This is a genomic window from Chryseosolibacter indicum, from assembly GCF_018598585.1.
GTDB classification, from domain to species: Bacteria; Bacteroidota; Bacteroidia; order Cytophagales; family Cyclobacteriaceae; genus Chryseosolibacter; species Chryseosolibacter indicus.
Genome location: NZ_JAHESD010000026.1, coordinates 1 through 57,671 on the forward strand (window position 1 = coordinate 1; position 57,671 = coordinate 57,671).

49 protein-coding genes and 1 pseudogene (1 of these 50 running past the window's edge) are annotated in these 57,671 nt (G+C 39.1%); 16 read left to right on the forward strand and 34 right to left on the reverse strand.

Annotated elements, in window-relative coordinates:
- Window positions 1-2,986, forward strand: a 2,986-nt coding sequence (locus KK060_RS12560; protein ID WP_254154088.1) for a UvrD-helicase domain-containing protein, incomplete at its 5' end; no start/stop codon positions are given.
- 47 nt (window positions 2,987-3,033) lie between these two features.
- Entirely contained in the window at window positions 3,034-5,988 is a 2,955-nt protein-coding gene (locus tag KK060_RS12565; protein ID WP_254154089.1) for a PD-(D/E)XK nuclease family protein, read from the forward strand.
- 59 nt (window positions 5,989-6,047) lie between these two features.
- Here KK060_RS12565 and KK060_RS12570 read toward each other — a convergent pair whose 3' ends face one another.
- Window positions 6,048-7,145 (reverse strand): metallophosphoesterase, encoded by a 1,098-nt coding sequence (locus KK060_RS12570; protein WP_254154090.1) that lies wholly within the window; start codon window positions 7,143-7,145, stop codon window positions 6,048-6,050.
- 200 nt (window positions 7,146-7,345) lie between these two features.
- On the opposite strand from KK060_RS12570, the gene KK060_RS12575 reads away from it, so the two are divergent.
- On the forward strand, window positions 7,346-8,530 hold the full coding sequence (locus KK060_RS12575) for a BON domain-containing protein (RefSeq protein ID WP_254154091.1): 1,185 nt from the start codon (window positions 7,346-7,348) through the stop codon (window positions 8,528-8,530).
- Between the two features lie 270 nt (window positions 8,531-8,800).
- Here KK060_RS12575 and KK060_RS12580 read toward each other — a convergent pair whose 3' ends face one another.
- Together KK060_RS12580 and KK060_RS12585 are read right to left on the reverse strand one after the other, a co-directional pair.
- Entirely contained in the window at window positions 8,801-10,000 is a 1,200-nt protein-coding gene (locus KK060_RS12580) for a THUMP domain-containing class I SAM-dependent RNA methyltransferase (RefSeq protein ID WP_254154092.1), read from the reverse strand.
- Between the two features lie 14 nt (window positions 10,001-10,014).
- A complete protein-coding gene (locus KK060_RS12585; protein WP_254154093.1) occupies window positions 10,015-10,773 on the reverse strand; it encodes a biotin--[acetyl-CoA-carboxylase] ligase in 759 nt (252 codons plus the stop codon).
- A 60-nt stretch (window positions 10,774-10,833) separates the two neighbouring features.
- Here KK060_RS12585 and rsfS point away from each other — a divergent pair, with 60 nt between their 5' ends.
- From rsfS to KK060_RS12615, 6 genes are all read left to right on the forward strand, one after another.
- Entirely contained in the window at window positions 10,834-11,211 is a 378-nt protein-coding gene (rsfS, locus tag KK060_RS12590) for a ribosome silencing factor (protein ID WP_254154094.1), read from the forward strand.
- A 63-nt stretch (window positions 11,212-11,274) separates the two neighbouring features.
- The gene (gene ftsH, locus KK060_RS12595) at window positions 11,275-13,326 is read left to right on the forward strand and encodes an ATP-dependent zinc metalloprotease FtsH (protein WP_254154095.1); all 2,052 of its coding nucleotides are present in this window, start codon (window positions 11,275-11,277) and stop codon (window positions 13,324-13,326) included.
- Window positions 13,327-13,432: 106 nt separating this feature from the next.
- On the forward strand, window positions 13,433-14,197 hold the full coding sequence (locus tag KK060_RS12600) for a UDP-2,3-diacylglucosamine diphosphatase (protein WP_254154096.1): 765 nt from the start codon (window positions 13,433-13,435) through the stop codon (window positions 14,195-14,197).
- Between the two features lie 2 nt (window positions 14,198-14,199).
- Window positions 14,200-14,991 carry a hypothetical protein gene (locus KK060_RS12605; RefSeq protein ID WP_254154097.1) on the forward strand — a complete coding sequence of 264 codons (792 nt, stop codon included), beginning with the start codon at window positions 14,200-14,202 and terminating at the stop codon, window positions 14,989-14,991.
- Window positions 14,992-15,174: 183 nt separating this feature from the next.
- Window positions 15,175-16,548: a sigma-54-dependent transcriptional regulator gene (locus KK060_RS12610; protein WP_437124578.1), complete on the forward strand. Its 1,374-nt coding sequence runs from the start codon at window positions 15,175-15,177 to the stop codon at window positions 16,546-16,548.
- Window positions 16,549-16,675: 127 nt separating this feature from the next.
- Window positions 16,676-18,046 (forward strand): sensor histidine kinase, encoded by a 1,371-nt coding sequence (locus tag KK060_RS12615; RefSeq protein ID WP_254154098.1) that lies wholly within the window; start codon window positions 16,676-16,678, stop codon window positions 18,044-18,046.
- Between the two features lie 249 nt (window positions 18,047-18,295).
- Here KK060_RS12615 and ftsZ read toward each other — a convergent pair whose 3' ends face one another.
- The 14 genes from ftsZ to KK060_RS12685 form a co-directional block, all read right to left on the reverse strand.
- Window positions 18,296-19,861, reverse strand: coding sequence for a cell division protein FtsZ (gene ftsZ, locus KK060_RS12620; RefSeq protein WP_254154099.1), 1,566 nt, complete (start codon window positions 19,859-19,861; stop codon window positions 18,296-18,298).
- A gap of 23 nt (window positions 19,862-19,884) precedes the next feature.
- Window positions 19,885-21,192 carry a cell division protein FtsA gene (gene ftsA / locus KK060_RS12625; RefSeq protein WP_254154100.1) on the reverse strand — a complete coding sequence of 436 codons (1,308 nt, stop codon included), beginning with the start codon at window positions 21,190-21,192 and terminating at the stop codon, window positions 19,885-19,887.
- A gap of 134 nt (window positions 21,193-21,326) precedes the next feature.
- Complete coding sequence (locus KK060_RS12630) at window positions 21,327-22,091, reverse strand: cell division protein FtsQ/DivIB (RefSeq protein WP_254154101.1); 765 nt, start codon at window positions 22,089-22,091, stop codon at window positions 21,327-21,329.
- Window positions 22,081-23,475: a UDP-N-acetylmuramate--L-alanine ligase gene (gene murC, locus KK060_RS12635; protein ID WP_254154102.1), complete on the reverse strand. Its 1,395-nt coding sequence runs from the start codon at window positions 23,473-23,475 to the stop codon at window positions 22,081-22,083. Before murC ends, KK060_RS12630 begins: the two co-directional genes overlap by 11 nt.
- A gap of 11 nt (window positions 23,476-23,486) precedes the next feature.
- Window positions 23,487-24,635: an undecaprenyldiphospho-muramoylpentapeptide beta-N-acetylglucosaminyltransferase gene (gene murG / locus KK060_RS12640; protein WP_254154103.1), complete on the reverse strand. Its 1,149-nt coding sequence runs from the start codon at window positions 24,633-24,635 to the stop codon at window positions 23,487-23,489.
- A 13-nt stretch (window positions 24,636-24,648) separates the two neighbouring features.
- Complete coding sequence (locus KK060_RS12645; RefSeq protein ID WP_254154104.1) at window positions 24,649-25,845, reverse strand: FtsW/RodA/SpoVE family cell cycle protein; 1,197 nt, start codon at window positions 25,843-25,845, stop codon at window positions 24,649-24,651.
- A 3-nt stretch (window positions 25,846-25,848) separates the two neighbouring features.
- Window positions 25,849-27,204 (reverse strand): UDP-N-acetylmuramoyl-L-alanine--D-glutamate ligase, encoded by a 1,356-nt coding sequence (gene murD / locus KK060_RS12650; RefSeq protein ID WP_254154105.1) that lies wholly within the window; start codon window positions 27,202-27,204, stop codon window positions 25,849-25,851.
- Window positions 27,201-28,433, reverse strand: coding sequence for a phospho-N-acetylmuramoyl-pentapeptide-transferase (gene mraY, locus KK060_RS12655; protein ID WP_254154106.1), 1,233 nt, complete (start codon window positions 28,431-28,433; stop codon window positions 27,201-27,203). Before mraY ends, murD begins: the two co-directional genes overlap by 4 nt.
- A 6-nt stretch (window positions 28,434-28,439) precedes the next feature.
- On the reverse strand, window positions 28,440-29,909 hold the full coding sequence (locus KK060_RS12660; protein ID WP_254154107.1) for a UDP-N-acetylmuramoyl-L-alanyl-D-glutamate--2,6-diaminopimelate ligase: 1,470 nt from the start codon (window positions 29,907-29,909) through the stop codon (window positions 28,440-28,442).
- 5 nt (window positions 29,910-29,914) lie between these two features.
- Window positions 29,915-32,005 (reverse strand): penicillin-binding protein, encoded by a 2,091-nt coding sequence (locus tag KK060_RS12665; RefSeq protein WP_254154108.1) that lies wholly within the window; start codon window positions 32,003-32,005, stop codon window positions 29,915-29,917.
- Complete coding sequence (locus KK060_RS12670) at window positions 31,995-32,384, reverse strand: FtsL-like putative cell division protein (protein WP_254154109.1); 390 nt, start codon at window positions 32,382-32,384, stop codon at window positions 31,995-31,997. Before KK060_RS12670 ends, KK060_RS12665 begins: the two co-directional genes overlap by 11 nt.
- 37 nt (window positions 32,385-32,421) lie before the next feature.
- Window positions 32,422-33,330, reverse strand: a complete 909-nt coding sequence (gene rsmH, locus KK060_RS12675; RefSeq protein WP_254154110.1) for a 16S rRNA (cytosine(1402)-N(4))-methyltransferase RsmH — start codon at window positions 33,328-33,330, stop codon at window positions 32,422-32,424.
- A gap of 5 nt (window positions 33,331-33,335) precedes the next feature.
- The gene (mraZ, locus tag KK060_RS12680; protein WP_254154111.1) at window positions 33,336-33,779 is read right to left on the reverse strand and encodes a division/cell wall cluster transcriptional repressor MraZ; all 444 of its coding nucleotides are present in this window, start codon (window positions 33,777-33,779) and stop codon (window positions 33,336-33,338) included.
- A 151-nt stretch (window positions 33,780-33,930) separates the two neighbouring features.
- A complete protein-coding gene (locus KK060_RS12685) occupies window positions 33,931-35,106 on the reverse strand; it encodes a CaiB/BaiF CoA transferase family protein (RefSeq protein ID WP_254154112.1) in 1,176 nt (391 codons plus the stop codon).
- 88 nt (window positions 35,107-35,194) lie between these two features.
- On the opposite strand from KK060_RS12685, the gene KK060_RS12690 reads away from it, so the two are divergent.
- A complete protein-coding gene (locus KK060_RS12690; RefSeq protein WP_254154113.1) occupies window positions 35,195-36,436 on the forward strand; it encodes a peroxiredoxin family protein in 1,242 nt (413 codons plus the stop codon).
- Window positions 36,437-36,458: 22 nt separating this feature from the next.
- Window positions 36,459-37,631, forward strand: a complete 1,173-nt coding sequence (gene mnmA, locus KK060_RS12695) for a tRNA 2-thiouridine(34) synthase MnmA (protein ID WP_254154114.1) — start codon at window positions 36,459-36,461, stop codon at window positions 37,629-37,631.
- Window position 37,632: 1 nt separating this feature from the next.
- Here the strand turns inward: mnmA and KK060_RS12700 are convergent, their stop codons facing one another.
- From KK060_RS12700 to KK060_RS12710, 3 genes are all read right to left on the reverse strand, one after another.
- On the reverse strand, window positions 37,633-38,193 hold the full coding sequence (locus tag KK060_RS12700) for a DUF502 domain-containing protein (protein ID WP_254154115.1): 561 nt from the start codon (window positions 38,191-38,193) through the stop codon (window positions 37,633-37,635).
- 14 nt (window positions 38,194-38,207) lie between these two features.
- Window positions 38,208-38,891: a (d)CMP kinase gene (cmk, locus tag KK060_RS12705; RefSeq protein ID WP_254154116.1), complete on the reverse strand. Its 684-nt coding sequence runs from the start codon at window positions 38,889-38,891 to the stop codon at window positions 38,208-38,210.
- Between the two features lie 175 nt (window positions 38,892-39,066).
- Window positions 39,067-39,756 (reverse strand): hypothetical protein, encoded by a 690-nt coding sequence (locus KK060_RS12710; protein ID WP_254154117.1) that lies wholly within the window; start codon window positions 39,754-39,756, stop codon window positions 39,067-39,069.
- Between the two features lie 61 nt (window positions 39,757-39,817).
- On the opposite strand from KK060_RS12710, the gene KK060_RS12715 reads away from it, so the two are divergent.
- On the forward strand, window positions 39,818-40,084 hold the full coding sequence (locus tag KK060_RS12715; protein WP_254154118.1) for a hypothetical protein: 267 nt from the start codon (window positions 39,818-39,820) through the stop codon (window positions 40,082-40,084).
- 65 nt (window positions 40,085-40,149) lie between these two features.
- Here the strand turns inward: KK060_RS12715 and KK060_RS12720 are convergent, their stop codons facing one another.
- The 11 genes and pseudogenes from KK060_RS12720 to KK060_RS12770 all read right to left on the reverse strand — a co-directional run bounded on the left by KK060_RS12720 (window position 40,150) and on the right by KK060_RS12770 (window position 50,867).
- Window positions 40,150-41,553: an MATE family efflux transporter gene (locus tag KK060_RS12720; protein ID WP_254154119.1), complete on the reverse strand. Its 1,404-nt coding sequence runs from the start codon at window positions 41,551-41,553 to the stop codon at window positions 40,150-40,152.
- Between the two features lie 195 nt (window positions 41,554-41,748).
- Window positions 41,749-43,101: an NAD-dependent succinate-semialdehyde dehydrogenase gene (locus KK060_RS12725; protein WP_254154120.1), complete on the reverse strand. Its 1,353-nt coding sequence runs from the start codon at window positions 43,099-43,101 to the stop codon at window positions 41,749-41,751.
- A 123-nt stretch (window positions 43,102-43,224) separates the two neighbouring features.
- A pseudogene (locus tag KK060_RS12730) lies at window positions 43,225-43,934 on the reverse strand (head GIN domain-containing protein).
- 108 nt (window positions 43,935-44,042) lie between these two features.
- Complete coding sequence (gene tsf, locus KK060_RS12735) at window positions 44,043-44,876, reverse strand: translation elongation factor Ts (protein ID WP_254154122.1); 834 nt, start codon at window positions 44,874-44,876, stop codon at window positions 44,043-44,045.
- Between the two features lie 134 nt (window positions 44,877-45,010).
- Complete coding sequence (rpsB, locus tag KK060_RS12740; protein ID WP_254154123.1) at window positions 45,011-45,781, reverse strand: 30S ribosomal protein S2; 771 nt, start codon at window positions 45,779-45,781, stop codon at window positions 45,011-45,013.
- A gap of 13 nt (window positions 45,782-45,794) precedes the next feature.
- Window positions 45,795-46,181 (reverse strand): 30S ribosomal protein S9, encoded by a 387-nt coding sequence (rpsI, locus tag KK060_RS12745; RefSeq protein WP_254154124.1) that lies wholly within the window; start codon window positions 46,179-46,181, stop codon window positions 45,795-45,797.
- Window positions 46,182-46,184: 3 nt separating this feature from the next.
- Complete coding sequence (rplM, locus tag KK060_RS12750) at window positions 46,185-46,628, reverse strand: 50S ribosomal protein L13 (protein ID WP_254154125.1); 444 nt, start codon at window positions 46,626-46,628, stop codon at window positions 46,185-46,187.
- A 187-nt stretch (window positions 46,629-46,815) separates the two neighbouring features.
- Window positions 46,816-47,577, reverse strand: a complete 762-nt coding sequence (locus tag KK060_RS12755) for an RluA family pseudouridine synthase (protein ID WP_254154126.1) — start codon at window positions 47,575-47,577, stop codon at window positions 46,816-46,818.
- Window positions 47,540-48,616, reverse strand: a complete 1,077-nt coding sequence (locus KK060_RS12760) for a sensor histidine kinase (RefSeq protein WP_254154127.1) — start codon at window positions 48,614-48,616, stop codon at window positions 47,540-47,542. Before KK060_RS12760 ends, KK060_RS12755 begins: the two co-directional genes overlap by 38 nt.
- 326 nt (window positions 48,617-48,942) lie before the next feature.
- Window positions 48,943-49,632, reverse strand: coding sequence for a response regulator transcription factor (locus tag KK060_RS12765; protein ID WP_254154128.1), 690 nt, complete (start codon window positions 49,630-49,632; stop codon window positions 48,943-48,945).
- 182 nt (window positions 49,633-49,814) lie between these two features.
- Window positions 49,815-50,867 (reverse strand): aminopeptidase, encoded by a 1,053-nt coding sequence (locus tag KK060_RS12770; protein ID WP_254154129.1) that lies wholly within the window; start codon window positions 50,865-50,867, stop codon window positions 49,815-49,817.
- 297 nt (window positions 50,868-51,164) lie between these two features.
- Between KK060_RS12770 and recA the strand changes: the two genes are divergently transcribed.
- Window positions 51,165-52,190: a recombinase RecA gene (gene recA / locus KK060_RS12775; protein ID WP_254154130.1), complete on the forward strand. Its 1,026-nt coding sequence runs from the start codon at window positions 51,165-51,167 to the stop codon at window positions 52,188-52,190.
- Between the two features lie 78 nt (window positions 52,191-52,268).
- Here the strand turns inward: recA and KK060_RS12780 are convergent, their stop codons facing one another.
- Window positions 52,269-53,534, reverse strand: coding sequence for an ABC transporter permease (locus KK060_RS12780; RefSeq protein ID WP_254154143.1), 1,266 nt, complete (start codon window positions 53,532-53,534; stop codon window positions 52,269-52,271).
- Between the two features lie 198 nt (window positions 53,535-53,732).
- Between KK060_RS12780 and queA the strand changes: the two genes are divergently transcribed.
- The gene (gene queA, locus KK060_RS12785; RefSeq protein WP_254154131.1) at window positions 53,733-54,779 is read left to right on the forward strand and encodes a tRNA preQ1(34) S-adenosylmethionine ribosyltransferase-isomerase QueA; all 1,047 of its coding nucleotides are present in this window, start codon (window positions 53,733-53,735) and stop codon (window positions 54,777-54,779) included.
- A 106-nt stretch (window positions 54,780-54,885) separates the two neighbouring features.
- On the opposite strand, the gene KK060_RS12790 is transcribed toward queA, so the two are convergent.
- On the reverse strand, window positions 54,886-55,134 hold the full coding sequence (locus KK060_RS12790; protein WP_254154132.1) for a hypothetical protein: 249 nt from the start codon (window positions 55,132-55,134) through the stop codon (window positions 54,886-54,888).
- 78 nt (window positions 55,135-55,212) lie between these two features.
- Here KK060_RS12790 and KK060_RS12795 point away from each other — a divergent pair, with 78 nt between their 5' ends.
- Window positions 55,213-55,896 carry a 2-C-methyl-D-erythritol 4-phosphate cytidylyltransferase gene (locus KK060_RS12795; RefSeq protein WP_254154133.1) on the forward strand — a complete coding sequence of 228 codons (684 nt, stop codon included), beginning with the start codon at window positions 55,213-55,215 and terminating at the stop codon, window positions 55,894-55,896.
- 243 nt (window positions 55,897-56,139) lie between these two features.
- Here the strand turns inward: KK060_RS12795 and KK060_RS12800 are convergent, their stop codons facing one another.
- A complete protein-coding gene (locus KK060_RS12800; protein ID WP_039751840.1) occupies window positions 56,140-56,361 on the reverse strand; it encodes a DUF2795 domain-containing protein in 222 nt (73 codons plus the stop codon).
- Between the two features lie 285 nt (window positions 56,362-56,646).
- On the opposite strand from KK060_RS12800, the gene ettA reads away from it, so the two are divergent.
- Window positions 56,647-57,671, forward strand: partial view of an energy-dependent translational throttle protein EttA gene (gene ettA / locus KK060_RS12805; protein ID WP_254154134.1) — the 5' portion only. It continues 658 nt past the right edge of the window; the window shows 1,025 of its 1,683 coding nt (coding positions 1-1,025); the start codon lies at window positions 56,647-56,649; the stop codon falls past the right edge of the window.

Consider the following 57,671-nt stretch of genomic DNA (forward strand, 5'->3'; position numbering starts at 1 on the left):
ACCGAGATCTACAATGCCAACTTCGTCGGCAGCGTCTGTTGTGTATATCAGACAGCTTGTAGGGGATTACAGATTGGAGGTTGAACAAGATGAAGTTCTTCAGGAGGTGGTTGATAACCTTATTGACGAGCTGGGAAGCAATAAGGAACTTACAGATTGGGTTGTTGACTTTGCAAAAGAAAACCTTGAAAACGAACGCGCCTGGGATGTACGATACAGCTTAATAGAATTCTCAAAGGAAATCTTCAGAGAGGAGTTTAAGCATATTGAAGACGATGTTAATCGGGTAGCGGGCCAAAAGGGCTTCTTTAAAAATCTTAAGAATACGCTTTGGGCTATTAAGGGAAAGTTTTTCGCGGAAGTATCAACGCCAGCGCAAGAAGCTTTAAAAATTATTGAAAGCAATGGATGGAGTGTTGAGGATTTTAGCTATGGTAAAAATTCCGGATTACTTACATTCTTTAAAACCTTCGCATTTGAAAAGAATATCAGTAAAATTAAATCACCAGGAGAAAGGATAAGAAATCATTTTACGCAACCGCAAAAATGGCCCAGTAAGACCACGCGCCACAACGCGACCATTCAAAGAGTTGCCGGGGATAAGCTAGTGCCCCTTCTTGAAACCATACTTGATGTATACGATACTTCAATTAAGCAAGCATTAAGTGCTGAGGTAGCGCTTAAGAACCTCTACGTGTTTGGCCTAATTACAGACATCTCGAGGAAACTGAAAGAATATAAGGACGAGAATAACCTGATGCTACTAGCGGATGCTCCTAAATTTTTAAATGGTGTAATTCAGGACAGTGACACTCCTTTTATCTATGAAAAAGTTGGCTCGTTCTACCGGAATTATCTTATTGACGAATTTCAGGATACATCCGGAATGCAATGGAAGAACTTTCAACCATTGATTGTCAACAGTCTTGATCAGGGACATACAAGTTTAGTTGTAGGTGATGTGAAACAGGCTATATACAGATGGCGCGGAGGCGATTTGAATCTATTGCAACAAGAGATTGTACCGCTTATAGGCGATGCGAGGGTTAAGGTCGAAAACCTTGACACTAATTACAGAAGTGCATCGGAAGTAATAAATTTTAATAATGCAGTATTTAAAACTGCATCTACCCTGTTATCACAACAAACATTAACTGACATTACTCAAAAGGCATACCTCGACGTAGCACAGGCAGTAGCCCGAAAAAACGAAAAAGGATTTGTACAAGTTGAATTTATTCAGGAAGAAAAAGAAGAAAATGGGGATGCAATGAATTTTAGACCTGGAAACGAAGACGAATCAACTACAGCTGCACGATGGACGGAAATTGCTTTACAACGAATGACATTTGCCCTCGAGCAACTTCAGCTAAAAGGAGCCGCGCTAAGAGACATCGCCATACTTGTTCGTAAAAATGATGAGGGTCAACGAATAGCAGCGCACTTGTTGAACTTTAAAAACTCTGAAGATGCCAGGAAAGACTGTCGTTATGATGTAGTGTCTAATGAATCATTAAGGATAGACGGTGCATCATCTGTTAACCTTCTTCTGGGTGCAATGTATTACCTTCTTAATGGAGAAGACGCAATTGCACGTGCTCAACTTGCGTATGAGTATGCAAGACTTCATGAGCCTAGTCGCGTATTTTCTGATGTTTTTACTATTACTAACCAAACAATATTTGAAAACAACTTACCAGAGGAATTCACAAAACAAAAGAACCTCTTAAGGAAACTAGGAATACTGGAATTAACAGAAACGTTAATAAAAATATTTAAACTGCAGGACATTGAAGGAGAACTGGTTTATCTCCAAACATTTCAAAACCTGGTACTTGACTTTTATAACAGAGAAAGAAATGACCTTGGTTCATTTCTTGAATGGTGGGAAGACAATAAGCATAAGAAGTCCATTCAGATTTCAGGGGAAGTAGATGCAATTCAAATACTTACTGTCCATAAATCAAAAGGGCTTCAATTCAAATATGTTATAATTCCATTCTGCTCCTGGGGGCTGGATCATGACAATTGGCAGGCACCGAACCTGTGGGTAAGGTCAAAAGAATCGCCATTTAATGAAGCCGGATATATACCTGTGAAGTATTCAAAGAACCTGGAAGAAACATATTTCGCAGACTACTATACGGAGGAAAAAACAAGAACGTATCTTGATAATCTCAACTTATTGTATGTAGCGCTTACACGAGCAGAAGTAGGGATGTTTATTACAGCCCCAGCACCAGAAGTACGATCGTCAAAGGATTCAGTAGCAAGCGTGCTATACCACTGCTTAAATCACGGAGATACATTAAGACCCCAATGGAATGAAGAAACGCTGACGTGGACGTCAGGTGAATGGATGCTCCAGCCATCCGTTTCAAAGAGTGACTCGAATGCTATACAGCTTTCGAGATACTTTACTTTTGATTGGAGAAACAACCTGATTATTAAAAGATCAGGTTCTGAATTCTTTAATGGATCTATTGAGGATCAACGCGAAAAGATCAATTATGGAATTCATATTCATGAAGTATTATCCAGGGTGCAGTATGAAGAAGATGTAGCTGACGTGTTGGACGAAATTACAATTGAAGGTATAATCTCTTTACAAGAAAAAGCAATTGTTGAGGAAGAACTAAAGAGCTTGTTTAGTATTCCGCAAATAAAAGATTGGTTTAGTAAAGATTGGAGTGTAAAAACAGAGGTCCCTATACTACTTCCTGATGGAGATGAAAACAGAGTTGACAGGCTTTTAATTAAAGACAAGACCGCTGTAATTATTGACTTTAAAACAGGAACGCCAAAGAAAAGCGACAATGCACAAGTTCAGCAATACATTGACATTTTACGACAAATGAACTACACAAAAATAGAGGGGTATCTGTTGTATGTACGTGACAAGGAAATTGTTGAAGTGAAAAGTGAAGGCAAACAAAAGCTGATAAGAAAAAAGAACGACAGAGATCAACTCTCACTTGGATTTTAAAAGATCGGTGTTAACAAATTAAGAGAAGCAGAAAGGCAAAGTATTGAATGAAACCATTTCTTAAGGAAATAGCAGAAAAAATATATAAGTCACATCCCAAGTTGGAGGAAGTAACATTGGTGTTACCCAACCGAAGAGCTGCATTATTTATAAGAAAATATTTAAGTGAGTTTTTAACAAAACCGGCATTCGCGCCTCAGCTTTTAACTATAGAAGACTTCATTTCAAGCTTCTCTCCGTTAAAAGTTGCTGATAAACTCGAACTTATCTTCAGGTTGTACCAAAGTTATAATACCATTACAAGAAATGCGGAGTACGCAGAAGGCAACCAAGAACCTTTTGACCAGTTCTACTTCTGGGGGGATATGCTACTGCGTGACTTTGAAGAAGTAGACCGATACATGGTAAATGCTGAGCACCTATTTAAAGATCTTAGCCACCAAAAGGAACTTGATGCAAGCTTCGACTTTCTTACCGAGGAGCAGAAAACATTCTTAAAGAACTTCTGGAATAGCTTTGAAGAAAACGAGACAGCAAACAAGAAAAGATTTCTCAATGTTTGGCGTCAGTTACCAAAGGTGTATGAAGAATTTAAGCAACTATTGACAAGGGAGAATCTGGCCTATGAAGGAATGCTTCACAGAAACGTGGCTACAGATCTTACCGCAGGAAAACTGAATGACGTATTTCAAACTTATAAAAACCGTAAACTAGCTTTCATCGGCTTTAATGCATTTACGGCTGCAGAAGAGAAGATCATATTGTATTGTATAGAAAACGCAAATGCAGAAGTATATTGGGACATTGATGAGTACTATGTAAACAACATCAGGCAGGAGGCAGGCAGATTCTTCCGAATTTATCAGCAACATCCAGTGTTTGGAAAGACATTTCCCGCTGATATTCCTGCAAACCTATCGAAGAAGAAATCTGACAGTACATCGCAAAAGATACAGTTGATTGGAGCTGCACAACCGGTAGGCCAGGCAAAGATTATGTCGCAGCTGTTGCAGGAACAATTACAAAACGGTTTTAAGCCTGAAGAGACTCTTATCGTGCTTCCTGATGAGAAACTTCTTTTACCGGTTCTACACGGCGTTGCAGGTAGTGTTGATACGCTAAACGTTACAATGGGTTTTGCCTTGAGCGCTACTCCCCTGTTTACACTTATTGAGCTATTGACTGATCTACAAATTACCAGAAAGAAGGATCACTTTAACCACAGGCAGGTTTTGGCTGTATTGGGGCACCCCTATGTTGTTGCTGCAGACAGCGTATCGTCAAATAATAAAAGAAAAGAGATATTAAAGCATAATTGGGTAAGTATTCCGAAAGGATTTTTGGCAACAGAAGTACCGCTACACCGACTCATTTTTGTTGAATTCGAAAGTCAGCATGAAAAGGAAGTGTCTTCCCAACTGCTACAGTACCTCAAATCTATTGTTACTGCAATAGGTACCCTTAATGGCATTAGCGATCTGGACAAGGAGTACGCCTACCACTTTCTTAAACTGTTTAACAGACTTGAAACTATTTTTACCGGGGGTAAAGAAGGTCAGGCACAGCAAGAACATAACGAGAGATCTCCAAATAAAAAGATACAAAGTTCGTTAAAGGCTTTTCTCCGGTTATTCAGACAATTGGTTCGGGCTGTTAAGATTCCATTTTCAGGAGAACCTTTACGCGGACTTCAGGTAATGGGGGTACTTGAGACGAGGAACCTTGATTTCAAAAACGTTTTTGTACTATCTCTAAATGAAGGTTCGTTACCTGCCATTAGCAGCAAAGGTTCTTACATCCCTTTCAACATACGGAAGGCATATGGGTTACCTACTGCGGAACACCAGGACTCTATTTATGCCTACTTGTTCTATCGGATTCTACAACGCGCCGAGAACATCTTCCTCTTTTACAATTCAGAAACAGATGTGCTTGGGCAAGGCGAGATGAGCAGATATCTGCAACAATTGATTTACGAATCTGGCTTACCTATCGACAAAAAAGTCTTACATAACTCTATACAACCTCAAGGTATCAATCCCATAGTAGTGGATAAGAATGCCGCTGTTATGGAAGATCTTATGAAGATCAACGAAGGGAATGCATACTTTCAAGGTATTTCTCCTTCAGCTTTAAATACCTATATAGAATGCCGGTTAAAATTCTACTTCCGACATGTGGCTAAAATCAAAGAGGCCGATGAAGTTGAAGAAGAGTTTGATGCACGCGTGCTCGGCAATTTTCTACATGATGTAATGGAGCGCTTCTACAAACGAATCAGGAAGGTGAAACAAAGTAATCTGGTAGACAAATCAGACTTTGATGATTATGAGAAGATAATAGAAAAGTTCATTGATGAAGTCTTCATTGAACAATATCGTTTAGATCCGGGAAAGGAAGTTGTTTATGAAGGGCAAAGTCTGGTGGTAAGAGAAATTGTAAAGCGATTTGCTTTTAGAATTATAGAGATGGATAAGTCATACGCTCCATTTCAAATTGAAGGTTTGGAACAGGGAGGGCTTACGTACTCCTTAAAGATTGACCAACCTCCTTATAAAGCAGTGCTAAGCGGTAAGATTGACCGGGTAGATAGTAAGGAGCATATACTTAGGGTTATAGATTATAAAACAGGGAAAGACAAACTCAATTTCGACAGTATAGAATCGCTATTTGCGAGGGATGGAAAACGTAATAAAGCGGCATTTCAAACTTTACTTTACGCGCTTCTCTACAAGAAGAATTTTATGCAACACGGAAGACTGGCAAGCATGCGTCTGATACCGGGGTTAATTAACCGATTGAATCTTTTTGATGAGGAGTTTTCATTTGGATTAAAAGCAGGTAAAGACCAGATTACAGATGTCGATCCGCTACTACCTGAATTCGAGGAGAGATTAAAAGGAGTATTTAACGAGTTGTTTGATCCTGAGAAACCATTTGATCAAACAGGGGAATTTGAGAACTGCAGATTATGTGCTTATGGCAAGCTTTGTTATCGGTAGTCTAAAGTCCACCTCTATACCTTTAGTTAGAGATGTCTATGATAGTGCATCTTTTGAAATCAGATACGGGTTATTAAATCTTTTAAGGAAAGTTCTTCCAATACAACTCTCTTAGAAATATTATTATCGTCGAACTCCCACTTTATCAATCGTATAAATCCATCAGTTATTTCTATCCCAGTTATATCTCCATCGGAGAAGCAACAACACCCTGTATTGAAGTATGTAGGTCTCATTTGAAGATAATCTTCCCAAATATGGTTATCATTTTTACCTTGCCATGCTATTTGAAGATCGAGAGCCTCTGCCCATTCTTTATTATGATCGTACAACGCTTGTTTCTGCGTTCTGTGCAATCTTTCGAGATGTGTGAGTGATTCAAAAACGGGTTGGTGCGTATGGCCTGTAATTAATATAAGGTCTTTCTGTTGGGATGACCATTCGTACATCATTCGATTATGCGTAGTTTTGAGCTCTTTATCATAGGCAGGTGTGTTCGGATTGATTTTTAAGTATGCTTGTAAAGGTGCCCATATTTTGGAAACAAAGAACTTACTAAACCAGTTGCCATCGCTCTGAAGATCTCCCTGATGGCCATGCGTGCAAAATATGTTTAACGTTTTCCCTTCAATCTTGGTTTGAAGTATCACAGCTTCAAGAACCGCTATTGATGAATTGTAGATTTCTTTGAGATAAACAGGAGCCAAAGGATCGATGTCATAATCAAGATCATGATTCCCGAAGATTTTAGTAAATGCATTTCTGGCTAAGAAGTTCTTCTCCGCTTCAAATGTAGCTTTATTATGCTTCATCACCTGTAACATTGTATTCTCCCACAACTCCTCTGAATCACCAAGAGAGATGAGATGGAACTTGTTTTCATTGTAGTATGCTAATGCTGCAAGATAATTCGGCTCTGCAATTGTAAAATCATCAGCACCATTTCTTCTTCCCTTGTGCTGATCTGAAAAAACAACAAAACTGCTGGTGGAGATTTCAAAAGGGATAATAAATCCTTTCTTACCCGGTGTTTGCTCAACATCCCGCTTTAATTTATCCAATGAAGAAAATATACGTTCAGCATCAGGAGCTGATGAAAACCTTTCGATGAGCCACATAATAGGCCTATATAAAAGAAAACGAAGAAGTGCCTGCATGCAGCAACAATAATATTAAAAGCGTATAACAAAACCGTTATAAGAACTGTAAGCAACAATTATACTCTACATTTCTGAAATGAACCAACAATAAAGATGCGTAGACACTTCTACATCGTTTGACCGCTATGTGTAGTTGCTAGGGGCATAATTTTATTCGCTTAGAATCTTAATCATAATTGTCACAAAACATTAAAATTATGGCAGACAATAATCGTAATCAAAGTAATCAAAACCGTTCATACAATCAGGATTGGGATGACGAGAATTCCAGCCAGGACCGCTGGAATGAAAGCGACTATGGCAACCAGGGTAACAGGGATTATAACCAGAACCGCGATTATGGTTACAGCAGATCCAGATATGGACAACAATCAAAGGAAGGAAACTACGGCAATCGCTCTAACCAATATTCAAGATATAATCAGGGTGATTATGGAAACTCTGATAATGACTACAATTATCGAAACAGCCAGCATCAGGACATGAACTTTGGTTCTGATGATAGAAACTATGGATATGGCGGAAGAGAGTACGGGTCTTCGTACGGAGGAGGAAACTACCAGGGAAATGACTCTTATTATAATAGTGGATTTACTGGCAGCAGCAGCAGACCATCGTATGGAAATTCCAGAAACTTATACGATCGTGAGTATGAGGGATTCAACCGCGGACAAAACAGTGGTTACTCCGGGCTCGGTGGTGCTAACTATGGCGGCGGCAATGAAGACCGAGGAAGACGAAGCTCTGAACAAGGCAGGTCTTTTGGAGGATATAGCGGATCAAACTATGGCGGCAACTTCTATGGTGGACAACGTAGAGACTACGGTAACAATGACACCAATGAACGTTCCTGGTGGGATCGCACGAAAGATGAAGTATCTAGTTGGTTTGGCGATGATGATGCCGAACGCAGGCGCACGATGGACAGACAGCAAAACTATCGTGGTAAAGGACCTCGTAATTACAGCAGATCTGATGACAGGATTAAGGAAGACATTAACGACCGTTTAAGTGACGACCCATGGGTAGATGCTTCTGATATTGAAGTAACAGTTAGTTCAGGTGAAGTAACGCTAACGGGTTATGTGAACGAACGCAGTGAGAAAAGGAGAGCTGAAGATCTTGCTGAAGCAGTATCTGGAGTGAAGCATGTAGAAAATCGCTTGCGTGTGGGAGTTCGCCAGGAACCTTCGGGCAGCACCGGAAGCACGAGCGGTTCGGCAAGTAATATTGGAACCGGGGCATCTGTAGGAACAAGCGCATCTGTAGGCTCAACTTTATCGCCAGGGTCATTTGGAGGCGAAACAGCTGTGTCGCAATCTAATGCAGGAACAACAGGTTCGGGAACAGAAAAGAGTGGTAAATCAAAGTCATACGTTTAATCAAACAATCCAATAACCTGTAAACCGAAAACGTCCTGTTAGCGATAACAGGACGTTTTATTTTCTTCGCCTTAGCCATACTCTGGATTAGCCTTCCTCCGCCCTAGCTAAAGGGTAGCTCCGCCTATTCTCCACTCTCGGTACACTCTTCCTCCACTCTTGCTGCACTCTTCTTATTCTTTTTAAATTTCCAATCCGTGAGCAACAACTTAAATTGCGGGACAATTAATATAAGAAATTAAAGAAGAAAATTCAAGGGAAAGTCACTTTTTAAACATTAGGAGAAGACACATTTTCACCCTCTTTGCGTTCACGTCTGGACCCGGAATACAACTCATATTCAAGTAACCGGCAATCCAGCTTGGCGGTATAAAACTCAATTCTGTGACTGGCTTTGAGTCCGATTTTTTTTGCAAGATCCAGATTACCTGTAAATATATAGCCAGAATATCCCTTGCATTTCTTCTTTAGGAAGTCCCCTATTCTTGCATAAGTTTTCTCAAGCTCTGTTACTTCCCCGAGGCGTTCGCCATATTCAGGATTGAAATAAATAACACCTTGTTTTTCCTGAGGCACTTCTGTTGCTTCAAAATCACACACATCAAAACTGATGTATTTTTCTACCCCAGCCATACCTGCATTTACTTTAGAGATTTTGATGGCATCGTCACTAATATCAGTCGCTTTTATCTCTAACCCTTCAACGTGCTGAATCTGATCTTCCAGCTTTCTATATTCCATCGCGTAAACGTCTTCATCATATCCTTTTACATGCATAAAAGAATAATTAGTGCGATATAAACCCGGTCTTCTGTTTGTTGCCATTAACGCTGCCTCTATTGCCAGCGTGGATGAACCACACATCGGATTTATAAAAGGAGATTTTCTATCCCACTTTGTTGCCATTATTGTTGCGGCAGCCAGCGCTTCCAACATAGGCGCTTTACCTGGTATTTTCCGATAGCCGTGTTTCGCTAATGTTTCACCTGCTGTATCTAAAAAAACTTCAGCCCTTCCCTCCCTCCAAAACAGATGAATCACTGTATGGGTAAGTAGTGGTCCTGAATCGGGACGTGAACCTGTCTTACTTCTTATTCTGTCTACAATTGCGTCTTTAACTTTTACGTTTACAAACAAGTTGTTGTTAACAGTGATATGTTCAACATTACTGGTTACAGAGAAGTAGCCATCAGAAGCAAGTAATTCTTCCCATGGCATTTTATAGAGTGTGTTATAAATATCGTCAGGTTTATTTGCATTAAACTCTTTAAGAGAATAATGAACCTGGCTTGCACATCGAAGGTTAAGATTTAAACGAATACAATCAGTTACGGTACCCCTTAGTTCAACGCCAGTTTGAAACGTGCTTACAGGGTCGAAACCTAACTCAACTACTTCGCGCTCTAAATAAGGCGACAGTCTTTTATTACATGTTATTATAATACGGCTGGGTATATTGAAAACGTTCATTTACTTATCTAATATTAATTAACGTAACTGATTTCCTTAACATCAAAAAATTCAACTCCTTTTGGCGTTTCAACCAAAAGTCTACCATTTTCATCAACACCAATTATTTGCCCTATAAACTCATTCTCTCGCGCTGCAAAAGTATGCTTCTCTTTAATCCAGTAAAGTTTGTTCAAATATTCTTCTTTCAACTGCTTGTAGTCGGCAGCTCTTAACTGAAGATAGCGCGCTTCTAGACAACCTGATAATTCCTGAAGTAGCTCTGGCAGATCATAATTCTTATCTGTTACAAGGCTTAACGAAGTGGCTGTAGTTCTGCTAAAGGTTCTTTGATTAACATTTAATCCTATTCCAAGTATAGTATTTGAAACTTGTGAACCCCGAATTTGGTTTTCTATGAGAATGCCACAAAGCTTTTTCCCGTTTATATATATGTCATTAGGCCATTTAATATTTATCTGGCCGTCAGTTTTATTCCGCAGCAAGTCGTAAATAGCAAGCGAAGCAAAGATATTGAGAAAGAATTGGTTTTTTACCGGTAGAAATGCTGGTTTAAGAATAACGGAGAATGTTAAATTCTTTCCAGGCTCTGCCTCCCAGGTATTTCCGCGCTGTCCGCGACCTAGTGTTTGATGTTCGGTAATAACTACTGTTCCATCAGAAGTATGAGGTTGCTGACTAAGTTCGAGGGCTAAAGTATTGGTAGAATGACATTCTGGCACGAAAACAATGTTTTTAGCCAAGAAAAGCGTATTGGCAGGAATTTTATACAATGTATATTTATTTAGTTTTGTACCTTGATAACAACTATATTAAACCACGAAGATAGATTAATGGCAAGAAAAACGAAGGGTGTGAGTTCAGAGAAACTTAGCCAAGCCATTGTAAAAGGAATGCAGGAAAAGAAAGCAATTGACATAATTGTGATGGACCTGCGGAAAGTAAAAAACGCTGTAGCTGATTTTTTTGTAATTTGTTCCGGCAACTCTGATAAGCAACTTGATGCAATAGCAGATTCTGTTGATCAGGAAGTTTACAAAGCCTTAAAAGAAAATCCCTGGCATACGGAAGGAAAAAACAATAAAGAGTGGATGCTTCTCGACTATATAAATGTTGTAGCGCACGTTTTCAGAAAAGACAAAAGGGATTTTTACGCTCTTGAGAAATTATGGGGCGATGCGGAAGTTACAGAAATTGAGGACGTCCATTAAAACCAAAACCCTTGGTAGACGTTATTGAAATGACTAAATTTTTGATTTTTATATAAATATAAAATGGCGGACAAGAAAGAAAATAATAAGCCTCTGTTACCGAATAGGCCCCCGCGGGGTAACTATCAGATTTGGGTTATCCTGGCAACTATTGCGGTTATCCTTGGGGTAATGTATATAAACAACTCCAGTGACCTGAAGGAGAAATCTCAATATGAATTTGAGCAGATGGTAAAGGCTGGAGATGTAAAAAGAGTAATTCTTATCAAGAACCAGGAATTGGTTGAGATTACATTAAAACAAGAAGCACTTCAGAATGCAAAATATAAACAAGAGATCAACGAAGGCCCTCTTGGAACAAATGTAAACGGACCTCACTTCGTTCTTAAGATTACTTCTATTGATAGATTTGATGAGAAGTTCGAAGAATTAACAAAAAAGCTTCCTGATGAAAACAGACCCGAATATAAGTCTGAAACAAGAGAGAATTATTTCAACCTTTTCATACAGTGGGGATTCCTATTCCTGTTGCTTTTTGGATTCTGGATGCTAATGCGTCGGATGACAGGTGGTGCAGGACCTGGGGGTCAGATCTTTAATATCGGTAAATCTAAAGCTGCTCTTTTCGATGCTGAAAATAAAGTAAAGATCACGTTTGAAGATGTTGCCGGATTGGATGAGGCTAAAGAAGAAGTAAAAGAGATTGTGGATTTCTTAAAGACTCCCGGAAAATTCACCAAACTTGGTGGCAAAATTCCTAAAGGTGCGTTGCTAGTTGGCCCTCCAGGTACAGGTAAGACATTACTTGCCAAGGCAGTAGCAGGTGAAGCTGGGGTTCCATTCTTCTCGTTATCAGGTTCTGATTTCGTTGAGATGTTCGTAGGTGTTGGTGCCGCTCGTGTTCGTGACTTATTTAAGCAAGCAAAAGAAAAAGCACCTTGTATTGTGTTCATTGATGAGATTGATGCTATTGGTCGTTCACGTGGTCGAGGCCAATTACCTGGTGCGAATGATGAACGCGAGAATACATTGAACTCACTTCTGGTTGAAATGGATGGTTTTGCGACCGATTCTGGTGTAATTATTCTTGCTGCAACCAACAGACCTGATGTGCTAGACTCGGCTTTACTACGTCCAGGTCGTTTTGACAGACAAATTAGTATTGACAAGCCAGATATTAACGGACGTGAACATATCTTCAAAGTTCACTTAAAGCCCATAAAGCTTGATCCGTCTGTTGATGTTAAGAAGTTATCGGCACAAACTCCTGGATTTGCAGGTGCTGAGATAGCTAACGTATGTAACGAAGCTGCGCTTATTGCTGCAAGAAGAGACAAGAAGGCGGTAGACATGCAGGATTTTCAGGATGCTATTGATAGAGTAATTGGAGGGCTTGAAAAGAAAAACAAGATAATTTCGCCTGAAGAGAAGAAGATTGTTGCGTTCCACGAAGCAGGACATGCTGTGGCAGGATGGTTCCTTGAGCATGCAGATCCTTTGGTGAAAGTAAGTATTGTGCCTCGCGGTGTTGCTGCATTAGGTTATGCTCAGTATTTACCAAAAGAACAGTTCTTATATCAGACCGAGCAAATGCTTGATGAAATGTGTATGGCTTTCGGTGGCCGTGCTGCAGAAGAAATAGTATTCGGAAAGATTTCGACCGGTGCATTAAGTGACCTTGAACGTATCACTAAAATGGCATACGGAATGGTTACAATCTATGGTATGAATAAGGAGATTGGAAACATGTCGTACTACGACTCAAAACAATCTGATTATTCTTTCCAAAAACCATATTCCGATGCTACTGCTGAGAAAATTGATAAAGAAGTAAGAAGTATCATTGATCAGATGTATAACAGAACCAAGGCTCTGCTTACTCAGCACCGTCAACATCTTGATGTGATTGCTAAAGAGCTGTTGGAGAAAGAAATATTATTCCAGGCCGATCTTGAAAGATTAATTGGTAAGAGGCCTTTTGATAAGCCAACCACTTATCAGCAATTTACCAACGGCCAGGGAAAGTATGAAAAGAAGCAACATGAAAACGAACAACCTGGTGTAGATACACCTCCAACCCTTGAGGGCGAAGTTCCTGATAAAGTTGGGAGATAGGTAGTTGTCATTTATAATCTTATTTTTGAACTCAGGCGAAAGCCTGAGTTTTTTATTTTAATGCCTTACGAATACTGACAGACCGTGTACTCGCAGTTGGTAAATTATGGAAATAGCTGATCTACAAGGAAAAAAGATATACTTCGCGTCCGACTTTCATTTAGGTGTGCCTGATTATGAGAGAAGCATCATTAGAGAAAAACGAATTATTGCGTGGTTGGACACCATTAAACATGATGCGCATTCTATTTTTCTTCTTGGAGATATCTTCGACTTCTGGTTTGAATACAAATACACAATTCCCAAAGGTTACATACGACTCTTAGGAAAGCTTGCTGAATTAAGCGATGCTGGTATTCCTATTATTTTTTTTACAGGAAATCATGATATGTGGATGTTCGATTATTTTCCGAAGGAACTTAACGTTCCGATATATCGGGAGCCACTCTTATTAAAGGTAGGTCAACAACGGCTTATTATTGGGCATGGTGATGGATTAGGCCCGGGTGATACTTTTTATAAATTCCTGAAAAGGTTTTTTGCCAGCAAAACCTGCCAATGGCTTTTTGCACGCATCCATCCTAATCTTGGGCTCGCGATAGCACATGCGTGGTCAAGAAAAAGCAGGATCGCTAATCTTAAGAAAGAAGAAAAATTTCATGGGGAAGAAGGGGAATTCTTATGGCAATATTGCAGAGACCTTGAAAAGACTCAACATCATGACTTTTACGTTTTCGGCCACCGGCATCTACCGCTTACTTTAAAAGTAAATGACATCAGCACTTACATTAATCTTGGAGAGTGGGTCAATTTTAATACGTATGCTGAATATGATGGCACTAAAGTTGAACTTAAAACATTCAATCTGTAATCATGAAAGCGAAGTTTCCCCTGGTATTTCTACTCTTATGCATTACTGAAATTGTGCTGGCGCAAACCAGGATAAATACAATAGAAGTAAGTGACACGATTATATCAGCCACTGTAGACAGACCAGGAGAGTTGTATATAGTTACTAAAACGGGGCAAATACATCGATATAGTGAAGACGGCAAATTGATGGCTCTTTACAAGGCAAAGTCAGTTCCTACACTTTTTGAGCCACGTGATGGAGCAAGGCTTTTTGCTTACTACCGAGAAACACAACAATATGATCTCCTTAACCCGTCTTTTGATGTTACTCGTTCTTTTCGTGTTGATTCAGCTTTTGCTATCAGACCCTGGCTCGTTTGTCCCTCGGGTGATAATAAACTTTGGATCCTTGACCAGGAAGACAATAGTTTGAAAAGGGTGAACATGAGAGAGTCGGTAGTTGAAACAGAAGCTAATATTGATTTAAAAATTATCAAAGATGCTTCTGTCTTTACTGCTATGAAGGAATATCAGGGATTTGTATTCCTATTACATCCTCAACAGGGAGTTTATATTTTTAATGCCCTTGGGAAACACATTAAAACAATTGAAGTAAGGGGAATTTCGAGCCTTCAGTTTTTGGGTGAGGAATTATATTATATAAAAAATAATAAAGCACATTTATTTAATCTTTTTACGGCAGATACAAGAGTTATAGCACTTCCTTCGGTTACTCTGTTTACTTTAATAACAGACAGGCGTCTTTATCAGTTATCTAATACTTCCATTTTGGTCTCAACCTTTACTCCATAAAACATTCACAGAAGGCATGAATTAATTGAAAGAATCCAATTACAAATCTATTTAAATATGTTCATTTTTGAACATATTTGTACATGTTAGGACAACGATTGCCTTAGAAAGGCCTAAAACAGGCGCTAACACAATTGGCATGTTATTTCCTATAATCATTCACTCTAAAATCTAAACCAAGACGTGACGACTCAGGAAGGCGGAAAAATTTTAATGATCGATGATGATGAGGATGTACTCCTCGCTGCCAAGATGCTTCTTAAAAAACAGAATCATCATGTTATTATCGAAAAGAACCCAAATAAGATTCCTTTTCTACTTAACAATGACACCTATGATGTGATATTGCTTGATATGAATTTCAGCAAAGACATCACCAGTGGAAAGGAAGGATTTCATTGGCTTGGTCAGATTCTTGAAAGAGATCCGAATGCGGTTGTAATTCTTATTACCGCCTTTGGTGATGTAGAAATGGCAGTGCGTGCGTTAAAGCAAGGTGCAACTGACTTTATACTTAAGCCATGGCAAAATGAAAAGCTAGTTGCTACTATTTCGACAGCAATTCGTTTAAAGCAGTCTTACAATCAGGTAGACAAGCTAAAAAAAGCGAAGGAGATGCTGGAGGAGCAAATAAGTAAACCTTTTAGCGATATAATAGGACAAAGCACTGCGATTAAAGATGTTTTTGCAGTGATTGATAAGGTAGCCAAAACCGATGCTAATGTTTTAATACTAGGTGAAAACGGAACTGGAAAGGAACTTATAGCACGAGCCATACACCAACGTTCTTTGCGAAAGGATAATAGCTTTGTTTCCGTTGACATGGGAGCCATTACTGAAACGCTTTTTGAGAGTGAGTTATTCGGACATAAGAAAGGTGCTTTTACTGATGCACGAGAAGATCGTCCGGGGAGATTTGAGCTGGCTTCAGGAGGAACGCTATTCCTGGATGAGATTGGAAATTTAAGCATGGCATTACAAAGTAAATTACTAAGTGCACTTCAATCACGACAAGTAACAAGAGTCGGATCGAATCAACCAGTAGCAGTAGACATCAGGTTGATTTGTGCTACCAATATGCCTTTACAAAAGATGGTTCAGGAAGGCACTTTCAGGCAGGATTTACTTTACCGAATCAATACTGTAGAAATTCAGGTACCTCCATTGAGTGACCGTGTTGAGGATATTCCATTGCTGGCTAACCATTACCTTAACTATTACGCGAAAAAATATCATAAGCTTGTAACGAATATTGCCCCTGAGGCAATGGACAAACTGAAGCGTTACGCATGGCCAGGGAATATAAGAGAGTTGCAACATTCTATAGAACGCGCGGTCATAATGACTGACTCGGCAACGCTTCAAGAGACAGATTTTATATTAAGCAGGTCTCTTTCATCAAATCCTACTAACAATACTTTAAACCTTGACGAGGTCGAAAAATCGGCAATAGCCAAAGCGTTACAAATGCACAATGGTAATATCTCTAAAGCAGCTGAAGAATTGGGATTAACACGCGCTTCATTGTATCGCCGGATGGAAAAATACGGCTTATAAAAAACATGCATTCCATCGCTGGAATGCATGCATTGTGAAAGAAGAATGATTGCATTAATAGTTGTAATAAATATTATGCCGCGAGCAAAAATAAAGCGAGTGTAAGAAGCAAAAAATTATTATTAAGATGTATAGCCCAAAGTTTTTTGATGGATTCAACTGGCGCTCTCCAGTAATACCAAGAGTGGCTATGCTTACCTCAACTGTATTTTTGTTTTGTTTCTTCCTTTTCTCTGAGAGGTCCTGGATATATTCCTTACTGTTTCTTGCAGTTAGCATTTACCAGATAAAACTGCTGGTTGAATACCTTGACAGATCTAATACGAACATTGCATCATTTCTTGATTCTATAAGTTTTGATGACCTCTCCTATTCTTTCAAAACAGAAAGCGATGATCCTGCTGTTCAAAGACTTCATCGTGAATTAAATGAAGCGATGATGAAGCTTCGGAATTCGAGAAGGGAAAAAGACTCTGAATTTCTTTTCTTTAAGAATATTGTTATGCACGTAGGCATAGGCCTCATCATTTTTAAGGAAGATGGAAAAATTGAAATCTTCAATAGCGCTGCGAGAAAACTTTTGAAGACTAATAAAGCAGAAAACATTTCTGACTTTAAAGAAGTCAGCGATACGTTGGTTAATGCTTTTGTGAAACTTAAAACGGGCGGTCGAGAATTATTGAGACTTAAGATTGGAGATGATTTTGTTCAATTGTCTATTTACGCTATAGAACTAACGTTAAGAGGGGAGAATGTTAAACTAATCTCGCTGCAAAATATCCAAAATGAACTTGAAGAAAAGGAGATGGAAGCGTGGCAAAATCTTGTACGTGTTCTCACGCACGAAATCATGAATTCGGTTACTCCTATTTCATCTTTAGCCGGCATTATCGAGGAAGAACTAAAACAACACATGGAGTCTCAACAAGAGGCTCCGCTTACCAGTGAACAATTGAATGACATCCATCTTTCCCTTCAAACCATTAGTAAACGAAGTGAAGGACTAATTCATTTTGTTAAAGAATTCAGAAGTCTTACAAGTATTCCTAAACCAAAACCCGCCCAAATTAACGTTAAGCTTTTACTTGAAGAATTAAGTATGCTCCATAGAAAAGAGATTATGGAGAGGAGTATTCAATTAAAAATCTCTGTTTACCCTGAAGACCTGACTATTTCAGCAGACAGGAATATGATAGATCAGGTTATTATCAATTTGCTCAAAAATGCAATTCAAGCTTTCGAAGATCAGGAAAGCAAAGTGATAGAATTAAAAGCAGGACTAAATGAGAAGACAAGGCCTGTAATATCTGTTAGAGACAATGGCTCAGGCATCGATCCAGAAGCAATGGAAAAAATATTCATTCCATTTTTTACTACTAAAAAGACTGGCTCTGGTATTGGATTAAGTCTTTCGAGACAAATAATGAGACAACATCAGGGCACTCTTACTGTAAAATCTTCAGTAGGAAAAGGCACCGAGTTTTTTATGAGGTTCTAACAACCTGAAGCTATGAGCTGTTATCTATAAATACTTGAATCATCATAACTTCTTCTCGATCTCAACAACTAATCAAAGTCGGAAATACCTTTAAAAAAATTAAACCCCGCGATATGCGAGGTTTAGGTTAAAAAATATCAGACACGTCCTGTCTGCTTTTTTAAAGCATTCTGGCACCGGCAAAAAATATTTACAACCAACAACCACTACGAATGGAGTAAATGACCTGTCGTGCCAGAAGCTATTTCTTTAATCCACGTTGTCGTGGAGAAACTTATTGTTTCCTAAAATATTATTATCATCATTCAGATTATACTTAGAAATAAAAGGTTCAGCTGAATGCGGAACGTCATTCATTTTAACACCACGACGCAAGTATGCGGGTAATGACCATTTCTCATTAAACTCTTCTTTCGTCATTTCGTGTTTACGCACTTGCTTTAACTGCTCTTTACGTTCACGTGCCTGCTGTTGCAGTCTATCACGAGTAGTGCGTAATTCCATCATTCCGTCCTCGTTAATTGTTTGATCACTATATCGTTCTGTTATAGGATCAAAGTCGTCGTCCTTTAAAAGACTATCATCTCCGTCGTTGTCATTATAATCAAACGGAGTATTTACTTTATTAAAAGGACCAGTAAAAACTAGCTCTCGCTCGTTTGTTGCCTCTTCCTGATTATCCTTCTGAACTTCAGGTTTTATTTCCTGTTTTGTCTTCACCTGAAGATCTTTTTTCTCATTAACAGAATTATCTGGAGTAAATAACCATCCTTGTGAACGCTCAAGATCATGAACCTTCTTCTCATCAACCTTACGCGAGATTGGCAATTTTACGTCTGCCTGGAAACCAGTTGCGATAACGGTTACTCTAATCCTATCACCAAGATCAGGATCGACACCATGACCGAAGATCATTTCAGCTTCATCACCTGCCTGCTCCTGAATATATTCAGTGATTTCGGTGAGCTCATCCATCTGCAATTCAGCCTCAACACCTGATATAATCGAAAGCAAGATCTTCTTTGCACCCATAATATCACGGTTATCAAGCAATGGCGATGACAATGCACCTTCTGCAGCTTTTTTCGCTCTCGCATCGCCACGCGTTTCTGCCGATCCCATTACCGCAGCGCCTGCATTTAACATGACAGTGCGAACGTCCTGGAAGTCGACGTTAACATAACCAGCAAGGGTTATAATTTCTGCGATACTTTTCGCAGCAGTTGTCAATATATTATCAGCTTGAGCAAAAGCTTGTCCAATAGCAAGGTTACCATAAATTTCACGAAGCTTATCGTTTAAAATAACAAGCACGGTATCGCAGCTTTGTCGCAATCCTTCGATACCATACTCTGCCTGAGCAGCTTTCTTCTTACCTTCAAAAGAGAACGGCGCTGTTACTATACCAACGGTAAGTATATCCATATCTTTTGCGATCTTCGCAATAACAGGAGCAGCTCCCGTTCCTGTACCTCCGCCCATACCCGCAGTAATAAAAACCATCTTGGTACCAGTAAGCATTTCACGAATCTGATCCTTACTTTCCAAGGCTGCATTTTTACCTACCTCAGGGTTTGCACCACAACCAAGCCCTTCTGTAAGGTTGGCTCCTATCTGAAGTTTATTAGGTACCGGGCTTAGGTTCAAAGCCTGATTATCTGTATTACAAACTACAAACTCGACATCTTTAATGCCCTGCTTGTACATGTGATTCACCGCGTTGCTTCCTCCCCCGCCTACTCCAATCACTTTTATGATCGAACGATTCTGGCTATGTTTGGGGATTTCGAATTTGTAAGACCCTGTTTCAAACATATTATTTTCTATTAGTGGTTGTATTAGTACTCATTTTTACCGTCCAGATCATCAATCAAAAGACTCTTCGTTTTATTTAAAATATCATTGAAGAAATTTTTTGATGGAGTAGCTGGCTTTTTAATACGTGCCGCTTTTACTACTTCACGTGCCTCTTTATATCTATCAACTCTTTCATCAAGAGAGCGGAAACCGGATAATACCAGACCTACAGCAGTTGCATACATCGGACTCTTTATAGACTCTATTTTACTCTTACCAAGGTGCTCGTTGGGGTAACCAATACGTGTATCCATACCAGTCATATACTCTACCAACTGCTTTAACGAGCTTAACTGCGCTCCTCCACCAGTTATTACAATTCCCCCTGCGAGCCGGTTTTCGAATCCTGAACTGATGATTTCTCCATGGGCCATTTCAATAATTTCTTCCATTCTAGCTTGGATAATGTTTGAAAGGTTTTTTACAGAGATCTCTTTTGCAGCACGATTTCTAATACCAGGTATTGAAACTATTTCATTTGGGCTCGCTTCTTCTGCTATAGCTTTACCAAATCTTGTTTTCAATTGTTCGGCTTGTTGTGGTAATACCATTAAGCCTTGCTTTATATCATTAGTAACAATGTTACCTCCAAACGGAATAACTGCGGTGTGACGAATGATATTATCATAGAAAATGGCAATATCAGTTGTTCCACCTCCAATATCTATTAAACATACACCAGCCTCTTTTTCTTCATCGCTTAATACGGCCAGGCTAGATGCTAATGGCTCAAGTATTAAATCATCTATCTCTAAGCCAGCTCTACGAACGCACTTGTTAATATTGTTAATTGCGTTTGTTTGTGCTGTGATAATATGAAAATCTGCCTCTAACCTAACGCCAGACATCCCTACAGGTTCTTTTATACCATCTTCATAATCAACCATGTAATCCTGAGGCATCACGTGAATAATCTGACTTCCTGGAGGCACAACCATTCGATACATATCTTGTGTTAAACGCTCAACATCGTCAACGGTAATCTCATCTTCTTTTGAAGAACGAGTAATACCACCGTGTTGAATAAAGCTTCTAATATGTTGTCCGGCAATTCCTACGTTTACAACTCCTATATCAATGCCTGATTGATCACCCGCCTCTTTAATCGCTTTCTCGATAGCATAAACGGTCTTGTCTATATTAAAAACAATTCCTTTTACGACGCCTTCAGATTCTGCTTTTCCCATTCCCAGCACCTCAAGCTTGCCGAATTCATTCTTGCGACCGACAATCACACAAATTTTTGTTGTGCCAATGTCGAGACCGACTACGATTTTTTCATGTTCCATGGTTGTAAAATTATTAATAGTGGTTGTTGTCTTGTTAGTCAAAAAAAATTCTAAAACAGTTAAAAAAATCAACCCCTCTTAGTGATCAACTCGTTTATGATCAGCGAATGCCTCTCGAAAAACCAATAATCTAACTATTCAGCTACTATCTGCCCCTCAAACTCCAGGTTCACTCTACTGTATTTGTTCCACCCTACTCGTGGCAGAATTTCTTTATAAAAAATCCTTAACTTTTTAAATTTTGATTCAATATCCTCTGGCTTTCCAAATTCTATATCCTCGTCTCCTACCTGTGGAATTACGGTAATTTTTCCACGGCTGTCTATATCTAGTTGTGCTATCTGCGCGCTCCAAAAATCATCTTCTCTGATTGTATTAATCATTTCCAATAACTGCTCTCCGTGTTCAAGCGCATAAACATTGGGTTGTTTAAGCATTTGCGATACATAGCCACCACTAATTAACATTACTCTTGCGGTAAACTTCTCCGAAGTAGGCATTATAGTCCCATCTTCTGCAATATATCCATCTGGTCCGTCATTTCTGATAATTCTCGCTATAGGTCTTCTTAACTCAACATTCACGATAAGATTACCTTTTAGATCACTAAATAATTCCGCATTCTTTATAAAAGGATCACGCTTTATTCTTTTTTCAATTACTTTAAAATCCACTTTACTCAGGCTCGCACCTCTTAAGTTCTGGTGATCCAATTGCATAAGATCAGCGATATCAGATTCATCCAGAAAATGATTGCCATGTATATTCTCAATCCGAATCTGTATATCGTGCACAGCAATATCACCTTTCATTCTTTCAGTGAAAGCAATTAGCCCAAACACTACAATCAACACCACTGCAATTTTAATCTCACGTTTGATGTTGAACTTAAACTTCATATCTTTTGATCACCATTTCCTTTATAGGTTGAATAAAAGTATCTATATCACCTGCTCCAACTGTAGCTAAAACATCTATATCAATAGAACTGAGTTTATCCATAAGATTTGTTTTGTTACATCTTATCTTTGATATACTCGTAATGTCTTTAAATACCATATCAGCATCTACCCCAGGAATTGGTAATTCTCTTGCAGGGTATATATCCATAAGTAATACTTCGTCTGCAATGCTCAAGCTTTTAGCAAACCCATCAGCGAAGTCGCGTGTTCTTGTAAAAAGATGCGGTTGAAACACTACCGTTACTTTTCTATTCTGATACATTGACTTCATTGATTTAAGAAAAGCTTCAATCTCCGCAGGATGATGCGCATAGTCATCGACAAAAATCACTTGCTTTCCCTTTAGAATAAATTCAAATCTTCTTTTTACACCTGAGAAACTTTCAAGTGCATTTTTAATCGTTGACAGATCGACACCGCATTGCGTTGTAGCGATAGATGCAGCGATCGCATTTTCAATGTTATGAAAACCGGGAACACCAAGCTTAATATGTTCGACATCTCCAAAGCCATGCAGATCGAATTCAAAAAATCCGTTTTCAGCAGAAATGTTGCTGGCAAAAAATTGCCCCCGGCTCAAACCATATATGTATTTTGTAACATGATTCATGTTACTTGCTAACTTTTCAGCTATCGATTCATGAATAATGAGATGACCACCTTTATTAATTTGTTTAATAAAATCCTTAAACGATTGAATTACACTTTCATGATCTCCATAAATGTCTAAATGATCAGCATCAGCAGAAGTAACAACAGCAACCTGAGGATAAAGTGTAAGAAACGAGCGATCGAATTCATCGGCCTCAGCCACAGCTATTGTTTCCCTTGTCACATCCCCCTGCATAATTAGGTTTGAATTGTAATTAGTGGTGATCCCACCCAGAAACCCAACCATGCTTTTTCCTGCTGTTTTAAGAATATGAGCAACCATGGAGGATGTTGTCGTCTTTCCATGTGTTCCTGCAACAGCAACAGTCTGGTAATCCTTTGATATAAGGCCTAATACTTCAGATCTTTTATTAATAAGATAACCTTTCTCTTTTAAATAATTATACTCTTTATGATCTTTCGGAATAGCAGGCGTAAAGATTACCAAAGTTTTATCCCTTTCTTGAACAACTTCCTGAGGAATGAATTCAATACCGTCTTCGTAATGGATCTTCATTCCCTCTTTCTCTAGTGCTACAGTAAGAGCTGTAGATGTCTTGTCATACCCTGATACACTAAGGCCTTTCTTCATAAACCACCTCGCAAGAGCAGACATACCTATCCCTCCTATGCCTAAAAAATATATGTTGTTATATTGTTCTAGTTTCACGTTTATTCAATTCAATGTTCACTTTGGATTTTTACTTCACTTGATGAATTTGCTCCAATTATTTTTTCAATTTCACTTACTATGTCTGCGGTAGCGTTAGGTCTTGCCAACTTTTCTATATTTTGACTTAACTTATTGCACCGGTTCTCATCAAACAACAATCTTAACGCTTCATCTATTAAGACTTCCCTTGCATCCTTATCAGCAATCATAAGAGCAGCATCCTTTTCAACCAATGCCATAGCATTCTTCGTCTGATGATCCTCAGCAACATTCGGCGAGGGAACTAGTATACATGGTTTTTTTGCAATACAAAGCTCTGAAACTGAAAGAGCCCCTGACCTTGATATAACAACATCAGCAGCGGCATAAGCAAGATCCATCTCCTTTAAAAAATCCTGTACACGTATCTTCTTTAAGTCATAAGCAGCAAGAGCATTTTTATATGCATCAAAATATCCTTTGCCTGTTTGCCATATAACCTGTACGTTCGCGTCAATCAGTTTTTCGATTCCTTTTAAAATACTTTCATTTACTGTTCTCGCGCCCAGGCTTCCACCGATTATCAATAAAGTTTTGGTATTAGCTGTAAACCCAAAATGAGTTAAAGCTTTCTGTCTCTTTTCACCCACTCCAAGAATATCTTTACGAACAGGGTTTCCTGTAAGTACAATTTTTTCTTTAGGAAAGTACTTTGCCATCCCATCATAGGCAACACATATCCTGGTGACTTTTTCTGCCACTTGTTTATTTGCCAACCCAGCGAAAGAATTTTGTTCCTGAATTACAGTAGGAATACCTGACCGGGTCGCGGCAATCATAATTGGACCGCTTGCATATCCTCCTGTTCCTATAACCGCATGTGGTTTAAATTTTTTTACAATACTTATCGCACGAACATAGCTGACAATAAGCTTTACCGGGAACAAAGCATTTGACAAAGTCAATTTACGTTGTAATCCACTAATCCATAATCCGATAATTTTATATCCGGCTTCAGGCACGCGCGTCATTTCCATTCTTCCCTTTGCACCTACAAACAGTATCTGTGCATCAGGATGACGTTCACGGAAAGCATTTGCAATTGCTACCGCTGGAAAAATGTGTCCACCGGTACCTCCGCCGCTCACTATTAATCGATATGGTTCTGGCTTACTCAACTTTATTGTTTCTTTAGGCTGCAACTTTTGCTACTGTCTTTTTATTTTCTTTAATGTCTTTACTATCTGTATCACTCGTCTTCTCCCATGAGCGATCTTGTTCTCCGCGGCTAACACTCAGTATAATCCCAACGGCTAGTCCGGTAAATACCATAGATGTACCTCCCATTGAAACGAGAGGAAGAGGCTGACCTGTTATTGGACCTAGGCCCACAACTACTCCCATATTAACCATTGCCTGGCAGACAAGATCAAAACTTAACCCTGCAGAAAGCAAACCACCAAAGGCCCGTTCACTGTTATAAGCGGCTTTCATACCGCGGTGTAAAAGAATAAGATACAGGACAATGACAACTATCCCTCCTATCATTCCATATTCTTCGATAACAATAGCATAAACAAAATCAGAATAAGGGTGAGGAAGAATATTTCGTTGATCACTATTACCTGGTCCCTTACCTGTTACACCTCCTGTAGCTACAGCAATTCTTGCGTGCTTTGCCTGAAATGGCAGTTCCTTCTTTCCACTATTAGAGGCGATGTAATCATTAATACGAGCCAAAGCAGTACCTCCGCGAACACCGAATTTAAACGCTAGTGCACCAAAGAGTACACCGACGAACATTAGCATTGCAAGGTATTTAGTGGGGACACGGCCAATGAACATGATCAACATGCATGTAATGAGCAATAGCACTGCCGTTGACATGTTAGTGAGCGCGATAAGTCCACAAATAATACCACACCAAAACAATATTGGAATTAATGATTCTTTTATATCGTCAATATTCTGCTGCCTTTTCGCTAACATACTTGCCAGATTTACGATTAACGCCAAACTGGCAAAATCAGAGGGCTGAAATGATCCTACAATAGGTATAGAAATCCAGCGAGCTGCATCATTGATGGTTGTACCACTGGTGAATGTATAAATCAATAAAGGAATACTAATCCATAAGGCTAACTTAGAAAGTTTGGAGTAGTATCTGTAGTCTACCTTATGAGCAAACCACATTGCAGCTAAGCCAATAAAAACTGTAAGCGTATGTTTAATAAGGAAACTCTCAGGACTTTGTGTTCTTTTATAAGCTAGCGTACCAATTGAGCTGTATACAACCAATATACTTATTAGTGAAAGGGTAAATATAACGGCCCATATAACGCGGTCGCCTTGAAGATTTCTATCTGCCCATTCTTTAATTTTTTGCATAAGTTATCCCTCAATTTCTTTCTTTAACTCCTGAACGGCGTTTCTAAATTGATTGCCCCTGTCTTCATAATTTTTAAACAGGTCAAAACTTGCGCATGCAGGCGAAAGCAGAACTACGTCGCCTTGTTGTGCCACCTCTAACGCCATACGAACTAATTCCTTAACACTTTGCGTCTCCTTCACCACAGGAACAATACCACCAAAAGCCCTCTTTAACTTTTCATTATCCTTACCAAGGCAAATCAAAGTCTTTACCTTCTTTTGTACTTCAGACTCAATTAGCTTATAATCATTCCCTTTATCAACTCCTCCTGCTATCCAAATAAGATTCTTTTCATAACTGCCCAACGCATAGATTACTGAATCCACGTTAGTTGCCTTCGAATCATTTATAAATTCAACTCCTTTAATGACTCCAACTGATTCTAAACGATGAGGTGCATTTTTAAAAGTTTTTAATCCCTCCCTGATTGCTTTAACATTTACACCGGCAAAATAAACTGCCGACACAGCAGCCATTGTATTAATTAAATTGTGTGGACCTTTTAAAGTTGTTTCTGATTGTGCTATAAAAAACTTCTCCTTAAAGTTGAAAACCATCTGCTGTCCATCATATTTAACAGGAGCTACGGCATCTGCTTTTAAAGAGACAGGAATTTTTTTAGGTACAATGGGACGACTGGAAATCTCGTTGTTTATGATAGCATCATCTGCGTAATAAATAAACTCCTCCTGTGCAGACATGTTGTCAATGAGCTGAAACTTAGAGTTTACATAATTCTGCATGGTGTACTCGTAGCGATCTAAATGATCCGGAGTTATATTTAATAGAATTCCAATGTCGGGTCTGAATGTCTCCGTTCCGTCCAATTGAAAGCTACTTAGTTCTAATATATACCAATCGTATTTTTTATCGCCTACCTGTCGCGCCATGCTAAAACCGACATTACCAGCAAGTGCTACATCAAAGCCCGCACTCTTCAACAAATGATAGGTAAGTAATGTGGTAGTAGTCTTACCATTGGTGCCTGTAATAGCTATTATCTTACTTCCGTTTGCGTACCGATACGCAAATTCAATCTCATCAATAATAGAGATATTTGAAGCTTTTACTCTTTTAATAACTTCAGCTTTATCTGGTATACCTGGGCTTTTTATTACTAAGTCCGCATTTGTTATTGCCTCGTAAGTATGAACACCTTCTTCAAAAGGAATTTCGTGTAACTGAAGCTCAGCTTTATATTTATCTTTTATTTGTCCCTGGTCAGACACAAAAACATCATAACCCTTAGCCTTTGCTAAAATAGCCGCACCGGTTCCACTTTCTCCCGACCCTAGTATGACAACTCTCTCTTTCATCTTAGTTTAAGGGTTGCTAAGGTTATAATTGCCAACAAAATTCCTACTATCCAAAAACGAGTTACGATTTTCGCTTCTGGAATATTCATCTTCTGATAATGGTGATGAAGCGGTGACATCAGGAATATCCTTCTTCCTTCGCCGTATTTCTTTTTAGTGTATTTGAAATAAGATACCTGGATCATTACAGAAAGATTCTCAACCAAGAAAATACCACAGAGGACTGGGATAAGTAGTTCCTTTCGAACTGCCAGCGCCAGTACTGCAATAACACCACCAAGTGTTAAGCTCCCAGTATCTCCCATAAATACCTGCGCCGGGTAAGCGTTGTACCATAAAAAGCCTAAACACGCACCAACAAAAGCTGTACAGAAAATTACCAGTTCAGCCAAGTTAGGAATGTACATGATGTTAAGGTAATTACTAAAGTCAATGCGACCTGACAAGTATGCAAGTATTGCTATGGTAAGACCAATGATTCCAGAAGTACCTGCAGCTAATCCATCTATACCATCGGTAATATTTGCACCATTGGAAACTCCTGTGACGACGATGATTACAACAAAGACATAAACTAACCAAGTGTAGTCGTCCGGAACAAAAGGTATAAAATCATTATAATCAAGCTCATTGTTTTTCAAAAAGGGCATAGTAGTCTTCATTGACTTAATGTCCTTATACTTTATATTGAAGTCTTCATCCTGCTTCCATTCACTACTTTGAATATTTGAAACTTCTCCTTTACTGGCAACCTGTCTTACAACAACTTCATCGCTGAAATACAACGTAAGTCCTACGATTAACCCTATACCTACCTGTCCAACGATCTTAAACTTGCCAGCTAAACCCTTCTTATCCTTCTTGAAAACTTTAATATAATCGTCTAAAAATCCAATTAATCCTAACCAGATTGTGGTAATGACTAATAAGATAATATATATGTTATCAATACGAGAGAATAAGAGCGTCGGGATAAGAATAGCTGCAATGATAATAAGGCCTCCCATTGTAGGAGTTCCCTTCTTTTGCATCTGCCCCTCAAGCCCAAGATCCCTTATGTCCTCACCAACTTGTTTTCTTCTTAAATAACTTATTAAACTCTTCCCAAATGTTATTGTAATTAGCAGTGAAATAAATGCTGCCATTCCTGCTCGGAATGAAATATATTGGAACACCCCTGCACCAGGTACGTCAAGTTCATTTAAGTATTCAAACAAGTAGTATAACATGTTCCGTTAATTATTGTCACTAAATAGTTTTATCATTCTTGCAACCACTTCTCTATCATCAAAAGGATGCTTTATCCCCTTAATTTCCTGGTAAGTTTCATGTCCCTTGCCAGCTATTAGTATAATATCTTTTTCTTTGGCCATCATGCAAGCTGTTTTGATAGCTTCTTCCCTGTCAGGAATGATAATAGTTTTCCTTGCTTCAGTTGGCAATATGCCCGCTTGCATGTCTTTAATAATTGCCATCGGCTCCTCATCTCTTGGATTATCCGAGGTAAGAACAACTTTATCACTTAGCTTACAGGCAATCGAAGCCATTAAAGGTCGTTTTGTTGTATCCCGATTGCCACCGCATCCTATTACAGTAATCACCTGTTCATTACCTGTACGGAATTGAGCAATAGTTTCAAGAACATTTTTCACCGCGTCGGGGGTATGAGCGTAATCTACTATTGCAGTTACTTTAGAGCCTGGTAGCACTAATTCAAAACGCCCTGGCGCACCCTTTAATGATGAGAGTTGTGTTAACACTTCATCTGAATCTTCCCCTAATAAAATTGCTGCACCGTATATTCCGAGAATATTATAAGCATTAAAGTCACCAATCATTTGAAACCAAACATTCTTTCCTGCGATTTCCAGCTCCAAGCCCTCAATAGAATTGGTCACGATTTTGCCTTTGAAATCCACCATCTTCTTCAAACCAAAAGTATACTTGGTTGCCTTGGTGTTCTGCAGCATTACCATACCACGTTTGTCATCAGCATTAACCAAAGCAAATGCATCACTACTTAATTCATCGAAATATTTCTTCTTTGCTTTAATGTAGTTCTCAAAAGTTTTGTGATAATCCAGGTGGTCGTGTGTAATATTAGTAAAGATCGCTCCTGCAAATTTTACTCCCGCAATGCGCTCCTGATCTACTGCATGCGAGCTGACTTCCATAAAAGCATGAGAACATCCGGAATCCACCATTTTCTTGAGGAGTTCATTAAGTTGTATTGGATCGGGAGTAGTATGAGTTGATGGAATCACGTCATCTATTATGCGATTCTCCACCGTAGAAATCATCCCTACGTTATAACCTAAACCGCTGAACAACTTATAGAGTAAGGTTACTGTTGTTGTTTTTCCGTTCGTGCCCGTTACACCTGTTAACTTCAACTTCTCCGAAGGATTGCCAAAATAGTTGGAACTTATAATACCAAGAGCTAGAGCACTGTCCTTCACTGTTACATAAGTAACATTCTCATTGATTGTGGAAGGGATTTTCTCGCACACCACAACAGATGCTCCAAGACTTATTGCCTTATCTACATAGTCGTGTCCATCAGTAACGGTTCCCTTTACAGCAATGAATACAAAACCCGGTTTTACTTTGCGTGAATCAAAGCAAATGCCTTTGACTTCTGAATTCATATTACCATATGAAGAAGTCAGGGGAACCTTATATAATATGTCTTTTAATTCTCGCACCGTATTTATCCAAGTCTTATAAAAATTCGACCTCCCTTTGAAACACGTCCTCCCGGGTTTAAAGATTGATTTACAACTCTTCCCTTACCTTCGTAAAAAACCTTTAATCCATTTTGCTCTAATAAAAAAATGGCATCTCTGAAAGACATACCCATAACATCAGGTACGATTTCCTTTCCACTGACACTTTTTTTCCAGTTGACACTGCTTCCTGTCCTTGAAGCACGAACCCAATCCTCTTCTGTTTCAGTATGGTTTGATATACCTAGCTCATTGCAGATTAAAGCAAGCTCTTGCTGCTGGCCGGCCCTGATTACAGGAAGAACATCGTCCTTCATGAATTTCCTTTTATCCATCGGATCATGAAGAGCGATATCTCTCGCATATATATTGTCTGCTATTTCCTTAAATACAGGTGCAGCTACACTACTTCCATATTGAAACCAACCCCTAGGATTTTTAATAAGTACGATAGCACTATATTTAGGCTGGTGAGCAGGAAAATATCCAACAAAAGAAGTTAGGTATTTTCTGGTATATCTACCATTCTCAAGTATTTGAGCAGTACCTGTCTTTCCGGCAATTCTATAATGAGTTCCTCTTATGTTTTTTGCAGTACCCTTTTCTACAACACCTTCCAACAAAAGCTTTAGCTTGTCTAACGTCTTTTGTGAACAAATTTTATTATTCAATACTTCCGTTTCAAAATCTTCTTCATCTTCGTCGGCACGCTTCACAGATTTTACAAAGACAGGTTTTATCATAACACCATTATTAGCTACGGCATTATAAAGTGCCAGTGTATGTAGTGGTGTAATTTCGAACCCATAACCGTATGCCATCCATGGTAAGCTAATACCACTCCAACCGCGCTCTCCGGGTCTCTTTATTTTGGGAGCCGGCTCTCCTATAAGCTGTATTCCAAGTGGCTTTGACAAATTAAGACGATCAATGTGTTCCAGAAACTTTTCAGGCTTCAATCCAAAGTGTTTGTCTACCAGCTTCGCCATGGCAACATTGGAAGAATGTTCGAAAGCTGTTTGAATTGTAACCTTTCCTAATCCCCCATCCTCATGATCACGAACCTTTCTGTTATAGAACATGTACTCGCCATTCCCCGTATCAATGCTATCCTTTAATTCAACGTTTGTATCTTCAAGCAATGCAATCATGGTAACGAGCTTAAAAGTAGATCCAGGTTCGAATGTAGTACCTGCTGCGAAGTTGTACTTCTCAAAGAAGTTTCCTTTTCCATCTGTGCTTAAATTCGTGATCGCCTTAATCTCTCCCGTGGCAACTTCCATTACAACTACTAAACCATCGTCGGCATCATGCTGCAACATAGCTTTATGTAATGCTGTTTCGGATACATCTTGCAGATTTATGTCTATGGTAGTTTGAAGATCAAGCCCATTTACCGCCTTTACGTTATTAGCATCGTAAATTGGTTTCCATACGCCGCCGGCAATCTTCTGGTAGTAAGCATATCCGTCCTGGCCCCCGAGCTGCTCGTTAAAACTATATTCTAAACCTACGCCCTTATCATTCTCGTTGACGTATCCAATTGTACGTCTGCTTAAATTTGAAAACGGCCTGTAGCGAACATCAACCTTTTCAAATATAGCTCCACCCCGAATTCTACCTTCTCTGAAGATCGGCCAGTTCATCATTACTTTTTTATCCTGATAATCGATCTGCTTTCGATTAAGAACTATGTACTGTTTCCCTGTTTCGCGAGCGTCAATAAGCATTCGTCTGTAATCTTTGGCACTTTTATCCCTAAAAAATTTTGCCAAATGCCATGCTAACGAATCTACTCCCTTTTTAAACACCTCTTCCTTAGCAAGCGTCGCATCAAAAGCGACTTTGTAGAAAGGCAAAGAGGTAGCTAAAAGACTACCATTATCAGAATAAATGTTTCCGCGGGTTGCTTTTACTCTCTTGTAATCAAAAGAAATTCGTTCACCCATTGCTGCCCACTTCTCTCCTTCAGCAAATTGAATGTGACCGATCTTTACTACTATAGCAATAGCAAAGAGCAGCACAAATAAAAATGCTACACGTACTCTTAATAATATCGACTTCTTAATATTCACCTTTATCTACTACAATTTTATAAGGAGGTATCAGACTTTCTTTTAAACCGTAAACACTTACTTTTCTTGCAACCTCAGACTGTTTGCTACCAAACATAAGATCAGCTTTAAGCGTTGTATAATCTGCTCTTAAATCCTCTACTTCTGCTTGCATCTCATTTATTTTTCTAACAGTTTTTTCGGCATAGTGAGTGTTGCCTATATAAATAAGACCGAGAATCATCACAAAGAAAATCTTCGGCAGGTATTGGACCGGAAATCCTTCTTCAAAATAACTTTCAAGTTTAAGATGTTTCTCAATTCCTGAGAACACACTTACTCCTCTTGAAACTGCTCCGGAATTTTGTTGAACTCCCACCTTAAATTTATTCTCGCTCATAGATGCTTCTTCAATGTTGATAACTTTGTGGAATTGTTTATAACTTTATAGCTACACGCAACTTCGCACTTCTTGCTCTACTGTTTTCATTAATCTCTTCCTCACTCGCCTCTGTCGGTTTTTTATTTACTGCGCCAAAAGGCTTTATCTCGTTACCGTAAAAGTCCTTTTCAACATCACCAAACACTTTTCCTTTATTCATGTAATTCTTTACCATTCTGTCTTCCAGCGAATGATAGGACATTACTACGAGCCTCCCCCCTTTTTCCATTACTTCGCCACATTGGTGCAAAAAAATTTCAAGTGCCTTCATCTCGTTGTTAACTTCAATGCGCAAAGCTTGAAACACCTGGGCGAAATATTTGTTCTCCTTACCTCTAGGAGCTACAGGCTGTAAAACCTGCTTAAGCTCTTCTGTTCTGGAGAAAGGACTATTCACTCTGTTTTGCAAAATTACTTTTGCAACTGTCCTGGCATTCTTCAATTCACCATACATTCCGAAGATTTTATGTAATTGTTCTTCGGTATATTGATTTAAGATTGTCGCAGCCGTTTGAGATATTGTTTTATCCATCCTCATATCGAGCGGACCATCAAAACGTGTTGAAAAGCCTCGCTCAGGAGAATCAATCTGATGCGATGATATTCCTAAGTCTGCCAGAATACCATTAACCTTACTTACCCCATTTAACTTTAGGTATCTCTTCAGATACATAAAGTTCGCCTGACAGAATGTAAAAGAACGACTCTTTATTTTTTCCGCTTCTCTTCTAGCATCGTCATCCTGATCGAAAGCAACTAATCGACCTTCTGTAAGATGCGAGAGAATTTGTATACTATGCCCGCCTCCACCAAATGTGGCATCCACATAAATACCATCAGATTGAATCTGTAATGCATCTATGCACTCTTCTAGCATTACCGGTTTGTGATAGCTCGATGCCATACACATTATTCATTGAGGTATTTTTCTGCTAACTTCGACAACTCACCTGGATCCTGGATTAAATGTTTCTCATAGATCGATGGATTCCAGATCTCAACTTTATTACCCATGCCTACCAAAATTGAATCTTTATCAATCTGAGCATAAGTCAACATATTCTTCGGTATCAAAAACCTTCCGCTATTATCTAACTCAACAGTTACAACTCCTGAGAGAAAGTTTCGCTGAAGTTTTCTATACTCTTCATTGAATTCGTTAAGTCCTGAAATTTTTGAGAACACTTTCTTGAACTCCACCATCGGATAAACTATAAGGCATTGCTCGAATCCCCTGCGTATCACTAGCTCGTTGCCGCTATTTTCAGGCAACTGTGCTTTGATGCGAGCAGGCAGAACCAATCTCCCTTTGGAGTCTAGCTTGCACTCATATTCGCTGGTGAAGAAAGTCATTAGACGTAGTGGTTGTCTTTTTCTCCTAAGCAAACATAACAATTTTGTACCACTTTCAACCACTTTGAACCACTTTTTTACATAATAACATAAAAAAGCCCCTAAACAGCCTGAAAAGCTGCCCAAAACAGGCATTGCTCTTTGACGCTGCTTATTTTATAATACCAGCATTAACCAGTTTTTCTATCATTTCTGAGGAATATTGGAGACTTTCTCTTAGAATTTCTTCAGAATGCTGCCCTAAGTGCGGAGGTGGAGGAAAGTGGGAGTTAAAAGTTTCAAACTTAGCAGCAATAGATCTAAGACCTTTCACATCATTAGACTGGAGTAGCAACTCTTTACCTTCAGGCATGTCTAAAGCCTCTTTGATATTTTGGATCAGACCAGCGGGAATCCTGTTCTGATTCAAGTGGGTCATTAACCAAGCAGAGTTTAATTCTTTTATTTTGGATGCAAGAAGATTAAATAGTTCGGGCCTGTTTTGTACTCGCAAACTATTGCTGCTAAACTTCTCGTTGTTAATGACGCCTGTTAAGCCTAACACATTACACAAGTCACTGAATTGCCGATCACTGCCAACAGCTAGCATTAATTCCTTGTTATCTGCAGTGCGAAACACTTCTCCATAAGGAGCAATGTTAGGATGAACAGAACCCTGTTTTTGCGGCAACTTTTTTCCAACCAGCCAATTCGTAGCTTGATTAGCAAGAGATGTAAGAGCGGCTTGTATTAAGGACACTTCGACTACTTTTCCTTTTCCTGTCTTCATTCTTTCGATCATTGCTAATAGTAATCCTTCCTTCAAATGATGACCCGCAAGAATATCTATAAGGGCTACCGGCATTTTTAAAGAGGCGCCTCCTGGCTCTCCATTCATAAACATAAATCCCGCCTCGGCTTGAATTATTGCATCATAGCCAACACGCGGATTGCTACTTCCGTATCCTGTGATCATTCCATAAATAATTGCAGGATTTATTGAGGACAAAGTCGTGTAATCAACACGTAGTTTTTCAGCATCGCCTGGCTTATAACTACTAATCACCACATCCGTTTGCTTCGTAATCAAATGAATTATTTCTTGTCCTTCCGGTTTGGATAAATCAACAGCTAAAGAACGTTTACCCCAATTTACACTACAAAAATAAGCGGAGCGATCATCTGTAGTTTCTCCCAGAAACTTCCAGGTTCGTGTAACATCTCCTCCTCCTTTGATATTCTCGACTTTAATTACACTAGCTCCTAGTTCTGCAAAAAATTGCCCAACACTAGGACCGGCCAAAACCGATGCTAATTCCAAAACCTTGACACCTTCTAACTGACTCACAGGTACTTATTTTGTTAAAATGTGTTAAGCTAACTCAAATTTTAAATGATTTCTCTCATTTTTGTGTTTTAAACCCAAAATCGTTAAAATGAGAAAACTTGTCTTTTTTACGTTACTTATTATCCTTTCCTGCAATACAGAGAAGAAAGAAGCTTCCAAGTCTTTAAAGACTGGAACATGGAGGGCGACGATAGAAATACAAGGACAAGATCTTCCTTTTAACCTTGACGTAGTTAATGATAAAGAAGGGGGATATGATATTTATGTTTTAAACGCCGATGAAAGACTACTTCTCGACGAGGTAACTATAGAAGGTGACTCAATAAAAATAGGTCTACATATCTTTGACGCAGACATCCGTGCCACATTAAAGGGTGATACAATACAGGGAGAGTTTATCAAAAACTATGAAAAAGATTACAATATTCCTTTTCTCGCAGTTTATGGCCAAACTTATCGTTTTCCAAAAGGACCTGAACAAGCCGTCCTACCGGATTTCAGTGGAAAATATGAAGTTGTTTTTGAAAACGAGACCGATACAACAGAAGCAATTGGCATCTTCAAACAACATGGCGACAGCGTAACAGGAACATTTCTCACCTCAACAGGAGATTACAGATACCTTCAGGGCATTGTTGTTGGAGATCGGATGCAGCTCAGTACTTTTGACGGCAACCATGCGTACATCTTTACAGCGACCAAGTTAAAGAACGGAGAACTTGCCGGCGAATACTATTCGGGCAAAAACTGGATGCAGTTTTGGCGAGGAGTGAAAAATGAAAACGCAAAATTACCAGATGCAGAGTCCTTGACCTACCTAAAAGAAGGTTATGACCGAATTGAATTTACATTCCCTGATGTAGATGGAAAGAAGGTTTCTCTCAATGACGATAAGTATAAAAACAAAGTGGTGATCCTTCAACTATTTGGTACCTGGTGCCCGAACTGCATGGATGAAACACAATTTCTCAACCCATGGTACAACGAAAACAAACACCGTGGGATTGAAATTATCGGACTGGCATACGAGAGAAAAGATGATTTTAACTATGCGAGTAGTCGGGTAAAAAAGATGATAGACAAGTACAATATCACATACGATTTTGTAATAGCAGGAACAAACGACAAAAAGAAGGCTGGTGAGACACTCCCTATGTTAAATAGGGTAGCCGCCTTTCCTACTACAATATTCATTGGTAAAGATGGAAAAGTAAAAAAAATTCATACTGGTTTTTCAGGGCCAGGTACCGGCTTGTATTACGATCAGTTTATCCAACACTTTAACGAAACTATCAATGAACTTTTAAGCGAGAATATTGCTTTGAAGTAATATAACTAGCTTAAGTAAAAGTATGAAACGCGTAGTTGTCGGTCTTTCTGGTGGCGTCGATTCTAGTGTAACTGCTTATCTCCTGCAACAACAGGGATACGAAGTTATCGGCATGTTTATGAAGAACTGGCACGATGACTCCGTTACCATCAGCAATGAATGCCCCTGGCTTGATGATAGTAATGATGCAATGATTGTCGCACAGCATCTTGGTATTCCTTTTCAGGCTATTGACTTAAGTGTCGAGTATAAAGCGCGTATTGTTGATTACATGTTTAATGAATATCAACAGGGAAGAACTCCCAACCCGGATGTGCTTTGTAACAGAGAGATTAAATTCGATATTTTTTTAAATACAGCATTAAAGCTTGGGGCTGACTTCGTTGCGACTGGTCATTATGCCAGAAAAACCGAATTTCAAAGGGAAGGGAAAACAATATTCCGTTTATTAAGTGGTAAAGATCCTAATAAAGATCAAAGCTACTTTCTCTGCCAATTAACACAAGAACAATTATCAAAGTCGTTATTCCCCATTGGAGAACTGTTAAAACCTGAAGTAAGAGAGATTGCCAAAAAGATAGGATTAGTTACTGCTGATAAAAAAGATTCTCAAGGCCTGTGTTTTGTAGGAAAAGTACATCTACCTGAATTTCTTCAACAACGATTACAACCCAAAAAGGGAAAAGTGGTAGAGATACCAGCAAGTGCTCCTGCATTTAAAAATGGGTTTGATGACGAAGACTTTGTAAGTTTAACAACACCATACAAACTAGAAGCTTCTTACGGAAAAGTTGTGGGTGAACATAATGGGGCCCATTACTACACCATCGGGCAAAGAAAAGGGCTTAATCTTAGTGGAAATTCTGATCGTCTCTTTGTTATAGGAACAGACACCAATGAAAACATCATATACACTGGTTTAGGAGATAACCACCCTGGCTTGTTTAGAAAAGGCTTGTTAATCAAAACGGAAGATGAGCATTGGATAAGACAGGATTTAAAAATAAATATAGGTGAATCAAAAGGGTACTTGGCAAGAATACGCTATCGCCAAAAACTTGAACCATGTACACTTCATAAAAAAGAGGAAGGCCTCTATATTATCTTTGATAATCCTCAAAAAAGCATTACACCCGGACAATTTGCTGCATGGTATGATGACGAAGAACTTATTGGATCAGGAGTTATTTCTTAAATTATTCCTTAAACCCACTTACTCCACCTGATACAATAAATTTCATTGCTGTTGGCCCTGGTATATCCAAGGGCCTTATATTTTCTTTAGATACAAAATAGTGATAGCCGGAAAAGGCATAAGAATGCGGAAAATATACTACCACCATATCATTTAATCCGAGCTCTGAAAGATCTGCCTGAGTAACAAATCCGATCTGAAACAAATTATTGTCTTTATTAATTCTAACGAGAACGGGCTTATTAAACTTCTTCTTATCCCCAACAAAGGCACTTAACAAATCTCTTACGGTTGAATAAATTAATTTAACTAAGGGAATACGGTTCATTCCTCTGTCAAACCATTGCCCGATGGTTTTGAATACATAGTTTGTAGATAGATAACCAATAATGGTGATTACCAGAATGATAATAAGGAAACCGAGTCCTGGATAGGGCAAACTGAGGCGATCATCGAGCCATTTAAAAGAGATATAAATAAAGTAAGCAGTTGCTACCAGAGGTACAATAAATAAAGTACCACTAAAAAAATATCTAAGTACCCGACCAGCGAAACCCTGCATTTAATTAAACATTATTAACAGACGATTTTTGATAATGCTAAACGTACAACTTCATCAACCTGTTCTTCTACCGTTATATGCGTTGTGTCAATAACAATTGCATCGTCTGCTTGCCTTAGCGGACTCTCAGCTCTTGTTGTATCAATCTTATCACGTTGTTGTATATTTTGGATCACCTCATCCAGATCTACAAGCTGATCTTTCTCCAACAATTCCTTCTGCCTGCGAAATGCTCTCACAAGCATATCTGCAGTCATAAATAATTTCAGCTCCGCGTTTGGAAACACAACAGTTCCGATATCTCTTCCATCCAGCACTACTGCTTTTTCTTTCCCCATTTTTCGTTGTTGCTCTACCATTGCAGAACGTACTTCTTTGATAGCGCTTACCTGACTTACATTTTCAGAAACACGCATTTTCCTTATCTCCTTCTCTACATTTAGGCCATTGAGAAAGGTTTCAGTTACATTTTTTGAATTAACTTTAAAGGATACATTAATATTTACAAGAGCCTTCTCTACCTCTCTTTGGTTTGTTAAAGCCACATGGTTCTCAAGAAAGTATAAAGTAACTGCGCGGTACATGGCACCTGTATCAATGTACCGATACCCTAGGATACTGGCAGCCTGCTTTGCTGTTGTACTCTTGCCGCATGCGGAATAACCATCAAGAGCAATAACTATCTTCTTAAACTTCATTAGCAATCCTTTTGAGGACAAGGAATTGGTTTACCGGGCTTTAGCTTTTTCTTTTTAGCATGACCTGAAGAAGCGCATCCGTCTGCTAGAAGCAGCGTAAAAGCAAAGAATAGGGCAATTAAAGATTTATAGCGCAAGGTTTATCGGTTTAATGGGGTAAAAATAAAAAAAATCTTCAACCTTCCGTTTTGTTCTCGTAGCTCATACGAAAACCTATTTTTTGTGCCCCTCCTAGTTCAAGGGAGTGGTCCTTTTTCTGGCTCACGGTAGTAGATTTTACATGTGTAAAAGCTGGTGTTACAAGATCATTTTCAATAGCCATTTTTAAAACAACCTTTACCAGGTATCGAAGAATATCTTCAGTCAACGGTTCTTTTGATATATCATTAAACTCAGTAAGATCCTTTTCACCTTCAATAAAAAAATGCTTTTCATGATTAATCATGATTCTTGCAAGAAGGTATCCTGGGTCAGTTCCCCTATTAAATTTCATTGAATCTGCCATGAAATTATATATCATGATCTGTCCGAAATAACGATTAACCTCATTCGATTTCACATACTCATCTTCTATAACCGGGTGTGAATCTTCAAATGTGACTATGTTTGAATTCATTACGAAAATAAGCATGTCTCCTGCAAGCTTTACGTCGAACTCATGCTCATGAATAACATTAAATTCAACGGTAACGTCAGCATCTCCAGGTTTTGCTCTTCTTCTCAACTCTTCAATTACATTTTTAGCCTCCGTTGAAAGTATTGAAAATGCCCAACACAAGTGTTTAAAAGCCTGCTGTTTAGCTGTTGATTTACTTTCAAGCATTTCCTTAATAAACTTAACAGGATCCTCAGATTTAAGTCCCATATCACTTTTATTTAAGTTTTGCACTCTCTAAATTCATACCTATATAAAACTTGTAAATACAATGGAGCCCCAGGAAGAAGGAAAAGCAGAAAAGACATTTAAGTCTTTTGGAAAAAGAGTAGATGCATTTGTCGAAGAACTAAACGAAGCAGCTGAAAAGCTGGAAAAGGAGTTTGAGATGAAGTATGAAGAACTAAAAGTCTCGGCAGAAAAGCTCAGAAAAGAAGCAGAAAGCAAAGAACGGTGGAAAGAAGTTGAGTTGAGCCTAAAAAAAGCTGGCGATGAATTGAGAAATGCATTTAGTGCTGCCTTCAAGAAAAGAGATTAGCTGTAAATAAAAAAATTAAGAGTCTTCACTTAGCAGTGAAGGCTCTTAAAACTTCGCATGTAAGGCTATATCTTAACAGCTTTCCAGGCACCCTTTCTGAAGATAATGATTCCTACCACAGCTATCGCTGACTCGGCGATAGAAATTGCTGCATATACCCCCGTTGTTCCAACGCCTGCAAGTATCGCTAAGGAATAAGCTAAGGGAATTTGAAATAACCAGAATCCGAAAAAATTGATCAAGGTAGGCGTGCGTGTATCACCTGCACCATTAAAAGATTGGCTTATTACCATTCCATAGGCATAGAAAATATAACCTAAACAAATCACCTGCAGTGCTAATATTCCATTCTGCAATACATTAACATCATCTGTGAAGAGTTGTAACAAAGGTCTTGCAAACAATAAAAAGATAATTGTAACAATCCCTAAAAAAATCATATTCAGAAACGCAGCCCTCCAAACCGATTTTTCAGCCCTGTCAGGAAATCCTGCTCCTAAATTTTGTCCAACCAATGTAGCTGCTGCATTCGCCATCCCCCACGCGGGTAGAATTGCAAATACGATAAGCCTTATAGCAATCGTGTAACCTGCTACAGCTGTGCTTCCGAACGTACTGAGTATACGCACAAGGAATATCCAGCTCGCAGATGCAATAAGAAACTGACCTGTACCTCCTGCAGATACTTTAAACAATCTGATGATGATGTCCCACCGTATTGCCAGACTTTTTAAATTTATTTTAATTACTCCCTTCCCACTAAGCAGATAGTATAATTGAAATAATACACCACAACCTCTTCCTATTGTAGTTGCAATGGCTGCACCTTCAACGCCTAACCTCGGGATTGGTCCTACTCCAAATATAAATATTGGCCCCAAAGCTATGTTTAAAATATTAGCAACCCATAATGAACGCATAGCAAGAGATGCATCCCCGGCCCCTCTGAAAATTGCATTAATCAGAAAGAGCATTAGAATAGTAAGATTACCTGTTAACATCCATTTGGTATATCCCGAATGATTGTCAATTAATGATTGACTTGCGCCCATCCAACGGAGCAGCGACTCAGAGAAAAATATTCCTATGAATGTAATAACAATGGATATACCTATGCCAAAATAAATGGATTGCATTGCAGCCAACTGCGCTGATTTAATATCTTTCTCTCCTACCCTTCTCGCAACCATCGCTGTAGCTCCCATGCTTAAGCCAATCCCTATTGAATATATTATTGTAAGAAGTGATTCAGTAAGCCCTACTGTTGCCACTGCATCATTATCATTTAGTTGGCTTACCCAGTATACATCAACTACAGCAAATAACGATTCCATTATCATCTCAAGGATCATGGGAATAGAGAGAAGAAATATGGCTCTATCAATACTTAATTTAGTATAGTCTTGTTGCTCACCTTTGATAGCTTGTTTGAATAAACGAAATATAGAAGTAACCTTAGAAGTTGTCATCTTTGATGGTGATTAGTAAAAAGAAAATAAATGGCCCCGAGAGAATCAGGACTATTCAAAGTAGTAGAAAAAGATTTTAAATGAGAGCTTGCACATAGCAAACTCAAAACACCAACTTCATCGGCTTTAAATTTTAAGCAGTAATGCCGTGTACGGAAAAGGCAGTAATAAAGTTTTAATAATAACCAGATTTATTTACGCTACATAGATTGTTTTAGCGTTAACAAATTCTTTAATGCCTAATTCTGAAAGCTCTCTACCATAGCCAGATTTCTTAATGCCTCCAAAAGGTAATCTCTGATCAGAACGCATGAGGGAATTTACAAACACAGATCCGGACTCAATTTGTCTCGCAACTCGTTCTCCCTGCTCTTTATTGGTTGTCCATACCGAACCTCCTAAACCATAGCGATGAGAATTTGCAATACTTATCGCTTCTTCTTCATCACGAACAGTTATCAAGGAAGCAATTGGACCAAACAATTCATCATCATAGGCCGGCACCCCCGGCTTAACATCATCGAGCAACGCGGGTTTGAAATTGCAGCCATCACGTTGGCCTCCTGTAATTAGCTTAGCTCCCTTTTTAATTGACTCTTCTAGTTGTTTTTCAAGCTGTTCGGCAAGATCCAGTCTGGCAATGGGACCTATAGTGATACTTTCATCTAGTTGATTTCCCTGCTTTAGCGCCTCAATATTTATTCTAAACTTTTCAATAAATTTATCCTTAACAGATTTAACGACAATAAAACGCTTTGCTGCAATACATGATTGACCTGCATTCTGCATGCGTGATTGTGTAGCGACTTTAGCAGCAAGCTCAAGATCAGCATCTTCCAGCACAACAAAAGGATCGCTTCCACCGAGCTCAAGTACAGTCTTCTTTAAATGTTTCCCTGCTGAGGAGGCTACATGTGTGCCTGCTGATTCACTTCCTGTTAGTGTCACCGCTGCAATCACATCATTTGCTATTATTGAATCTACATTTTTAGACTCTACCAGTAAGGATTGAAACGCTCCCTCAGGGAAGCCGGCTTCTTTAAAAATATCCTGGATAGCTAACGAGCATTGAGAAACATTAGCTGCATGCTTTAGTAGTCCTACATTACCTGCCATCAATGCTGGCACTGCAAACCTAAACACTTGCCAGAACGGAAAATTCCAGGGCATTATTGCAAGTACAGGACCAAGCGGTTGATACGCAACATAACTTCTCAATGCTTCTGTTTTTATTGATTGATCTTTAAGAAAGCCTTCAGCATGTTCAGCAAAAAAGTCACATGCGTCTGCGCACTTATCAACTTCCCCCTTTGACTCCTTGATTGCTTTACCCATTTCTTTTGAAATTGTTAAAGCAAATTCATCTCTCCTTGTTCTTAAAATTTCACCTGCTTTAAGTATCAGTTTTGATCTTTTATCAAAGCTTTCTTTTTTCCATTGGATGAATCTTTTAGAAGCAAGTGCCAATTTTCTATTTATTGCATCAAGGCTATCAGCTGGAGTTTCACCTATTACACTTTGGTCAAATGGATTTATTGATTTGAACATGAATTTATCTTTATTGACTATAGAAGCTATAAAAAATGTTTATGCCAATAAAGACCATACTATTCAGATATGAGAAATTTTTAAATTAGACAGGCGATACACCTGCCCTTCTGGTTTAGCCTCTTAGTCCTCCTTTCTTAATGAACTTCCTCCTGAAATATCTGATGTAACTACAGGATTACCTCTGTAGATAGTAGTGCTCCCGCCGCTCGCCCAAACATGCAGCTTATCACTAACTGTAACCTTGGCATCGCTTGCTCCTGACACTCGTACATTTGATGTAACTACAGGAAATCCATAAGCGTGAAGGGAAGACGCTCCTGACAATTCAATCTTTCAGCTCGTCCCCGCATGGAAACATGTGAAGCACCCGAAACTAATACGTCCACCTCGATTGCCTCGATGTTTAATTGACAAATAGACGCACCTGAAACCGTAAGATTAAATTCATCTGCATCTACAAAACCTGAAATGCGGGAATCAGTAGCACCTGAAAAATTAGCTGATAATAATTGAGGCATTCTAATGACAATTGACGTTGTATGTTTGCGGCCTTTCCTGTCATCATAACCTATCAAAAGTGTTGTACCCTCCTTCTTTACTTCAAGATCATCGAGATTCCTCCTGTCACCAGACGCTATTACTTCAAAGAACTGGCCTTGCTCAACTGAAACCTGAAAAGCGTCACCGACATCTAATCGATCGAACTCAACAACAGAAAACTTTCTTTCGTCTGCTTGCTTAGGACCAGGGTCATCTACGTCCTCACATGAAACTATCAATGTCGCCACAAGGCCTACCAGCCAAAATGCTTTTCTAATTCCGATCGTCATAATTTAATGGTGTTTATTCTTATGACAATTGACTAATTCAAATCCCCTAGTTACTAAAACAAAAAAAGGGGCTTTCGGCCCCTTTTATACAAATACATTTTATATCTATTACCCTATTGCTACACGCTTAAATTCAGCTACTGTTAATCCTTTAGTAACAGAATCAAGATATTGTGCTACAGACTTGGAGTTATCTTTAACAAATGCCTGGTGCAATAAGGTATTTTCCTTGAAGAATTTCTGAAGTTTACCTTGTGCAATCTTATCAACCATACTTGCTGGCTTGCCTTCTGCGAGAATCTGAGCCTTAGCAATTTCAAGTTCCTTTTCAATTACAGTTGTATCAACTGATTTTTCGTCTACCGCTACTGGATTCATCGCAGCGATTTGCATACCAACATCCTTACCAGCATCCGTTACATCTTTACCGTTAATGCCTTTTAATGAAACCAATACACCTAGTTTAGAACCAGCGTGAATGTAAGGCACTACTACTTCACCTTTCATTAACACGTATTCACTAACTTCTATCTTCTCGCCAATCTTGCCTACAAGCTCAACAATCTTATCATTGATGGATAGACTACCAGCCTTAAGGTCCAATAAAGCTTCTTTAGTTGCAGGTTTTGATACGAACGCAGTTTCAGCAACCAGCTTTCCAAGATTTTGAAACTCTTCATTTTTTGCAACGAAATCTGTTTCGCAATTCAGGGCAATAAGAACCGCTTCTTTTTTATCGTCACTTACTTTAATGAAAACTGATCCCTCTTTCGCTTCTCTGTCAGAACGACTTGCAGAAACTTTCTGGCCCTTCTTTCTAAGAATCTCAATTGCTTTCTCAAAATCGCCATTAGCTTCTGATAGTGCCTTTTTACAGTCCATCATACCGGCACCAGTCATCTGGCGTAATTTGTTAACATCTTGTGCTGAAATTGCTGACATAATACTTTAATTATGAATTACGAATGTTGGAATTTGGATTACTTAATTAAAAAACAAACATCGGCTTTTGACCGATGTTTGATTGTTTTATGACAACCGAATTACTGCAGCCTGTTCAACTGCCCATCGGTAAATTATTTTGACTCTTCTACAGTTTCATCAACTCTTCTCTTTTCTTCCTCGTCTTTTCTATGAGCTGCTTCTTCTTTGTCTTTCTTACGCTCCATCAAACCTTCTTCAATTACGCGACCAATGTGTTTGGTAATAATTGATATTGATTTGAAAGCATCATCGTTAGCAGGTATCGGGAAGTCAACACCTGTAGGATCGCTGTTGGTATCAACCATAGCAAACACAGGTATGTTAAGTTTTTGAGCTTCTGTAATGGCGATATGTTCACGCTTAACATCGATTACAAACAACGCTGCCGGCAATCTGTTAAGGTCGGTAATACCTCCTAGTAATTTCTCTAGTTTAGCTTTTTCGCGCGTAACCATCAAACGCTCGCGTTTCGCAAGGTTTGTGAAAGCTTCATCTTTCATCAACTTCTCAATCTGAGAAAGTTTTTTAAGAGACTTTCTGATTGTAGCAAAGTTGGTAAGCATACCACCCAGCCAGCGTTCTGTAACGAAAGGCATGTTTAGACGCTTTGCCTCATCGGTTACTATATCTTTAGCCTGCTTCTTAGTCGCTACGAACATAATCTTACGGCCTGAGCGAACGATGTTCCTCATTGCGAAAGATGCTTCTTCTAAGCGTGCTAAGGTTTTATTTAAATCAATGATGTGGATACCATTGTTCTCCATGTAGATGTACTCAGCCATCTTAGGGTTCCACTTGCGGGTAAGGTGACCAAAGTGAACACCTGCATCCAACAAATCTTGATATGTTAATTTTTCAGCCATTCTTTACTATCGATTAACGCTTGCTAAACTGGAATCTTCTTCTTGCTTTTCTTCTACCGTATTTCTTACGCTCAACCATACGTGAGTCACGTGTTAACAAGCCTTCTTTTCTTAAAGCTGGCTTATTTTCGCCATTAAACTCAACCAAAGCCCTTGCAATACCTAAACGTACAGCTTCTGCCTGTCCTTTTACACCACCACCCTCAACATTGACTGTAACATCGTATTGATCATCAGCCTTAACAGCAGTAAGTGCCTGTTTAACTGTTGTTTGGTGAATTTCTGAAAGAAAATATTCTTTCAATTCGCGGTTATTCACCTTAATATCACCTTTACCGGGTTGTACATAAACCCTGGCAATTGATGTCTTTCTTCTACCGATTGCGTTTACGATCTGCATTTATCAGAACTTTAATTCTTTTGGTTGTTGTGCTTGATGAGGATGCTCAGAACCTGCATAAACATGAAGGCTTCTAAAAAGTTCACGTCCTAGCCTATTCTTTGGCAACATGCCTCTTACTGCATGCTCAATAAGTCTTTCAGGATGCTTTGAACGGATCATTGTAGGCGTATGCTCACGCTGACCGCCAGGGTAACCTGAGTGCGTGAAGATTACGCGATCTGTCCATTTTTTACCAGTCATCTTTACTTTTTCAGCATTAATTACGATGACATTGTCGCCACAATCCACATGAGGAGAATAGCTTGGCTTATGCTTGCCACGAATAACTTTTGCTATCTGGCTTGCTACACGGCCCAAAACCTGTGCGTTAGCATCTACAATAACCCAGTTCTTTTCAACTGAAGCTTTGTTAGCATAAGTGGTTTTATAACTATTATGATCCATTTTTATAAGTGAAATTCAGTAAGTACACCCTCCTCTTAAAAAGGGACACAAAAGTAAGCGAGATATGCCTCAAATGCAAGACATCGTCCAAATTTACATTTAATTTATAAAATCCGTTCAAGCACATCGCTTCCTTCGTAACTTATATCTAACAGTAAATCATTTTGTTACCTTAAAAATAAGCCTATTATTTATTCAATTCGAGTTGACGTAATAATGCCTGAAAATCTTTAGGATAAGGAGCCTCTACCCTCTGTTTTTTGCCTCCTAAATCATTAAACTCTAAAGAATAGGCATGTAGCGCCATCCGTTTCATAAACGATTCTTCTTCCGTTCCCTTCTTTAGGTTAAAGCCTCTTTTGATCTCCGACAACAGGAATGGTTTCCCGCCGTAAGTGTCGTCTCCCGTGATCGAAGCTCCTTGTGATGCAAGGTGAATTCTGATCTGATGCATACGCCCGGTAACAGGCTTACATTCAATTAACGTGTGAAGCCGATAAGGTTTTAAAGAGGTAAAATAGGTTTGGGCAGGCTTTCCTTCCCTCCTGCTGATCTTCACCATACCATCATTTTGCTTGAGAATAGGCTCATCTACAAGCGTATTTTGAAAGTTTTGAATCCCATCAACTACAGCATGATATACTTTAACAACCTCTCGTTTCTCGAACTGCATGCTAAGATGCCGGTATGCTTCCGGATTTTTTGCTACCGCTAAAACACCTGATGTATCTTTATCCAAGCGGTGGCACACCTGCGCATCATTAGCGTATTCCCTGGCTAGGCCAAGTATATTAATACGCTCATGCCTGTCTTCGAGCGTTGATATAAACGGTGGCTTATTTACCAAAAAGTAATCATCATCCTCAAAAAGAATAATCTCCTTTAGATCGACCTTAGGAGCTTTTGTGGGCTTAATGTTTTGCTGATTCAATATGTTCTGTTCCTTCATGTTTTTCATGTTTAGCCCTGGGAAGTTTAAAGCTGAAAATTGATCCCTTGCCAGGTGTGCTTTCTACTTCTGCTCTTGTGTTGTGCCCATCCAGGATATGTTTAACAATAGCAAGCCCTAATCCCGTTCCACCTTTCTCTCTGCTTCTGCTTTTGTCTACCCTATAAAAACGTTCAAAAATTCTGTTGATGTGCTCCTGCGGAATACCCTCGCCTGAATCTTTTACATAAGTAACAACAGATTTCTTATGTATTTCAAAACTCACTACAACTTCTCCCCCTTCAAAAGAGTGCTTGATTGCGTTGGATATCAGATTGGTCATCACCTGAGTTATCCGCTGCCAATCGGCATACACCATTACCTTTGCTGGTGGGCCATCTATTCTTAAAACAACATTCTTTTTTTCGGACTTATTCTCAAATTGCTCAAATACCTCTTCAGTTAAAGCATACATATTGATACTCTCGAAATGCATTTTTATCTGGCCTGTTTCGATGTGTGATAGCGTAAGCAGATCCTGAACCAGGGCATCAAGCCCATCAAGGCTTTTTGCAGCCTTCTTTAAAAATTTAGTTCTTACGGTCTTATCATTCACTGCGCCATCCAGCAACGTATGCACAAATCCCTGAGCAGCAAAAATTGGCGTCTTTAGCTCATGAGAAACATCTGCAATAAACTCTTTACGAAATGCTTCCAGCTTTTTAAGTTCATCTATTTCTTTTTGCTTTAAATCAGCAAAGGAATAGATTTCTTCATTGATCGTTTTTAGCGGGTTTAACACGCCGGATTTCTGCTTGCCTATTCCGTGGAGTTCTTTCTTCTTAAGCTTGCTCATAAGCTTATAGATTTTATTGATTTCCCTGAAAATCAGGAATTCCAACACAACAAAAATAAGCAGATAGGCAACAGAAAAGCCGATAACAAAGGCTACAATAAGGGCACTTGCATCAACGCTTTTGAAAAGCGAAAGAAAAAGTGTTGTAATTATAGATATGCAAAGGGCAAGCAACAATGCCATTACCCTTGAATTGTAAACCATGTGGTAAAGATAGGGATTTGATGACCGAATTAATTACTTGATTTGGTTTAGCTTTGATTGTTGAGCTTTTTTTCCTACATTAAGTTAATCTGTAACACCAATAGATAGCTACTTTTTCCCGCCTTCCTTCAACTTATCCAGATCAAAAAAGAACAAGAAGACTGCAGGGAGACTGGACGATGCCTAAGGATGATAGCCTATAGGCAAGCCTTACCTATTTAACCAAATCATATATATAACAACTCCCATTGATTGAATGAAGTAATATTGAACAAGCCGATGATATACGACTTACTAGTTTTTTGTTATTTAACTAAGAGACGTGGTTAATTCAAACTGAATTTATACCCTACTCCTTTAACAGTAGTTATAAATTCATCTCCTATCTTCTCACGTACTTTACGAATATGTACATCTACCGTGCGGGCAAGTACATAAACATCAGAACCCCAAATGTTTTGAAGAAGATCTTCACGGCTAAATACCTTATTGGGATTTTGTGCCAGGAAATAAAGGAGCTCAAATTCCTTTTTAGGAAGGCTTATCTCTCGGTCGTTAATTTTTATGGTATAGCTGGTTCTGTCTATCGTCAGCTCACCGATGTTAATAAGGCTGTTGGGAGAGGTTTTCTTGGTCTCTCTTCTAAATAAAGCGCTGATACGACTCATTAAAGCCCTGGGTTTAATTGGCTTTGTAATGTAGTCATCGGCACCAACATCAAACGCCGCCACTTCGGAATACTCTTCAGATCTGGCTGTAAGAAAAACTACGAATGTTTTTTGCATTTCAGGAATTTCACGAATCAACCTGCATGTCTCAACGCCATCCATTTTGGGCATCATAATATCGAGAAGTACAAGATCAGGTGTAAATTTCCTTGCAATTTCAACTGCTCTAGCTCCATCGCTTGCTGTCTTTACATCGTAGCCGCCTTTCTCTAAATTGTATTTAAGCAATTCAAGAATTGATTCTTCATCATCTACGACAAGCACTTTATGCATTTGCTTGTTACCCATAAGCATTGTAATTTATTAGCAAAAGTAGCCAGAAACAGACGTTTTAAAAACGCTTAATGCTTTCTTAACAATTGCTAATTACTTCCTTAACATTAAGATAACATCAAAAAGTTTTAGTAGGCAGAAGCGACATTATTTACACAGCATCAATTGTTTGAAAGAAAAAAGAGGATCAAGCGCGTTTATAAAAAAGGATGTTTCTCACTTAAATACTTAATATAAGATTTCAGGTCACTGTTAAATTTCTGCTCCCATTCTTCCCAGAAAGTATCCTGCTTGGCTTGATAACGCCTGAAATTCATGAAGTACGCATTATTGGGAAGTCTCTCTTTATAACGACTCGAAGGTTTAGGTCCTGCTGTACTTAGCGTTAATGTATCAAGCGTACTAACTATCCTTTTAATCATGTCCGTTTTAAGGGCTAGCTTATGAGACACCGAATCGTTTTCATTCATTGTCTTATATAAACTATCTAACTTTTCAGATCCCCGAAGCATATGATCCGAAAACTTCAGGTAATCCTCATTTTCATTAATGTATAATTGATACTCCTTAGCGTGCTCTCCGTACTTCGAGATCAGAAACTTTTCAGTTCCCCTATCGCCTATAAAAGTGGCAAGGTTCTCATTGTAGTCAATACTATCCTTAACAAAGATGGTAGCATGCGACATTTCGTGAATGATCAGATTAGCCAGGTCTCCCTCACTTCGTTCCAACATTTTGCTAAGTATCGGATCAGTGAACCATCCAAGTGTAGACCACCCGCCTGGGTTTCTGATACTCACGTCCCAACCTTCTTTTTTTAATTCTTCACCCAGTTCAATAGCCAATTCTCTATTAAAAAATCCTTTATAGGGCACAGCCCCAAGCACCGGAAACTCCCATTCTTTAGCTTTTAGCCTAAACTGCTCGGATGCAGTAACAACCCACATAATCTCCTCACCTTTTTGGTCATACAGCGTTTTGTAGTTTTTTGTATCCTTTAGCCCGAGGGAGTCAATTGCGTATTTTCTGACCTCATTGATCAGTACCAATTTAGCTTTTAGAGAATCCGGGAATTGCGGATCTTTGAGAAACTCTTCAACAGGCCGGGCATTCCAAACTATATTCAATTGCCCTTTTGCCTGCCTTAGCCCGTATACCACTAAATCCCAATATGCGGCAACCAGCACAAGAATAACCAGAAGCAAGGCCAGTAAAAGGCGTTTAATGAATTTCCAGGTTTTGCCAGCCATCTTGAGGGTTTGGGTTGTATTTTAGAGTTTCCTTTTGGAATATTCGCGCAATATAAAATGTTCCTGCTGTTTTAATACAACACCAACATCCTGAAAGCAATCGCTTTTACGATAAAAAAGTTAAAGCCATCGTATTTTTGACACTATTTGTCAAAAGCTATTTCGAGATTTGTAACGTTTTTAAATTAATAACGAAGTGGTAATTTCAATGTTTAAAGTAAAAAGAGGCAGACAAAAGGTTTCTGCAAATCAATTAAGTAAAATCATAAATAAATACAACATAAAGTAACGAACCCCATGAGTGACGCAAAAGAAAAACTAAAGGCGCTCCAGTTGACGATTGACAAACTGGAAAAAACTTACGGAAAGGGAACCGTAATGAAGCTCAGCGATGAAAAAGTATCTGATGTACCGGCAATCTCTACGGGGTCATTAGGATTAGATATTGCACTTGGTGTTGGGGGTATTCCCCGCGGCCGTATCATTGAGATCTACGGACCTGAATCATCAGGTAAAACTACGCTAACCATGCATTGTATTGCAGAAGCACAACGTAAGGGCGGATTAGCCGCTTTTATTGATGCAGAACACGCTTTTGATAAGTCCTATGCTGAAAAATTAGGCATTGACACAGAAAACCTGCTTATATCTCAACCTGATAATGGTGAACAGGCACTTGAAATTGCCGATCACCTCATCCGTTCCGGCGCTATTGATATTATTGTTATCGACTCCGTAGCTGCCCTTGTGCCTAAAGGCGAATTGGAAGGCGAAATGGGTGAAAGCAAGATGGGCTTACAGGCCCGCTTAATGTCACAGGCATTACGTAAACTAACAGGTACGATTAGCAAAACCGGCTGCGCTTGTATCTTCATCAACCAATTGCGTGAAAAGATCGGTGTAATGTTTGGTAACCCTGAAACGACAACCGGTGGTAATGCCTTGAAGTTCTATGCTTCAGTAAGATTGGATATCCGAAGAATAGGACAGATTAAAGAAGCTGCTGACGATATTACCGGTAACCGCGTAAAAGTAAAAGTGGTGAAGAATAAAGTAGCCCCTCCTTTTAAAGTAGTAGAGTTTGATATCATGTACGGAAGAGGTATCTCAAAATCCGGCGAGATTATTGACTTAGGTGTTGAACTCGAAGTAATTCAGAAGTCAGGTTCATGGTTCTCATACGGGGGCAATAAGCTTGGTCAGGGAAGAGATGCTGTTAAGCAACTTGTAGAGGATAATCCTGAATTAATGGAAGAACTGGAGAAGAAGATCAAAGAGAAGATTGCCGGAGGAGAAGCAAAATTACTCGAAGAGAAGGAATAAGACGGTATATAGTTATAGTTAAAGAAAAGGTCTGGAAGCAAACTTCTGGACCTTTTTGATTTTAGTGTTTTAAAGAAATCAGGTGGCGCGAATAGCGATAACAGGATCAAGCCTGGCGGCAACCGCTGCTGGGACTATGCCCGATACAAGACCTATTACAGAAGACACTGTTAAACCAAGTACAATATTTTTAATGGTGAGGGTAACAACAAGATCCCCCATCGGAATAAGCGTGACAAGGTAAACAAGGAATAATCCGCCGAGCCCACCAATAAGGCTTAAGAAGATTGCCTCGAACAAGAACTGAAAAAGAACGAAGTAATTCTTGGCACCTAAAGACTTTTGCAAGCCTATAATACTGGTACGCTCCTTAACGGAAACAAACATGATATTCGCGATTCCGAAACCGCCGACCAGAATAGAGAAACCACCTATGATCCATCCTGCAACCCCCACGACATCAAATAACCCGCTGATGGCATTGGCAATTGCCTCTGGCCTGTTTAGAGCAAAATTATCTCTCTCTGTTGGTTGAAGGCCTCTTCTCGTACGAAGTAATCCTCTTATTTCATTCTCCAGCTCAACCAATCCTACATCACTCTCTGCGCCTTTCACCCCTATACGTGATGTAGTTTCATCCCACGCTCCCGTGCCGGTCTGATAGAGTTTTCTGAAAGATTGGTAGGGAATTAGTGTATTAAAGTCGTTACTGGACCAACCCATGAAGCTTTGGCCCTCCCTTTTTATTACACCTATAACCGTGTACTTCATGTTCTTTACCTTAACCACCTGGCCAATCGGCTCCTGGTTATTAGGGAAAAGTACTTTTGCTATCTCGAAACCAATAATGCAAACACTGCGTCCTGCTTCAAGCTCTTCCGGAGTAAAGAATCTGCCTTTCTCTACATTCAACTCAAAAATTGTATTATAGCCAGGGGCAGCGCCAACTAACCTAACCTGACCAATGCTGTTGTTATTTCTTTTTACTACCATATTACCCTTGCCCGCGTAAATGGTAATCCCTACCTGGTTTTTTAGATTGGCTTGAAGAAATTTGAATTCGTTGTATGATGCGTTGGGCCTCTGCCAGAACTCCCACCACTTATACTCACCATCATTATCAGCTATAAAAGGCCACTTTTCCACATATATAACACCCGTTCCCAAAAAGTTTAAGCTATCCTTGATATTCTTCTCCAGGGAGTCAACAAGTGTTAAAACAGTTATAATGGCGAAAATGCCAACCGTAACGCCTAGTAAGGATAGGATCGTTCGAAGCAGGTTCGATCTTAAGGCACGCCATGCAAACCTGAAACTCTCGTAAATCTGTCTTAACATACTGATGAAAGGGTATTACGCTTTTAAACTTATTGTGTTAGTAGCTTAACGAAGCTTTTAATTACTCTTTTAGACTAAAAAAAGGCAATTTTGTTACAAAGATGAAAATCCGGGGCTTCTTTGTCGAGAATGGTGATTTATGCCTTATTTTTGCAACCTTGTTTAAAAATACCCTTGATTGGGTAAACTTTGCGCAAATAAAATATGAAGCTATCCGAATTCAAGTTTGAGCTACCCGCTAACCTGATTGCTAACCGCCCAGCCGAAAACCGCGATGAATCCCGTCTGATGGTTGTCCATAAAGATACCGGCAAGATTGAACACAAGGTGTTTAAAGAGATTGTTGAATATTTTAATGAAGGAGATATTCTTGTAGGTAACGATACCATGGTGTTTCCCGCCCGCCTCTACGGAAGAAAAGAAAAGACAGGTGCAAAGATTGAGGTGTTTCTTTTGAGAGAACTAAACGCAGACATGCACTTATGGGATGTTCTGGTAGATCCTGCGAGAAAAATCAGGGTAGGTAACAAATTATATTTCGGAAACGGAGACCTTGTAGCAGAAGTTATTGATAACACAACATCAAGAGGAAGAACAATACGTTTCCTTTTTGACGGAGATTCTGCTGCCTTTGATAAAGTTATTGAAACACTTGGCGAAACACCCCTACCAAAATACATTAAGCGAAAGGTAGAACCGGAAGATAAAGACAGATTCCAGACTATTTATGCAAAGCATAAAGGCGCTGTTTCTGCTCCTACCGCAGGCTTACACTTTACACGTCAGTTATTGAAGCGCCTTCAGATTAAAGGTGTAGAGATGACACACGTTACTCTTCACATCGGCTTAGGTACTTTCAGACCTGTTGATGTTGAAGATTTAACAAAGCACAAAATGGACTCGGAGAACTTTATTGTTGGTCAGGAGGCCGTTAATATGGTTAACAAAGCACTTGATAATAAAAACCGTGTTTGTGCCGTAGGTACTACTACCATGCGTGCACTTGAATCTGCAGTTTCTGCCACCAACCGCCTGAAGCCTCGCGAAGGATGGACTGATAAATTCATCTTCCCTCCTTACGATTTCAAAATCTGCAATGCAATGATTACAAACTTCCATATGCCTGAATCAACACTTTTGATGATGACTGCGGCATTTGGGGGCTATGAACTTATAACAGAAGCTTACAAAGTTGCAAGAAAAGAGAAATACAAGTTTCTCACTTATGGCGATGCTATGCTCATTATTTAAGCAGAAAGCTTAAAGCTCAAAGCAAAAGCCAAAGGCTATACGTATAAGATTTAAGAAAAAGCTGCATTTAAGGGATGCAGCTTTTTTTATGTGTGCTGATTTGCAACTATATCTCCTTAATCATATACAAATAGACAGCTATCGCGATTGGATAGATGATAAAATATTGAAATGTAGGCGCGAAGAAGCGAAGGAAGATACCAAATGGTACTAACAACAAAACAAGACCACCTATAATAACCATAGTTTTCTTGAAACCACTAACTGGTTGTTTAAACACCTCAAGCATCCTGTAAATAAGAAAAGAAATAACAACTGCATTAAAGGCTATAACAAGTATTCGCAACAAAATCATGGTAACGCGCTTTACGATAAAATTAGCAATTATCAACCAGGAAGAAACTTCTTAATTTAGCCTTCTAATTTTAATACATTGTCACAGAACGAATACGCAGTTATTGTTGCCGGCGGAAAGGGCACGCGAATAAAGAGCTCTACCCCCAAACAATTTCTTGAGCTTGCAGGTAAGCCTATTATACTTCATACGATAGAAGCGTTCTACCGATATTCCAAAGACATCAGGGTTATCCTGGTTCTTCCGGCTGATGCCTATAGCTTATGGGATTATATTGTTAAAGATTACAATTTTCAACACACTGTAACATTACAGCAAGGAGGAGAATCGCGGTTTCAATCTGTTAAAAAAGGGCTTCAGCGAATTCAAACAAATGGGCTGGTGGCAATACACGATGGTGTTCGCCCGCTCGTTACTACTGATATTATTGAATCATCTTTTAAGCTCGCCAAAGAAAAGGGATCGGCAGTTGCAGCGGTATCGCTAAAAGAATCAGTTAGAATATTAGAGGGCGATCATACAAAAGCGCTTGACCGAGCAAAATATCGTCTGATTCAAACACCTCAGACTTTTGATATTGAACTCATAAAAAAGGCCTATGAACTAGAGGACGATCCATCCCTTACGGACGACGCAAGTGTAGCTGAGCGGTGGGGCCATACTATTTCTCTTTTTGAAGGAAACTATGAGAATATCAAAGTTACAACCCCTGAAGATCTGATTATAGCAGAAGTACTTTTACAGAAAAGAAAAACCGGATAATAACCATTGATAACCTACCTGTAGGGGTCCAGAAGATCTGCAATAGTGGCAGGAGTAGGGAGAGCAGCAAATGAGTAGGAGAAAGTTAAGGCTGCTAAAATAACCGCTTTCTAAACAATCGATTTAATATCTAAAAATTTAACTTGGATCAGAATATCTTAAACAGGAACGGACATAATCTGATCTAACATCAAATTATGTCCGTTCTTTGTATTTCTGAAATGAGCCTATTATTCTGCCGCTCTAGTACTCGTCTTCGTTGAAGAAGAAGTCTTCCTTAGTGGGATAATCAGGCCATATCTCTTCAATACTTTCGTAGGGTTGACCGTCGTCCTCTAGCTCCTGGAGGTTTTCAACAACTTCTAAAGGAGCCCCTGATCTGATCGAGTAGTCAATCAGTTCATCTTTCGTGGCAGGCCAAGGAGCATCTTCAAGGTAAGAGGCAAGTTCTAGGGTCCAATACATAGTTTTAAGTCCTCCTTTAATTTTTCGCAAAAATAAAATTTAATTGAACAAAACAAACTACCAGAAATTTTTATTTCCAAACGGTTATTACTGGTAAGTGGTTTCCTGCTTTACATTGATTTATTTACAAAAATGTAACCAGCCAAGGCCTTTCCATCAAGTTATTTGCCATATTGCGCCTCTAATCAAGGTTAAGCTGTTAACCTCCTTAACATTTTCAAGCATAATTTTATTGTGTGTTAAACCAGAATTAACCAGGGATTAGGTACAACAATTGAATTAATTATGGCTGACGAAAAAATTATTTTCTCGATGACTGGGGTTAACAAGATTTATCCCCCCAGCAAACAAGTTCTCAAAAATATATACCTATCCTTTTTTTACGGAGCAAAAATTGGCGTACTGGGTTTAAACGGATCAGGTAAATCTTCCCTGTTAAGAATTATTGCCGGTATAGACAAAGAGTACCAGGGCGAGGTAGTATCTGACTTAAGTTATACTGTGGGCTTGCTTGAGCAGGAGCCCCAGCTTGATAAAAATAAAACAGTAAAAGAAGTAGTTGAAGAAGGTGTGCATGCAATTGCTTCTTTACTCAAGGAATTTGAAGCGATAAACGAAAAATTCGGTGATCCTGCCGTTCTTGAAGATCCAGATGCGATGGATAAACTAATCCAGAAGCAAGGAGAAATTCAGGAAAAGCTCGATGCTTCAAATGCATGGGAACTAGACCATAAGCTTGAAAGAGCGATGGACGCTTTGCGTTGCCCCCCTCCTGATGCAAAAGTAGAACATCTCTCGGGCGGTGAAAAAAGAAGGGTAGCGTTATGCCGGCTGCTGTTGCAAGAACCGGATGTGCTGTTGTTAGATGAACCTACCAACCACTTGGATGCTGAATCTGTACATTGGCTTGAACAACACTTAAAACAATATAAAGGCACTGTTATTGCCGTTACCCACGACCGTTATTTCCTTGACAACGTTGCTGGCTGGATACTTGAGCTCGATCGCGGAGAAGGCATTCCATGGAAAGGAAACTACTCTTCATGGCTAGACCAGAAACAAAAACGGCTTGCTCAGGAAGAGAAAACAGAATCTAAGCGTCAGAAAGCATTGGAGCGTGAATTGGACTGGGTGAGAATGAACCCTAAAGGACGCCAGGCAAAAGGTAAGGCCCGTTTGAATGCTTACGAAAAACTATTAAGCCAGGAAACAAAAGAGAAGGAAGAGAAGTTGGAACTGTTCATTCCTCCGGGACCTCGCTTAGGGAATAAAGTTATTGAAGCTAAAGGAGTATCAAAAGCGTATGGCGA

What these genes read in the sequence shown, in the direction of transcription:
- tsf (WP_254154122.1), bottom strand. Translation starts at nt 44,876, where the DNA reads ATGTCAGCAATTTCAGCACAAGATGTTAACAAATTACGCCAGATGACT.
- KK060_RS12725 (WP_254154120.1), bottom strand. Translation starts at nt 43,101, where the DNA reads ATGTTCAAATCAATAAATCCATTTGACCAAAGTGTAATAGGTGAAACT.
- KK060_RS12615 (WP_254154098.1), top strand. Translation starts at nt 16,676, where the DNA reads ATGTATAGCCCAAAGTTTTTTGATGGATTCAACTGGCGCTCTCCAGTA.
- KK060_RS12755 (WP_254154126.1), bottom strand. Translation starts at nt 47,577, where the DNA reads ATGAAGGAACAGAACATATTGAATCAGCAAAACATTAAGCCCACAAAA.
- KK060_RS12645 (WP_254154104.1), bottom strand. Translation starts at nt 25,845, where the DNA reads ATGCAAAAAATTAAAGAATGGGCAGATAGAAATCTTCAAGGCGACCGC.
- mnmA (WP_254154114.1), top strand. Translation starts at nt 36,459, where the DNA reads ATGAAACGCGTAGTTGTCGGTCTTTCTGGTGGCGTCGATTCTAGTGTA.
- mraZ (WP_254154111.1), bottom strand. Translation starts at nt 33,779, where the DNA reads ATGACTTTCTTCACCAGCGAATATGAGTGCAAGCTAGACTCCAAAGGG.
- KK060_RS12800 (WP_039751840.1), bottom strand. Translation starts at nt 56,361, where the DNA reads ATGTATTGGACCCTAGAACTTGCCTCTTACCTTGAAGATGCTCCTTGG.
- KK060_RS12580 (WP_254154092.1), bottom strand. Translation starts at nt 10,000, where the DNA reads ATGAACGTTTTCAATATACCCAGCCGTATTATAATAACATGTAATAAA.
- KK060_RS12710 (WP_254154117.1), bottom strand. Translation starts at nt 39,756, where the DNA reads ATGGGACTTAAATCTGAGGATCCTGTTAAGTTTATTAAGGAAATGCTT.
- KK060_RS12690 (WP_254154113.1), top strand. Translation starts at nt 35,195, where the DNA reads ATGAGAAAACTTGTCTTTTTTACGTTACTTATTATCCTTTCCTGCAAT.
- KK060_RS12715 (WP_254154118.1), top strand. Translation starts at nt 39,818, where the DNA reads ATGGAGCCCCAGGAAGAAGGAAAAGCAGAAAAGACATTTAAGTCTTTT.
- mraY (WP_254154106.1), bottom strand. Translation starts at nt 28,433, where the DNA reads ATGTTATACTACTTGTTTGAATACTTAAATGAACTTGACGTACCTGGT.
- cmk (WP_254154116.1), bottom strand. Translation starts at nt 38,891, where the DNA reads ATGAAGTTTAAGAAGATAGTTATTGCTCTTGATGGTTATTCCGCATGC.
- ftsZ (WP_254154099.1), bottom strand. Translation starts at nt 19,861, where the DNA reads ATGTTTGAAACAGGGTCTTACAAATTCGAAATCCCCAAACATAGCCAG.
- ftsA (WP_254154100.1), bottom strand. Translation starts at nt 21,192, where the DNA reads ATGGAACATGAAAAAATCGTAGTCGGTCTCGACATTGGCACAACAAAA.
- ftsH (WP_254154095.1), top strand. Translation starts at nt 11,275, where the DNA reads ATGGCGGACAAGAAAGAAAATAATAAGCCTCTGTTACCGAATAGGCCC.
- rplM (WP_254154125.1), bottom strand. Translation starts at nt 46,628, where the DNA reads ATGGATCATAATAGTTATAAAACCACTTATGCTAACAAAGCTTCAGTT.
- KK060_RS12720 (WP_254154119.1), bottom strand. Translation starts at nt 41,553, where the DNA reads ATGACAACTTCTAAGGTTACTTCTATATTTCGTTTATTCAAACAAGCT.
- rpsI (WP_254154124.1), bottom strand. Translation starts at nt 46,181, where the DNA reads ATGCAGATCGTAAACGCAATCGGTAGAAGAAAGACATCAATTGCCAGG.
- KK060_RS12600 (WP_254154096.1), top strand. Translation starts at nt 13,433, where the DNA reads ATGGAAATAGCTGATCTACAAGGAAAAAAGATATACTTCGCGTCCGAC.
- murD (WP_254154105.1), bottom strand. Translation starts at nt 27,204, where the DNA reads ATGAAAGAGAGAGTTGTCATACTAGGGTCGGGAGAAAGTGGAACCGGT.
- recA (WP_254154130.1), top strand. Translation starts at nt 51,165, where the DNA reads ATGAGTGACGCAAAAGAAAAACTAAAGGCGCTCCAGTTGACGATTGAC.
- rpsB (WP_254154123.1), bottom strand. Translation starts at nt 45,781, where the DNA reads ATGGCTGAAAAATTAACATATCAAGATTTGTTGGATGCAGGTGTTCAC.
- KK060_RS12575 (WP_254154091.1), top strand. Translation starts at nt 7,346, where the DNA reads ATGGCAGACAATAATCGTAATCAAAGTAATCAAAACCGTTCATACAAT.
- KK060_RS12565 (WP_254154089.1), top strand. Translation starts at nt 3,034, where the DNA reads ATGAAACCATTTCTTAAGGAAATAGCAGAAAAAATATATAAGTCACAT.
- queA (WP_254154131.1), top strand. Translation starts at nt 53,733, where the DNA reads ATGAAGCTATCCGAATTCAAGTTTGAGCTACCCGCTAACCTGATTGCT.
- KK060_RS12700 (WP_254154115.1), bottom strand. Translation starts at nt 38,193, where the DNA reads ATGCAGGGTTTCGCTGGTCGGGTACTTAGATATTTTTTTAGTGGTACT.
- KK060_RS12570 (WP_254154090.1), bottom strand. Translation starts at nt 7,145, where the DNA reads ATGCAGGCACTTCTTCGTTTTCTTTTATATAGGCCTATTATGTGGCTC.
- KK060_RS12760 (WP_254154127.1), bottom strand. Translation starts at nt 48,616, where the DNA reads ATGGTTTACAATTCAAGGGTAATGGCATTGTTGCTTGCCCTTTGCATA.
- rsmH (WP_254154110.1), bottom strand. Translation starts at nt 33,330, where the DNA reads ATGGCATCGAGCTATCACAAACCGGTAATGCTAGAAGAGTGCATAGAT.
- KK060_RS12790 (WP_254154132.1), bottom strand. Translation starts at nt 55,134, where the DNA reads ATGATTTTGTTGCGAATACTTGTTATAGCCTTTAATGCAGTTGTTATT.
- KK060_RS12605 (WP_254154097.1), top strand. Translation starts at nt 14,200, where the DNA reads ATGAAAGCGAAGTTTCCCCTGGTATTTCTACTCTTATGCATTACTGAA.
- KK060_RS12770 (WP_254154129.1), bottom strand. Translation starts at nt 50,867, where the DNA reads ATGGCTGGCAAAACCTGGAAATTCATTAAACGCCTTTTACTGGCCTTG.
- KK060_RS12765 (WP_254154128.1), bottom strand. Translation starts at nt 49,632, where the DNA reads ATGGGTAACAAGCAAATGCATAAAGTGCTTGTCGTAGATGATGAAGAA.
- KK060_RS12630 (WP_254154101.1), bottom strand. Translation starts at nt 22,091, where the DNA reads ATGAAGTTTAAGTTCAACATCAAACGTGAGATTAAAATTGCAGTGGTG.
- rsfS (WP_254154094.1), top strand. Translation starts at nt 10,834, where the DNA reads ATGGCAAGAAAAACGAAGGGTGTGAGTTCAGAGAAACTTAGCCAAGCC.
- KK060_RS12670 (WP_254154109.1), bottom strand. Translation starts at nt 32,384, where the DNA reads ATGAGCGAGAATAAATTTAAGGTGGGAGTTCAACAAAATTCCGGAGCA.